This is a genomic window from Pelomonas sp. Root1444 (assembly GCF_001426885.1).
GTDB lineage: Bacteria > Pseudomonadota > Gammaproteobacteria > Burkholderiales > Burkholderiaceae_C > Pelomonas.
In genome coordinates this window covers 587,185-643,022 of the sequence record NZ_LMFP01000028.1, presented here as the reverse complement: position 1 = coordinate 643,022, position 55,838 = coordinate 587,185, and the positions used below count along the sequence as shown (strand labels likewise).

At 70.0% G+C, this 55,838-nt stretch carries 49 protein-coding genes (2 of these 49 only partly in view); 28 read left to right on the top strand and 21 right to left on the bottom strand.

The window, feature by feature from the left end:
* Both ASD35_RS20720 and acnA read right to left on the bottom strand, forming a co-directional pair.
* Positions 1-982 carry the 5' portion of an acyltransferase gene (locus tag ASD35_RS20720; protein ID WP_056876837.1) on the bottom strand. The gene continues 140 nt to the left of window position 1, outside the view, so 982 of the gene's 1,122 nt are visible here — the first part of the coding sequence; the start codon lies at positions 980-982; its stop codon lies off the left edge, out of view.
* A 66-nt stretch (positions 983-1,048) separates the two neighbouring features.
* Positions 1,049-3,760 (bottom strand): aconitate hydratase AcnA, encoded by a 2,712-nt coding sequence (gene acnA, locus ASD35_RS20715; protein WP_056876836.1) that lies wholly within the window; start codon positions 3,758-3,760, stop codon positions 1,049-1,051.
* 77 nt (positions 3,761-3,837) lie between these two features.
* Between acnA and ASD35_RS20710 the strand changes: the two genes are divergently transcribed.
* The 13 genes from ASD35_RS20710 to dut all read left to right on the top strand — a co-directional run bounded on the left by ASD35_RS20710 (position 3,838) and on the right by dut (position 16,267).
* Entirely contained in the window at positions 3,838-5,187 is a 1,350-nt protein-coding gene (locus tag ASD35_RS20710) for an MATE family efflux transporter (protein ID WP_056876835.1), read from the top strand.
* A 78-nt stretch (positions 5,188-5,265) separates the two neighbouring features.
* A complete protein-coding gene (locus tag ASD35_RS20705; RefSeq protein ID WP_056876834.1) occupies positions 5,266-6,240 on the top strand; it encodes a BMP family protein in 975 nt (324 codons plus the stop codon).
* Between the two features lie 7 nt (positions 6,241-6,247).
* Positions 6,248-7,783 (top strand): ABC transporter ATP-binding protein, encoded by a 1,536-nt coding sequence (locus ASD35_RS20700; protein WP_056876833.1) that lies wholly within the window; start codon positions 6,248-6,250, stop codon positions 7,781-7,783.
* Positions 7,784-7,868: 85 nt separating this feature from the next.
* Complete coding sequence (locus ASD35_RS20695; RefSeq protein WP_056876832.1) at positions 7,869-8,972, top strand: ABC transporter permease; 1,104 nt, start codon at positions 7,869-7,871, stop codon at positions 8,970-8,972.
* Positions 8,972-9,937 (top strand): ABC transporter permease, encoded by a 966-nt coding sequence (locus ASD35_RS20690; protein ID WP_056876831.1) that lies wholly within the window; start codon positions 8,972-8,974, stop codon positions 9,935-9,937. Before ASD35_RS20695 ends, ASD35_RS20690 begins: the two co-directional genes overlap by 1 nt.
* Before the next feature lies 1 nt (position 9,938).
* Entirely contained in the window at positions 9,939-10,355 is a 417-nt protein-coding gene (gene cdd / locus ASD35_RS20685; protein WP_200956077.1) for a cytidine deaminase, read from the top strand.
* An 8-nt stretch (positions 10,356-10,363) separates the two neighbouring features.
* Positions 10,364-11,200: a purine-nucleoside phosphorylase gene (locus tag ASD35_RS20680; RefSeq protein WP_056876830.1), complete on the top strand. Its 837-nt coding sequence runs from the start codon at positions 10,364-10,366 to the stop codon at positions 11,198-11,200.
* On the top strand, positions 11,197-11,973 hold the full coding sequence (gene deoC / locus ASD35_RS20675; protein WP_056876829.1) for a deoxyribose-phosphate aldolase: 777 nt from the start codon (positions 11,197-11,199) through the stop codon (positions 11,971-11,973). The genes ASD35_RS20680 and deoC overlap by 4 nt, the downstream gene beginning before the upstream one ends.
* A 2-nt stretch (positions 11,974-11,975) precedes the next feature.
* The gene (gene deoA / locus ASD35_RS20670) at positions 11,976-13,286 is read left to right on the top strand and encodes a thymidine phosphorylase (RefSeq protein WP_056876828.1); all 1,311 of its coding nucleotides are present in this window, start codon (positions 11,976-11,978) and stop codon (positions 13,284-13,286) included.
* The gene (gene trmB, locus ASD35_RS20665; protein ID WP_056876827.1) at positions 13,286-13,990 is read left to right on the top strand and encodes a tRNA (guanosine(46)-N7)-methyltransferase TrmB; all 705 of its coding nucleotides are present in this window, start codon (positions 13,286-13,288) and stop codon (positions 13,988-13,990) included. The genes deoA and trmB overlap by 1 nt, the downstream gene beginning before the upstream one ends.
* Before the next feature lie 51 nt (positions 13,991-14,041).
* Positions 14,042-14,569, top strand: a complete 528-nt coding sequence (locus ASD35_RS20660; RefSeq protein WP_056876826.1) for a hypothetical protein — start codon at positions 14,042-14,044, stop codon at positions 14,567-14,569.
* 13 nt (positions 14,570-14,582) lie between these two features.
* A complete protein-coding gene (coaBC, locus tag ASD35_RS20655; protein WP_369819234.1) occupies positions 14,583-15,818 on the top strand; it encodes a bifunctional phosphopantothenoylcysteine decarboxylase/phosphopantothenate--cysteine ligase CoaBC in 1,236 nt (411 codons plus the stop codon).
* Complete coding sequence (gene dut / locus ASD35_RS20650; protein ID WP_056876825.1) at positions 15,818-16,267, top strand: dUTP diphosphatase; 450 nt, start codon at positions 15,818-15,820, stop codon at positions 16,265-16,267. Before coaBC ends, dut begins: the two co-directional genes overlap by 1 nt.
* 36 nt (positions 16,268-16,303) lie before the next feature.
* On the opposite strand, the gene ASD35_RS20645 is transcribed toward dut, so the two are convergent.
* Entirely contained in the window at positions 16,304-16,822 is a 519-nt protein-coding gene (locus ASD35_RS20645) for a peptidylprolyl isomerase (RefSeq protein ID WP_056876824.1), read from the bottom strand.
* Positions 16,823-16,861: 39 nt separating this feature from the next.
* Here ASD35_RS20645 and ASD35_RS20640 point away from each other — a divergent pair, with 39 nt between their 5' ends.
* From ASD35_RS20640 to ASD35_RS26765, 3 genes are all read left to right on the top strand, one after another.
* Positions 16,862-17,977 (top strand): JmjC domain-containing protein, encoded by a 1,116-nt coding sequence (locus tag ASD35_RS20640; RefSeq protein WP_056876823.1) that lies wholly within the window; start codon positions 16,862-16,864, stop codon positions 17,975-17,977.
* A complete protein-coding gene (locus ASD35_RS20635) occupies positions 17,974-18,468 on the top strand; it encodes a hypothetical protein (protein ID WP_056876822.1) in 495 nt (164 codons plus the stop codon). The genes ASD35_RS20640 and ASD35_RS20635 overlap by 4 nt, the downstream gene beginning before the upstream one ends.
* A gap of 173 nt (positions 18,469-18,641) precedes the next feature.
* A complete protein-coding gene (locus ASD35_RS26765) occupies positions 18,642-18,839 on the top strand; it encodes a hypothetical protein (RefSeq protein ID WP_082580311.1) in 198 nt (65 codons plus the stop codon).
* Positions 18,840-18,961: 122 nt separating this feature from the next.
* Here ASD35_RS26765 and ASD35_RS20630 read toward each other — a convergent pair whose 3' ends face one another.
* The 7 genes from ASD35_RS20630 to ASD35_RS20605 all read right to left on the bottom strand — a co-directional run bounded on the left by ASD35_RS20630 (position 18,962) and on the right by ASD35_RS20605 (position 25,181).
* Positions 18,962-19,741: an MBL fold metallo-hydrolase gene (locus tag ASD35_RS20630; protein ID WP_056876821.1), complete on the bottom strand. Its 780-nt coding sequence runs from the start codon at positions 19,739-19,741 to the stop codon at positions 18,962-18,964.
* Between the two features lie 30 nt (positions 19,742-19,771).
* The gene (gene bamC, locus ASD35_RS20625) at positions 19,772-20,968 is read right to left on the bottom strand and encodes an outer membrane protein assembly factor BamC (RefSeq protein WP_235538406.1); all 1,197 of its coding nucleotides are present in this window, start codon (positions 20,966-20,968) and stop codon (positions 19,772-19,774) included.
* Between the two features lie 62 nt (positions 20,969-21,030).
* A complete protein-coding gene (gene dapA, locus ASD35_RS20620) occupies positions 21,031-21,912 on the bottom strand; it encodes a 4-hydroxy-tetrahydrodipicolinate synthase (RefSeq protein ID WP_056876819.1) in 882 nt (293 codons plus the stop codon).
* Between the two features lie 30 nt (positions 21,913-21,942).
* The gene (locus tag ASD35_RS20615; RefSeq protein ID WP_056876818.1) at positions 21,943-22,449 is read right to left on the bottom strand and encodes a bifunctional 2-polyprenyl-6-hydroxyphenol methylase/3-demethylubiquinol 3-O-methyltransferase UbiG; all 507 of its coding nucleotides are present in this window, start codon (positions 22,447-22,449) and stop codon (positions 21,943-21,945) included.
* On the bottom strand, positions 22,446-22,571 hold the full coding sequence (locus tag ASD35_RS28335) for a hypothetical protein (RefSeq protein WP_255354545.1): 126 nt from the start codon (positions 22,569-22,571) through the stop codon (positions 22,446-22,448). The genes ASD35_RS20615 and ASD35_RS28335 overlap by 4 nt, the downstream gene beginning before the upstream one ends.
* Positions 22,568-23,785 carry an MFS transporter gene (locus ASD35_RS20610; protein WP_056876817.1) on the bottom strand — a complete coding sequence of 406 codons (1,218 nt, stop codon included), beginning with the start codon at positions 23,783-23,785 and terminating at the stop codon, positions 22,568-22,570. Before ASD35_RS20610 ends, ASD35_RS28335 begins: the two co-directional genes overlap by 4 nt.
* 13 nt (positions 23,786-23,798) lie before the next feature.
* Positions 23,799-25,181 (bottom strand): amidohydrolase family protein, encoded by a 1,383-nt coding sequence (locus ASD35_RS20605; RefSeq protein ID WP_162254499.1) that lies wholly within the window; start codon positions 25,179-25,181, stop codon positions 23,799-23,801.
* Between the two features lie 77 nt (positions 25,182-25,258).
* Between ASD35_RS20605 and ASD35_RS20600 the strand changes: the two genes are divergently transcribed.
* The 6 genes from ASD35_RS20600 (at position 25,259) to ASD35_RS20575 (ending at position 33,205) form a co-directional block, all read left to right on the top strand.
* A complete protein-coding gene (locus ASD35_RS20600; RefSeq protein ID WP_056876815.1) occupies positions 25,259-27,253 on the top strand; it encodes a DNA topoisomerase IV subunit B in 1,995 nt (664 codons plus the stop codon).
* Positions 27,254-27,350: 97 nt separating this feature from the next.
* Complete coding sequence (locus ASD35_RS20595; RefSeq protein ID WP_056876814.1) at positions 27,351-28,895, top strand: S8 family serine peptidase; 1,545 nt, start codon at positions 27,351-27,353, stop codon at positions 28,893-28,895.
* A 133-nt stretch (positions 28,896-29,028) separates the two neighbouring features.
* Positions 29,029-29,553 carry a GNAT family N-acetyltransferase gene (locus ASD35_RS20590; RefSeq protein ID WP_056876813.1) on the top strand — a complete coding sequence of 175 codons (525 nt, stop codon included), beginning with the start codon at positions 29,029-29,031 and terminating at the stop codon, positions 29,551-29,553.
* The gene (locus ASD35_RS20585; RefSeq protein WP_157275680.1) at positions 29,550-30,203 is read left to right on the top strand and encodes a lytic transglycosylase domain-containing protein; all 654 of its coding nucleotides are present in this window, start codon (positions 29,550-29,552) and stop codon (positions 30,201-30,203) included. The genes ASD35_RS20590 and ASD35_RS20585 overlap by 4 nt, the downstream gene beginning before the upstream one ends.
* Positions 30,200-32,530 carry a DNA topoisomerase IV subunit A gene (gene parC, locus ASD35_RS20580; RefSeq protein WP_056876812.1) on the top strand — a complete coding sequence of 777 codons (2,331 nt, stop codon included), beginning with the start codon at positions 30,200-30,202 and terminating at the stop codon, positions 32,528-32,530. Before ASD35_RS20585 ends, parC begins: the two co-directional genes overlap by 4 nt.
* A 195-nt stretch (positions 32,531-32,725) precedes the next feature.
* A complete protein-coding gene (locus ASD35_RS20575; protein WP_082580310.1) occupies positions 32,726-33,205 on the top strand; it encodes an FxDxF family PEP-CTERM protein in 480 nt (159 codons plus the stop codon).
* 96 nt (positions 33,206-33,301) lie between these two features.
* Here ASD35_RS20575 and ASD35_RS20570 read toward each other — a convergent pair whose 3' ends face one another.
* Both ASD35_RS20570 and ASD35_RS20565 read right to left on the bottom strand, forming a co-directional pair.
* Positions 33,302-33,802, bottom strand: a complete 501-nt coding sequence (locus ASD35_RS20570; protein WP_056876810.1) for a hypothetical protein — start codon at positions 33,800-33,802, stop codon at positions 33,302-33,304.
* A gap of 17 nt (positions 33,803-33,819) precedes the next feature.
* Positions 33,820-34,860, bottom strand: a complete 1,041-nt coding sequence (locus ASD35_RS20565) for a quinone-dependent dihydroorotate dehydrogenase (RefSeq protein ID WP_056876809.1) — start codon at positions 34,858-34,860, stop codon at positions 33,820-33,822.
* 136 nt (positions 34,861-34,996) lie between these two features.
* Here ASD35_RS20565 and ASD35_RS20560 point away from each other — a divergent pair, with 136 nt between their 5' ends.
* Genes ASD35_RS20560 through ASD35_RS20550 form a run of 3 tightly spaced genes read left to right on the top strand, consistent with a single transcriptional unit; the run spans position 34,997 to position 37,408 of the window.
* The gene (locus ASD35_RS20560) at positions 34,997-36,118 is read left to right on the top strand and encodes a 3-deoxy-7-phosphoheptulonate synthase (protein WP_056877451.1); all 1,122 of its coding nucleotides are present in this window, start codon (positions 34,997-34,999) and stop codon (positions 36,116-36,118) included.
* A gap of 46 nt (positions 36,119-36,164) precedes the next feature.
* A complete protein-coding gene (gene rpiA / locus ASD35_RS20555; protein WP_056876808.1) occupies positions 36,165-36,824 on the top strand; it encodes a ribose-5-phosphate isomerase RpiA in 660 nt (219 codons plus the stop codon).
* The gene (locus ASD35_RS20550) at positions 36,821-37,408 is read left to right on the top strand and encodes a hypothetical protein (RefSeq protein ID WP_056876807.1); all 588 of its coding nucleotides are present in this window, start codon (positions 36,821-36,823) and stop codon (positions 37,406-37,408) included. Before rpiA ends, ASD35_RS20550 begins: the two co-directional genes overlap by 4 nt.
* Positions 37,409-37,475: 67 nt before the next feature.
* On the opposite strand, the gene ASD35_RS27740 is transcribed toward ASD35_RS20550, so the two are convergent.
* The 9 genes from ASD35_RS27740 to ASD35_RS20505 form a co-directional block, all read right to left on the bottom strand.
* On the bottom strand, positions 37,476-38,789 hold the full coding sequence (locus ASD35_RS27740; protein WP_056876806.1) for a methyl-accepting chemotaxis protein: 1,314 nt from the start codon (positions 38,787-38,789) through the stop codon (positions 37,476-37,478).
* A gap of 121 nt (positions 38,790-38,910) precedes the next feature.
* Positions 38,911-40,776 (bottom strand): FAD-dependent 5-carboxymethylaminomethyl-2-thiouridine(34) oxidoreductase MnmC, encoded by a 1,866-nt coding sequence (gene mnmC / locus ASD35_RS20540; RefSeq protein WP_056876805.1) that lies wholly within the window; start codon positions 40,774-40,776, stop codon positions 38,911-38,913.
* Positions 40,776-41,543: a DUF4010 domain-containing protein gene (locus ASD35_RS28195; RefSeq protein WP_056876804.1), complete on the bottom strand. Its 768-nt coding sequence runs from the start codon at positions 41,541-41,543 to the stop codon at positions 40,776-40,778. The genes mnmC and ASD35_RS28195 overlap by 1 nt, the downstream gene beginning before the upstream one ends.
* On the bottom strand, positions 41,540-42,064 hold the full coding sequence (locus ASD35_RS28190) for an MgtC/SapB family protein (RefSeq protein WP_056876803.1): 525 nt from the start codon (positions 42,062-42,064) through the stop codon (positions 41,540-41,542). The genes ASD35_RS28195 and ASD35_RS28190 overlap by 4 nt, the downstream gene beginning before the upstream one ends.
* Positions 42,064-43,434 carry an MBL fold metallo-hydrolase RNA specificity domain-containing protein gene (locus tag ASD35_RS20525; protein ID WP_056876802.1) on the bottom strand — a complete coding sequence of 457 codons (1,371 nt, stop codon included), beginning with the start codon at positions 43,432-43,434 and terminating at the stop codon, positions 42,064-42,066. The genes ASD35_RS28190 and ASD35_RS20525 overlap by 1 nt, the downstream gene beginning before the upstream one ends.
* 106 nt (positions 43,435-43,540) lie before the next feature.
* Positions 43,541-45,457 carry a DUF3482 domain-containing protein gene (locus ASD35_RS20520; protein ID WP_157275679.1) on the bottom strand — a complete coding sequence of 639 codons (1,917 nt, stop codon included), beginning with the start codon at positions 45,455-45,457 and terminating at the stop codon, positions 43,541-43,543.
* 4 nt (positions 45,458-45,461) lie between these two features.
* Positions 45,462-49,706 carry a DEAD/DEAH box helicase gene (locus ASD35_RS20515; RefSeq protein WP_056876800.1) on the bottom strand — a complete coding sequence of 1,415 codons (4,245 nt, stop codon included), beginning with the start codon at positions 49,704-49,706 and terminating at the stop codon, positions 45,462-45,464.
* A 74-nt stretch (positions 49,707-49,780) separates the two neighbouring features.
* Entirely contained in the window at positions 49,781-51,289 is a 1,509-nt protein-coding gene (locus tag ASD35_RS20510; protein ID WP_056876799.1) for a DEAD/DEAH box helicase, read from the bottom strand.
* A gap of 143 nt (positions 51,290-51,432) precedes the next feature.
* On the bottom strand, positions 51,433-53,013 hold the full coding sequence (locus ASD35_RS20505; protein ID WP_056876798.1) for an ABC transporter substrate-binding protein: 1,581 nt from the start codon (positions 53,011-53,013) through the stop codon (positions 51,433-51,435).
* Between the two features lie 92 nt (positions 53,014-53,105).
* Here ASD35_RS20505 and ettA point away from each other — a divergent pair, with 92 nt between their 5' ends.
* The 3 genes from ettA to ASD35_RS20490 all read left to right on the top strand — a co-directional run.
* The gene (ettA, locus tag ASD35_RS20500) at positions 53,106-54,770 is read left to right on the top strand and encodes an energy-dependent translational throttle protein EttA (RefSeq protein WP_056876797.1); all 1,665 of its coding nucleotides are present in this window, start codon (positions 53,106-53,108) and stop codon (positions 54,768-54,770) included.
* Between the two features lie 106 nt (positions 54,771-54,876).
* Positions 54,877-55,371: a Spy/CpxP family protein refolding chaperone gene (locus ASD35_RS20495; RefSeq protein WP_056876796.1), complete on the top strand. Its 495-nt coding sequence runs from the start codon at positions 54,877-54,879 to the stop codon at positions 55,369-55,371.
* Positions 55,372-55,462: 91 nt separating this feature from the next.
* Positions 55,463-55,838: the 5' portion of a response regulator gene (locus tag ASD35_RS20490; RefSeq protein ID WP_082580308.1), read on the top strand. The gene runs 344 nt beyond the window's last position; the window shows 376 of its 720 coding nt (coding positions 1-376); it begins with the start codon at positions 55,463-55,465; the stop codon falls past the right edge of the window.

Here is a 55,838-nt window from a genome sequence, read left to right as displayed (position 1 = left end):
ACGCCAGCCCCTGCACCGGCAACATCGGCGCCAGCCATTCGTGCACGGCGTGCATGGCGAGCTTGTGGCTGAGGTAGAGGCTGTACGAGACGGCCGCCACCCAGCCGGCGCCCGGCACCCGCCAGCGCCCCAGCCAGCCGCGGGGTGCCGTGGCCGACAGCACCAGCAACCCCAAGCCCAGCGAAAGCAGCGGCCAGCCCACCGCGTTGGCCAGCAGGCCGGTGCGATCGCGGAACAGCCACAAGGCCAGGCCGGCGGTGGCGAGGCCGCCCATCAGCAACCACGTCGAGCGGGCCTGCAGCCGCGCCCACAGCGCCGGCCGGTAGACGCGCAGCGCGGCCAGCACCACGCCCGCCAGCAGGCCGTCGAGCCGCATCCAGGTCGGGTAGTAGATGTCCTCGACGAACCAGTTGCGCGGCGGATTCAACGCGTCATCGCGCAGCCACACGCCGGTGCGCAGCGCGATGCCCAGCATCACCAGGCCACCGCACAGGCCGATGAAGCGCGCGGCGGAGGGCCGGCGGGTGAACCACCAGGCCACCAGGGGAAAGAGCAGGTAGAAGTGCTCTTCCACGCACAGCGACCAGGCATGCGAGAAGGCCTGGTTGTGGCTGTAGTCGATCAGCAGGTTCAGCGTGAAGGTGGCGAACTGCCACCCGGCCTCCAGCCCCGGCGCCTCGCGCAGCACCGGGAAGGCGGCGTAGACCGCCAGCACCACGGCGAAGGCGGGCAGGATGCGCCAGGCCCGGCGCTGGTAGAAGTCGCGCAGCGACAGCCGCTCGCCGCGCTGCAGCGTGCGCAGCAGCTGCGAGCCGATCAGGAAACCGCTGAGCACGAAGAAGATGTCCACGCCGGCCCAGCCGAAGCGCGACAGCCAGGCGAAGCCCGGCCCCAGGCCACCGACGAGAAAGGCGTGGAAGAGCATCACCCAGGCGATGGCGATGCTGCGCAGCAGATCCAGCCCGGGAAAGTGGTGTCGCATGCGGTGCGTGAAGGCAAGCCGGCCCGGATGAGCCGGGCCGGCGCGTTGAAGGGGAACGGCCGCGCTTCAGGCGGCGAGCAACTGCCGCAGCACAAACGGCAGGATGCCGCCGTGCCGGTAGTAGTCGACCTCGATGGCGGTGTCGATGCGCAGCGTCAGTGGCACCGACCGTGTCGTGCCGTCGGGCCGCGTGATCGTCATCGTCGCATCGCCTTGCGGCTTGATGTCGTCCGCCAGCGCGATGTCGACGGTCTCGTGGCCGGTCAGGCCCAGGGCCTCCCAGCTCATGCCGCCCTTGAACTGCAGCGGCAGCACGCCCATGCCGATCAGGTTGCTGCGGTGGATGCGCTCGAAGCTCTTGGCGATGACGGCCTTGATGCCGAGCAACTGCGTGCCCTTGGCGGCCCAGTCGCGGCTGGAGCCGGTGCCGTACTCCTCGCCCGCGAAGATGACGGTCGGCGTGCCTTCGCGGATGTAGTCCATAGCGGCGTCGTAGATGGTGGTCTTGACGCCGTCCTTCAGCGTGTAGCCGCCTTCCTCGCGCGAGCCGTCGGCGCGGGCCGGCAGCATCAGGTTCTTCACACGCACGTTGGCGAAGGTGCCGCGCACCATCACCTCGTGGTTGCCGCGGCGGGCGCCGTAGGAGTTGAAGTCCAGCTTGCCGACCCCGTTGGCCAGCAGGTACTGGCCGGCCGGCGTCGTCTCGCGGAAGGAGCCGGCGGGGCTGATGTGGTCGGTGGTGATGGAGTCGCCGAACAGCGCCATGACCTTGGCGCCCTTGACGCCAGACACCAGCGTCTTGGGTGCCATCGTGAAGCCGTCGAAGAAAGGCGGCTGCGCGATGTAGGTGCTCTTGGGCCAGGTGTAGACCTGGCCCTGGACGCCCCTGATCGCGTCCCACAGCTTGCCCGGCTGGGTGGCGACCTTGTCGTAGTTGGCCTTGAAGGCCTCGCCGTCCATCGCGTACTTCATCAGCGCATGGATCTCGTCGCTGCTGGGCCAGATGTCGCCGAGGTAGACCGGCCGGCCCTTGTGCCCCGAGCCGACGGGCTCGGTCATCAGGTCGCGCGTCACGGTGCCGGCGATCGCGTAGGCCACGACCAGCGGCGGGCTGGCCAGGAAGTTGGCCTTCAGATTGGGATGGATGCGGGCCTCGAAGTTGCGGTTGCCCGACAACACCGCCGCGCAGACGAGGTCGTTGTCCTGGATGACCTTGTTCAGCTCGGCCGTCAGGTCGCCCGCATTGCCGATGCAGGTCGTGCACCCGTAGGCGGCGACGTTGAAGCCCAGCTTCTCCAGATAGGGCAGCAGGCCGGCCTTCTGCAGGTATTCGGTGACGATGCGCGAGCCGGGGGCCAGCGAGGTCTTGATGTGTGGCTGTACCTTCAACCCCGCCTCCACGGCCTTCTTGGCCAGCAGGCCGGCGGCCAGCAGCACGCCGGGGTTGCTGGTGTTGGTGCAGGAGGTGATGGCGGCGATCAGCACGTCGCCGTTCCTGACCGGCAGGCCGGACTCGGTCGTGAAGGTCTGCGCGAGCTTGTCTGCCGGCTGGTTGAAGCCGTTGTCGGCCGTTGGCTTGCTGAACAGCTCGGCGAATTTGGCCGACAAGTCGTTGATGGCGATGCGGTCCTGCGGGCGCTTCGGCCCGGCGAGGCTGGGCACCACGGTGCCGAGGTCCAGCGTGACGACGGCCGTGTAGTCGATGTCGCCGGCCTTGGGCACGCCGAACATCTGCTGCGCGCGCCAGTAGGCCTCGAAGGCGTCGATCTCGGCCTTGCTGCGCCCGGTGCCGCGGAAGTAGTCGACCGTCTTGTCGTCGACCGGGAAGAAGCCCATCGTCGCGCCGTACTCGGGCGCCATGTTGCCGATGGTGGCGCGGTCGGGCAGGGCGAGGCTGGCGGTGCCCTCGCCGAAGAACTCGACGAACTTGCCGACCACCTTGTGCTTGCGCAGGATCTCGGTGACCGTGAGCACCAGGTCGGTGGCCGTCACGCCTTCGCGCAGCTGGCCCGTCAGCTCGAAGCCAACGACGTCGGGCGTCAGGAAGTACACCGGCTGGCCCAGCATGCCGGCCTCGGCCTCGATGCCGCCCACGCCCCAGGCGACGACGCCGATGCCGTTGATCATGGTCGTGTGGCTGTCGGTGCCGACCAGGCTGTCCGGGTAGTAGACGCCGTCCTTGCCCTTGTGCACGCCGCGCGCCAGGTACTCCAGGTTGACCTGGTGGACGATGCCGAAGCCCGGCGGCACGACACCGAAGGTGTCGAAGGCCTGCATGCCCCATTTCATGAACTCGTAGCGCTCGCGGTTGCGCGAGAACTCCAGCTTCATGTTCAGGTCCAGCGCCTTGTTGGTGCCGTAGTGGTCGATCATGACGCTGTGGTCGACGACCAGGTCCACCGGCACCAGGGGCTCGATGGTCTTGGGGTCCTTGCCCAGCGCGGCCGCCACGTTGCGCATCGCCGCCAGGTCGGCCAGCAGCGGCACGCCGGTGAAGTCCTGCAACACCACGCGCGCCACGACGAACGGGATCTCGTCGACCCGTGCCGCGTTGGGCTGCCAGTTCGCCAGCTCCCGCACATGCTCGGCCGTCACCTTCTTGCCGTCGCAGTTGCGCAGCACGCTCTCCAGCACGATGCGCAGGGAGATGGGCATGCGCGCGACGTTCGGGTAGGTCTCGGCCAGCTTGGGCAGGGAAAAGAACTGGCCGGACTTGCTGGCGGCGATCCTGAACTCGGCCCGGGTGTCGGCAAACGCATGAGCTGCGGGTTTCGGCATGGTTACTCCTTTACGATCCCGGGCCATTCTGGCGAGCTTGTTGTGACTTGTGTGAAATCCGGCCATAGGACCGGGCCATGACGGCCCCGTCCGCTCGCCCCCGCCTCTTTCCGCTGACCTGGCCGCTGCTGCTCGAGCTGCTGCTGGGCATCGGCATCGGCATCATCGGCACGGCGCTGGCGGCCCGGTTGTCGGACGACAGCGGCGCGGCGTTCGGCCTCGCCAACCAGGTCTTCGCGGCCATCTTCGTGCTGTTCCGCGTCATCGGCGCGGGCGTCAGCGTGGCCGTCACGCAGGCGCTGGGCGCCGGCCGGCGCGACCAGGCGGACGCGGTCGCCCGCGCGGTCGTCGGTGCCAGCACCTGGCTGGGCGCGGGCGGCGCCATGATGGCGCTGCTGGCGGCGGGACCGCTGCTTCAGCTGGTGAACGCGCCGCCGGAGGTCGCGCCGCTGGCCCGCGTGCTGCTGCAGACGCTGGCGCCGGCGCTGCTGATCGACGCGATGAACGCGTCCATGTCCAGCGTCATGCGCGCCCACCTGCGCAGCCGCGAGGCGCTGGCGGTGGTGGTCGTCATCCAGGTCGTCACGCTGGCCGTCGCGCTGCTGGCCATGCCCTACCTGGGCCTGCCCGGCTACGCGCTGGCCTGCCTGTTGGGCCGCGGCACCGGCCTGGCGCTGCACATCGTGCTGTGGCGCAGCCGGCTGAACCTGCGGCTGCGCGGCTCGGACTGGTGGCGGCTGAAGCGCGCACCGCTGGCCACGGTGCTGCACATCGGCATCCCCGGCGCGGCCGAGAACATCTCCTGGCGCCTGGCCTTCATGATCAGCCTGGCAGCCGTCGCCCAACTGGGTGCGCTGGCGCTGGCCACGCATGCCTACACGACGCAGCTGCTGCACTTGATCCTGATCTTCGGTCTGGCCATCGCTTTCGCGGTCGAGATCCTGGTCGGGCACATGGTCGGTGCCGGCGCGCTGCATGCGGCCCACAAACTGGTGCGCAGGTCGCTGGGGCTGGGCGTGGTCGTCGCGCTGGTGGTGTCCGGCGGCTTTGCGCTGGCCGGGCCCTGGCTGCTGAAGAAGTTCACGTCCGACCCGCGCATCATCGAACTCGGCTGCACGCTGCTGTGGTGGACGGTGGTGGTGGAGCCGGGCCGCGTCTTCAACATGGTCGTCATCAACGCGCTGCGGGCCACGGGCGACGCGCGCTATCCCGTCATCGCCGGCTCGGCGTCCATGGCCATCGTGCTGGCCGGCGGCAGCTGGTTCCTGGGCGTCTACCTGGGCTGGGGCCTGGTTGGCGTGTGGATTGCTTATGCCGCTGATGAATGGATCCGGGGCCTTTTGATGTGGCGCCGTTGGGCGACACTCGGCTGGCTTCCCCACGCCCGGGCGGCGCACCGTCGGTTGCGGCACGCCAGGGCAGGGTGAATCCGTATTTTTCTGGTCAGTAGAACTTGAGGGATGTTTTCTACAATGCGCCCCTTTCGCCCAGCCCCACGCCACCCCATGAAGTTCACTTCGTCTCGCCTCTCCCTGGCCCTGATGCTCGCCTGCGGTGCAGCCCAGGCGCAGCAGCCCGCGGTGATCTTCGACATGGGCGGCAAGTTCGACAAATCCTTCAACCAGGCCGGCTACCAGGGCGCCGAGCAGTGGAAGAAGGAGACGGGCAAGACCTATCTCGAGTTCGAGATCAGCAACGACACCCAGCGCGTGCAGGCCATCCGCCGCATGGCCGAGCGTGGCGCCAGCCCCATCATCAGCATCGGCTTCGCGCAAGCCTCGGCGCTGCAGCAGGTGGCCAAGGACTTCCCCAAGACCCAGTTCGCCATCATCGACGCCAAGGTGGACCTGCCCAACGTGCAGTCGCTGCTGTTCAAGGAGCATGAAGGCAGCTACGTCGTCGGCGCTTTTGCCGCGCTGGTCTCTAAGACCGGCAAGGTCGGCTTCGTCGGCGGCATGGACATCCCGCTGATCCGCAAGTTCCAGTGCGGCTACGAGCAGGGCGCCAAGGCGACCAACCCGAAGATCGAGGTGTTCTCCAACATGACGGGCACCACGTCCACCGCCTGGAACGACCCGACCCGCGGCGGCGAGCTGGCCAAGGCGCAGTTCGCCAAGGGCTCGGACGTGGTCTTCGCCGCCGCCGGCGGCACCGGTGTGGGCGTCTACCAGGCCGCCAAGGACGCCGGCAAGCTCGCCATCGGCGTGGACAGCAACCAGAACCACCTGCAGCCCGGCACCATGCTGACCTCCATGGTCAAGCGTGTGGACGTGGCCGTCTACAACGTGCTGAAGGGCTGGAAGCCCGGCGTCAGCGTGCTGGGCCTGAAGGAAGGCGGCGTGGACTACGCCGTCGACGACCACAACGCCAAGCTGCTGAACCCGGCGCTGAAGGCCAAGGTCGACGCCGTCAAGGCCGACATCATTGCCGGCAAGGTCAAGGTGGCCGACTACATGGCCGACAACGCCTGCAAGTTCTGACCCGGTCGTGAGCACGCCCGCCGTTCGCCTGCAGGCGATCTCCAAGCGCTTCGGCGCCGTGCAAGCCAACCGCGAGGTGTCTTTCGACATTGCTGCGGGCAGCGTCCATGGTCTCGTCGGCGAGAACGGCGCCGGCAAAAGCACGCTGATGGCCATCCTGTACGGCTACTACCACGCCGACGCGGGGACGATCGAGATCGACGGCCAGCCGGCGCACATCGCCAACTCGCAGCAGGCGATTGCCCTGGGCATCGGCATGGTGCACCAGCACTTCATGCTGGTCGACACGCTGACCTGCCTGGAGAACATCATGCTGGGCGCGGAAGGTGGCTTTTTTCTGAGCGCCTCCAAGGCCAAGGTCAGGGCGAAGCTGGTCGCGCTGATGCAGGAAACCGGGCTGCACGTGCAGCTCGATGCCTTGGTCAGCGACCTGCCCGTCGGCGAGCTGCAGCGGCTGGAGATCCTGAAGGCCCTGTACCGCGGCGCCAGGATCCTCATACTCGACGAACCGACGGCCGTGCTCACCCCGCAGGAGACCGACCAGCTCTTCGTCACGCTGCGCAAGCTCAAGGAGCGCGGCACGACGCTGATCCTCATCACGCACAAGCTCCGCGAAGTCATGAGCCTGTGCAGCGCCGTCACGGTGATGCGCGCGGGGCAGGTCGTCGAGACGCGGCCCATCGCCGGGTGGAGCGAGGAGGCGCTGGCCGAATCCATGGTCGGTCGCAAGGTCACGCTGGGCCGGCCCGAGGGGCTGGAAGTGCATGCCGGCGAAGTGCGCCTGCACGCGGCCAACCTGAGCCTCAAGCACGCCAACGGCGTGCCGGCGCTGAAGGACGTGAGCCTGACGCTGAAGGCCGGCGAGATCGTCGGCGTGGCCGGCGTGTCGGGCAACGGGCAGAGCGAGCTGCTGGAAGTGCTGTCGGGCCTGCGCGCGCCCGAGGGCGGCCGCATGCAGCTGGGCGGCAAGGCCTTCACGCCCGATGCCTGGCTGGATACCGCGCAAGCCCGGCCGCTGCGCCTGGCCCATGTCCCTGAAGACCGTCACGCGGTGGGCCTGGTCATGAGCTTCCCTGCCTGGGAGTCCGCCGTGCTGGGCTACCAGAACCTGCCCAAGTACCGCAAGGGCGCGGCCATGAACCATGCCGCGATGCGCGACGCGACGAAGCAGATGCAGGAGCGTTTCGACGTGCGTCCGCGCGACGAGAACCTGGGTTCGAGCAAGTTCTCCGGCGGCAACCAGCAGAAGCTCATCCTCGCCCGCGAGATCGGCGAGCAGCCGACCGTGCTGCTGGTGGGCCAGCCCACGCGCGGCGTCGACATTGGCGCCATCGAATTCATCCATGGCCAGCTGCGCGCGCTGCGCGACGCCGGCTGCGCGGTGCTGCTGGTCAGCAGCGAGCTGGACGAGATCCTGGCGCTGGCCGACCGCGTGGTCGTCATGAACTGCGGCCGCATCACGGGCGAGCTGGCCATCGAAGACTGCGACGAGAAGCGCCTGGGCCTGTTGATGGCCGCCCAAGAAGAAAGGGCGGCTGCATGAAGCGAGCCGAGCGCTGGGCCGCTCCCGAGCCGGCTCGCATCCCCTCGGGGGATCGACTGCGGTACACCGCGGGCGAGGGGCAGACATGACTCAACCCCTGACTCTCCCCCGTTGGATCGACGTCGGCCTGCTGCCGCTGTGGAACCTGGCGGTCGCACTGGTCGTGGCCGGCCTGGTCGTCATGGTCATCGGCCACAGCCCCTGGCAGGCGCTGACGGTGCTGTTGAACGGCGCCCTGGGCAGCGTGCGCGGCCTGGGCTATTCGCTGTACTACGCAACGACCTTCATCTTCACCGGCCTCGCGGTCGCGGTGGCCATCCATGCCGGCCTGTTCAACATCGGCGGCGAGGGCCAGGCGACGCTGGGCGGCGTGGGCGTGGCGTTGATGGCGCTGTGGCTGGGCGCCAAGCTGCCGGCGGCCGTCATGCTGCCGTTGTTGGTCATTGCCGCCGCGCTGTTCGGCATGCTGTGGGCGGCGCTGCCGGCCTACCTGCAGGCCTGGCGCGGCAGCCACATCGTCATCACGACGATCATGTTCAATTTCCTCGGCGCGGCGCTGAACGCCTACCTGCTGGTGAACTGGCTGCGCCCCGCGGGCAGCATGTCGGTGGAGTCCGCCGAGTTTTCCGAGAGCGCCCGCATGCCGGCGCTGCACCAGATCGCTGCGGCGCTGGGCTATGAGCTGCCGTCGTCGCCGCTGAACCTCAGCCTGGTCCTGGCGCTGGTCGCCTGCGTGGCGGTGGGCTGGTTCCTGTGGAAGAGTGCGGCCGGCTACGCGGTGCGCGCGGTCGGCAGCGCGCCGCGCGCCGCGCACTACGCCGGCATCCGCCCGCGGTCGCAGGTCATGCTGGCGATGGCCATCTCCGGCGCGCTGGCCGGCATGGTGGGCATCAACGAGATCTCCGGCGTGCAGGGCAAGCTGACGCTGGACTTCGTCGCGGGCGCCGGCTTCACCGGCATCGCCGTGTCGCTGATGGGCCGCAACCACCCGGTCGGCATCGTGCTCGCGTCGCTGTTGTTCGGCGTGCTGTACCAGGGCGGTGTCGAGGTGTCGTTCGAACTGCAAGGCTTCAGCCGCGAGATGGTCGTCACGGCCCAGGGCCTGATCGTGCTGTTCTCCGGCGCGATGGCCACGGTCAGCGCGCCGCTGTTCGCGCGCCTCTACGCTGCCATCAAGGGAGGCCGCTGATGGATGAAGTCCTGATCGCCTCGGTGCTCGCGTCCACGCTGCGTGTCAGCGCCCCGCTGCTGCTGTGCGCGATGGCGGGCGTGCTGTCCGAGCGCGCCGGCGTTGTCGACCTGGGCCTGGAAGGCAAGATGCTGTTCGCCGCCTTCGCCGCCGCGGCGACGGCGTCGGTCACGCACTCCACCGCCTACGGCCTGATGGCCGCCGTCGCCGTCGCCTGTGCGGCGTCCATGGTGCATGGCTTTGCCTGCGTGACGAATCGCGGCGACCAGGTCGTCTCGGGCGTCGCGCTCAACATGATCGCCGCCGGCCTCACCGTCGTGCTGGGCATCGCCTGGTTCCAGCAGGGTGGGCAGACGCCGCCCATCGAGCCCGACGTGCGCCTGACGGCGCTGGCCAAGGGCTTCGCCGAGCCGCAGCCGGGCCACTGGTTCGCGTCGGTGTTCGGCCATGGCTTCCTGAGCCACAACGTGCTGGTCTACGTCGCCTTCCTGATGGTCGCGGCGGTGTGGTTCTTCCTGGAGCGCACCCGCCCGGGCCTGCGCCTGCGCGCCGTCGGCGAGAACCCGGCGATGGTCGAAGCCGCCGGCATGTCCGTGCAAGCCCTGCGTTACCGGGCGCTGCTGATGAACGGCGTGCTGTGCGGCCTGGCGGGCTCCTACCTGACGCTGGCGCAGAACGCCTCGTTCTCCCCCAACATGACGGCCGGCCGCGGCTTCATCGCGCTGGCCGCGATGATCTTCGGCAAGTGGAAGCCGCTGCCCACCATGGGCGCCTGCCTGTTGTTCGGCTTCCTGGACGCGGTGGCCATCCGCATGCAGGGCGTGGCGTTGCCTGGCATCGGCGAGGTGCCCGTGCAGCTGATCCAGGCGTTGCCCTACATCTTGACGGTCGTGCTGCTCGCTGGCTTCATTGGCTCTGCGATCGCGCCCAAGGCGCTGGGCAAGCCCTACGTGAAGGAGCGCTGAAGTGGAACTCTCCCAAGACCTGCTGGACCGCCTGCTCGCCGAGTCGCTGCGTGCGCGCGAGTTCTCGCATTCGCCGTACTCCAAGTACAAGGTCGGCGTCGCCATCCTCGACGAGCAGGGCCGCATCCACATCGGCGCCAACATGGAGAACGCGTCCTACCCGCAGGGCTGGTGCGCCGAACCCTCGGCGCTGACGGCCATGATCATGGCCGGCGGCAAGCAAGCCAAGGTGGCGCTGGTGACCGGCCCCGGCCCGGACATCATCACCCCCTGCGGCGGCTGCCGACAGAAGCTGCGCGAGTTCTCCGTGCCCGAAGAGCTCGTCATCATCGCCGGCGATCCTGGCGGCATCCGCCAGCGCTGGACCCTGGCCGAACTGCTCCCCCACAGCTTCGGACCGGCTCACTTGAACATCTGAGGTCTTCCATGATCGATCACAAAACCCTCGACGTCGCGATCGCCGCGAGCGTCGAGAAGCTGCAATCCCTGTTCGGCAACGCCCCCGAAGTCGCCGTCGTCCTCGGCTCCGGCTGGGCCGGCGCGGTCAGCCATGTGCAGGACGCGAAGAACCTGCCCTACACCGAGCTGCCGGCCTTCCCGCAGCCCAAGGTCGAAGGCCACGTCAACGAGATCGTGGTCGGCAGGATCGGCGAACAGCGCGTCATCTTCCTGCGCGGCCGCGCGCACACGTACGAGACTGGCGACTGCACCGGCATGGCCGGCGCGCTGCGTTCGCTCAAGCGCTGGGGCGTGAAGTTGCTGGTGCAGACCAACGCCTCCGGCTCGCTGCGCGGCCACATGCCGCCCGGCAGCCTGATGCTGATCGCCGACCACATCAACGCGCCGCAGCGCAGCCCGCTGGTGGGCGAGCAGGGCAGCCACCGCTTCGTCGACATGGTCAACGCCTACGACGCCGACCTGCGCCACCACGCGTTGGCGCTGGCCAAGCGCGAGAACCTGATGCTGGGCGAGGGCACCTACTGCTGGGCGCTGGGCCCGCAGTTCGAGACCGCCGCCGAGATCCGCATGTTCGCCGCCTGGGGCGCAGACGCCGTCGGCATGAGCACCGTGCCCGAGACCATCCTGGCCCGCCACGCCGGTCTCAAGGTGATGGGCATTGCGCTGATGACCAACATGGCCGCGGGCCTGTCCGCCGAGGCGCTGACGCATGACCTGACGCTGAAGCAGGCACAGATGTCCGGCGAGCGCGCGTCCGCCTTCCTGGCCGCGCTGGTGAGCAGCTTCGCCGGCGTCGAGCTATGACCGCCGATCCCAACGTCGACATGCGGGCCGCGGCGCGCACCGCGCTGGCCTGCCTGGACCTGACCAGCCTGAACGACGCCGACACCGCCGCCGACATCGACGCGCTGTGCCGCCGCGCGCAGACGCCGCACGGCCCCGTGGCCGCCGTCTGCGTCTGGCCGCGCTTTGTCGCCCAGGCCCGCGCGGCACTGCCGCCAGCGATCAAGGTCGCCGCCGTCGCCAACTTCCCGGGTGGTGCGCTGGACCTGCAACATGCGCTGGCCGACGTGGCCGAGATCGCGCAGGCGGGTGGCGACGAGGTCGACGTGGTGCTGCCCTGGCGCGCGCTGCTGGCCGGCCAGGTCACCGAGGTCGCCGAGTTCCTGTCCGAGGTCCGCTTCGCCAGCCGGCCGCTGACGTTGAAGGTCATCATCGAATCCGGCGAGCTGGCCACGGCCGAGCGCATCGCCGAGGCGACGCGCCTGGCCCTCGCGGCGGGCGCCGACTTCGTCAAGACCAGCACTGGCAAGACCAAGATCGGTGCGACACCGGCGGCTGCGGCCACGATGCTGAAGGAGATCGCCGCCAGCGGCCTGTCCGCCGCCGGCTTCAAGGCCTCGGGTGGCGTGCGCTCCGTCGCGGACGCCGCCGGCTACATCGCCCAGACCGAGGCGGTACTGGGCGCCGCCGCCCTGAACCCGCAGCGCCTGCGCTTTGGCGCCAGCGGCCTGCTCACCGACATCGAATCCGTTCTCTCCGGCGCCGAGTCCGTCGCAACGACCTCGGCGTATTGACCATGCTTGCCCAAGAAATCATCCGCGCCAAGCGCGACGGCCAGGCGCTGAATGAAGCGCAGATCCACCACTTCGTCCGCGGCCTGGTCGACAACTCCTGGAGCGAAGGCCAGGTCGCCGCACTCGGCATGGCCGTGTTCCTGCGCGGCATGGGCCGCGACGAGGCGGTGCTGCTGACGCGCGCGATGATGAATTCCGGCCGCGTCATGCGCTGGCCCGACATGCCCGGCCCGGTGCTGGACAAGCACAGCAGCGGCGGCGTGGGCGACAAGGTCAGCCTGATGCTGGCGCCCATGGTCGCCGCGTGCGGCGGCTACGTGCCGATGATTGCCGGCCGTGGCCTGGGCCACACCGGTGGCACGGTCGACAAGCTGGAAGCCATCCCCGGCTACACGACGACGCCCGACCCCGCGAAGTTCGACCAGATCGTCCGCACGCTGGGCTGCGCCATCATCGGTCAGACGGCCGACCTGGCCCCCGCCGACAAGCGCTTCTACGCGACGCGCGACGTGACGGCCACGGTGGAGAGCGTGCCGCTGATCACCGCCAGCATCCTGTCCAAGAAGCTCGCCGCCGGCCTCGAAGGCCTGGCCATGGACATCAAGTGCGGCAATGGCGCCTTTGCGTCCACGCCAGAGTTCGCCCGGGAACTGGCCGAGAGCATCGTCGCGGTCGCCGGCGGCGCGGGCCTGAAGACCCGCGCGTTGATCACCGACATGAACCAGATCCTCGGCACCGATGTCGGCAACTCGCTGGAGGTCATCGAGACCATCCGCTACCTGAAGGGCGAGCACCGCGAGCCGCGCCTGCACGAGGTGACGTTGGCGCTTTGCGCCGAGATGCTGGTGTTGGGCAATCTTGCTGCCGACACGGCCGCCGCACGCCTGAAGCTGCAGGCCGCGCTGGACTCCGGCGCTGCCGCCGAGAAGTTCGCCAGGATGGTCGTCGCGCTCGGCGGCCCGGCCGACCTGATGGAGCGCCCCAACGCTTACCTGACCGCTGCGCCGGTCGTGAAGCCGGTGGCCGCGCCGCGCGCCGGCGTCGTCACGACCATGTCCACCCGCGACCTGGGCGTAGCCATCGTCGAGCTGGGCGGCGGCCGCCGCAAGGCTGGCGATGCCATCGACATGCGCGTCGGCTTCTCCGAAGTGAAGCCCGTGGGCACGCGCGTCGCCGTGGGCGAGCCGCTGGCACTGATCCACGCGGCCGATGACGCCGCTGCCGACCGCGCCATCGCGTCGTATCTCGCCGCCTGCACGCTGGGCGATGCCGACGTGGCTGCAACGCCCATGGTCATGGCCGAGGTGGGTTGATGAGCCAGGAGCAAGACCAGCCGCCGGTGGATCCGCCACGTAGGGCGATCAAGAGCTTCGTCACGCGTGCCGGCCGCATGGGCACCGGCCAGATCAAGGCGCTGGCCGAACTGGGCCCGAGGTTTGTCCTGCCGTACAAGCCCGAGCGCATCGATGCCGAAGCGGTGTTCTGCCGCAAGGCGCCGCTGGTGCTGGAGATCGGCTTCGGCATGGGCGGCGCCACCGCCGAGATCGCGGCCACGTTGCCCGACCACGACTTCATCGGCTGCGAGGTGCATGAGCCCGGCGTCGGCGCGCTGCTCAAGCTCATCGACGAGAAGCAGCTCACCAACATCCGCATCGTCCAGCACGACGCGGTCGAAGTGCTGCGCGACATGATCGGCCCCGACCTGCTCGCCGGCGTGCACATCTTCTTCCCCGACCCCTGGCACAAGAAGCGCCACAACAAGCGCCGCCTGATCCAGCCTGAGTTCGTCGCCAAGCTGGTGCAGCACCTGGCGCCCGATGGCTACCTGCACTGTGCGACGGATTGGCAGCCCTATGCCGAGCAGATGCTGGAAGTGCTGTCAGCCGAGCCCCAGCTTCACAACACCGCGGCCGGCTATGCTGACAAGCCCGCCTATCGGCCGCTGACCAAGTTCGAGGCCCGCGGCCTGCGGTTGGGACACGGCGTCTGGGACCTGGTGTTCCGGCGCAGGGCCTGACTCCGTCGGTCCCGCAATCCGCGCATTTCCACTCCACTGCCAATTCGTCTCATGTCTGCACTGCTACGTTCGTTTGCCGTCGTTTCGCTGATCGCCATCGGCTCGGCTGCCCAAGCCGCCAGCTACCAGATCCCCGAGAACATCGGCTACAAGGATGTCACCATCATCCCGAGCAACATCGTCGAGGAGTGCAAGGAACTGGGGCGTCAGCTGTCCGGCTCGCTCGCGGCGGAGCTGACCAAGTCCGGCGCCGAAGTGCAGCGAGTGGCCACGCTGGACGCAGCCGCCGGCCCGGTCATCGACATCAAGATCAGCAACATGGTGAGCGCGGGCAACGCCTTCATCGGCCATCGCAAGTCGGCCAGCGTCTGGGTGGAGCTTCGCCAGGGTAGCGAGGTGCTGGGCGCCAAGGGTTTCACGCGCGACACAATGGGCGGCGCGTTCGCTGGCTTCAAGGGCTCCTGCACGGTGCTGGAGCGTGCGGTGCTGGTGCTCGGCAAGGACGTGGCCCAGTGGACCCAGTCCATCCCGCTGCGCACCGGCGCCACAGCCCCCGCCCCGGCAGCCAGCGCGCCCTGACACCCGCAACGCGATGAACGCCATGCCCGACCCGTCCTCAAGCCCGGTGCGAGGCAAGCATGTGCTGCTGGCCATGAGCGGCGGCATCGCAGGCTACAAGATCGCCGAGCTGACGCGGCTGCTCGTGAAGGGCGGCGCGACGGTGCAGGTCATGATGACCGAGGCGGCCGAGCAGTTCATCACCGCGGTGACCATGCAGGCGTTGTCCGGCCGGCCGGTCTACACCAGCCAGTGGGATGCGCGGCCCGACAACAACATGGCCCACATCAACCTCAGCCGCGAGGCCGACGTGATGCTGGTCGCGCCGGCCAGCGCCGACGCCATCGCCGCGCTCGCGCAGGGCAGGGCGGACGACCTCATCAGCCTGACCGCGCTGGCGCGCCGCATCCATGAATGCCCGCTGCTGGTCGTGCCCGCCATGAACCGCGAGATGTGGGCACACCCGGCCACGCAGCGCAACGTCGCGCAGATCACTGCGGACGGCGCCACCATCGTCGGCCCGGCCAACGGCGACCAGGCCTGCGGCGAGATCGGCGACGGCCGCATGCTGGAGGCGCAGCAGATCTTCGACGACGTCGAGGCTTTCCTGGCGCCCAAGACCTTGCGCGGCAAGAAGCTCCTCATCACCGCCGGGCCGACCTTCGAGCCCATCGATCCGGTGCGCGGCATCACCAACCACAGCAGCGGCAAGATGGGCTTCGCCATCGCGCGCGCTGCCGCCGAGGCGGGCGCCGAGGTCACGCTGGTCGCGGGCCCGGTGCACCTGCCGACGCCGCGCGGCGTGCAGCGCATCGACGTGCAGTCGGCCCAGCAGATGCATGACGCCGTGCTGCCGCTGGCGGCCCACCAGCACGCGTTCATCGCCACGGCGGCCGTCGCCGACTGGCGCCCGGCGCAGGCTCACGAACACAAGCTGAAGAAGGCCGAAGGCGGCGCGACGGCGCCCACCATCGCGATGGCCGAGAACCCCGACATCCTCGCGGCGGTCGCCGGGCTGCCGCGGCCGCCCTACTGCGTCGGCTTCGCCGCGGAAAGCGAAAAGCTCGCCGAACATGCCGACGCCAAGCGCCGCCGCAAAGGCATCCCGCTGATCGTGGCCAACCTGGGCCCGGCCACCTTCGGCCGCGACGACAACGCGCTGCTGCTCATCGACGAGCAGGGCCGGCGCGAGCTGCCTGAAGCGGGCGGCCGGGCCGACAAGCTCACCCTTGCGCGCGAGCTGATCAAAGAACTCTCCCAACGACTCTGATGACCCCGATTGACCTGCAAGTGCTCGACGCCCGCATGGCCGAGCAGATTCCCGCCTACGCGACCCCCGGCAGCGCCGGCCTGGACCTGCGCGCCTGCCTGGACGAAGCGATCACGCTGGCCGCCGGCCAGACGACGCTGATCCCGACGGGCCTGGCCGTTCACATCGCCGACCCGGGCCTGGCGGCCATCATCCTGCCGCGCTCGGGCCTGGGCCATAAGCACGGCATCGTGCTGGGCAACCTCGTGGGCCTCATCGACAGCGACTACCAGGGCCAGCTGATGGTCAGTTGCTGGAACCGCGGCCAGGCCGAGTTCACCATCCAGCCCTTCGAGCGCATCGCGCAGCTGGTCATCGTGCCGGTGGTGCAGGCCCAATTCCGCCGCGTCGACAGCTTCGATGCCTCGGAGCGCGGCGCGGGCGGCTTCGGCTCCACCGGCAAGGGCTGATGAAGCAACGGGCGCCATGGGTGCCCGTTTCTAAGCTCAGTGGATCGGTTCGTCCGGCGGCGCGCCGGTCTGCACCATGAAGATGGGTTCGCCGACAGAGCCGGCCTGAACCTCTTGCTCGGTGGCCGGGCGAACGTCCAGCAGCGTCAGGTGCATGCGCAGGCCGATGCCGGCCAGCGGATGGTTGCCGTCCAGCACGACGTGTTCCGGGTAGACCTCGGTGACCGTGTAGACCGCGTCGGGCATGCCCTCGGTGACGGCCCCTTCGGGCAGGCCTTCGAACTGCATGCCGGGCTCGACATCCGACGGGAACAGCCCGCGCGCCTCGAAGCAGACGAGGTTGGAGTCGTAGTCGCCAAAGGCCTCCTCGGGCTGCAGCGCGAGGTCGGTCTCGAAGCCGACCTCCTGGCCCTCCAGCGCGGCCTCGACCTTGGCGAACAAGTCCTCCCCGCCATGCAGGAATTCCATCGGCTCGGCCAGCTCGTCGATGAGCTGGCCCTGGGCATCTTCGAGTCTCCAACGCAGGGAGACGACACAGGGGCGGGTCACTTGCATGAAGTGATTTTCGCACGCAGCCCTCGGCACAATGGCCGCATGCAGATCGACCTCCCGACCCCCGTCCTCGCCGGCCTCAGCCCCGCGCAGTTCATGCGCAAGCACTGGCAGAAGAAGCCGCTCCTGGTGCGCCAGGCCTTTGCCGGCATCCAGCCACCGGCCTCGTTCAAGCAACTGGCCGCGCTGGCGGCGCGTGACGATGTCGAAAGCCGGCTGGTCACCGCGTTCGGCGACGACTGGAAGCTAAAGCACGGCCCCATCACCCGCCTGCCGGCGATGATCAAGCCCGGCTGGACCCTGCTGGTGCAGGGACTGGACCAGCATCTCGCCGAGGCGCGCGCGCTGCTAGACCAGTTCCGCTTCGCACCCGATGCACGGCTGGACGACCTGATGCTCTCGGTCGCCAGCGATGGCGGCGGTGTCGGGCCGCATTTCGACTCCTACGACGTCTTCCTGATCCAGCTTGCCGGGCAGCGCCGTTGGCGCATCGGGGCCCAGCGCGACGCGGTGCTGCGCGACGACGTGCCGCTGAAGATCATTGCCAACTTCAAGCCCGAGCAGGAGTTCGTTCTGGAGGCGGGCGACATGCTCTACCTGCCACCCCGCTGGGCACACGATGGCGTCGCGGTCGGGCCGGGCTGCATGACGGGCTCGGTCGGCTTTCGTGCATCCACAGCCGACGGCCTGGCCGCCGATCTGCTGCCGCGGCTGTTCGACGAGATCGACGCGACAGGCAAGCTCTACGCCGACCCGCGCCAGGAGGCGGTCACCGAACCGGCCCGCGTGCCGACGGCGTTGCTCGACTTTGCAAGGCGCGCGGTCGAGGCCGCGGTGCAGCGCCCGCAGGCGCTGGAGCGGGCGCTGGGCGAGGCGCTGACGGAGCCCAAGGCGAACGTCTGGTTCGAGCCCGGCGAGCCGCTGCCGCCAGGGCAGGGCGCAGCGCTGGATCGCCGCAGCCGCATGCTTTATGACACCGCCCACATCTTCCTGAACGGGGAGAGCTTTCGCGCCGGCGGCCGGGACGCCGCGCTGATGCGCAGCCTGGCCGATAAGCGCCGCCTCAGTGCCGGCGAGGTCGAACGCCTGTCGGCACAGGCGCGCGAACTGCTGGATCAATGGACCGAGGACGGCTGGGTGCAGCCGCAAGCCGCATGAATGCGCAGACCTTTGCTGGACGGGCGGACTTCCAGCGCCTGCTCGTCGAGGCGCTTGAGTGGAGCAGCGCGCGGGGCTGCCGCGAATTGCACGCGTGGGACGCGAGCTTCGTCGACTGGCCGCTGTCGGACGCGACGGTGCTGGCGGCCCTGAAGGCCTGGGCCGGGCAGGGCCGCCAGCTGCGTCTGCTGGCGCTGCAATACGACGACCTCGCGCGCCGCCACCCCCTTTTCGTGCGCTGGCGCCGCGACTATGCGCACTGTGTGACCGCGCGTGCCGTCGAGTCCGAGGTGCGGCTGGAGGCGGCGCCCGAAAGCTTGTTGCTTGTCAGCGGCGGCGACATGCCGCTGACGCTGCGCCTTTTCGACCGCAACCTGTGGCGTGGTGAAGTGAGCGTCGACGCGGCGCAGCGGCAGCATGGGTTGGAATGGTTTGATGCCCTCGCGCAACGGTCCTGCGAATCATTCGCACCCACGACATTGGGCTTGTGAGGTTTGTGATGTTTTCACTGCTGGTAGCCCTATAATCGTCGGCTAGGCGGGGGAAGCGCTCGAGGTTTTCCGCGTCTTGTTCTGTCGGGGTCGCCCGTTGGTGCAATCAAAGGTACCGGCGCTCGACCCCAAAGTTATGGTGTGCACCGTCGTTTAAACGTTTGAGGACAAGTATGAATAAGTCGATCCTGTTGGCTTCCCTGCTGGCTGCTGTTGCTCTGACCGCTTGCAGCAAGAAGGAAGAACCCAAGGTTGAGGCCCCGGCTGCTGTCGTGACCCCGGCCCCGGCACCCGAGGCTGCCTCGGCTGCTGCCAGCGCTGTTGACGCCGCCGCTTCGGCCGTCGACGCTGCCTCGGCTGCTTCGAAGTAATCACTTCGTCCCCGCGGAAAAAGCCGTCGCTGCTCAGGCAGCGGCGGCTTTTTTCTTTTCCGCAACGGAGTCGGACGCCGGCGGCTTCAAATACAAAACTTTGCGTTGGCTGGGTTCCGGCTTCAGCCGACGTTCAGCCAGTCGAAACCCAAGGCTGGGTCGGCGACCCGAATATCGTCCGGTAGGCGCCCCAGTGCACCGGCCAGTGCCGCGCGGGCCAGTTCCGGCGCGTTATTGCGCTCGCTCAAATGCGCGGCGACGACAGTGCCCAGCGCCGCATGTCGGCAGCGCCCCAGCAGGTCGGCCGCCGCCTCGTTGGACAAATGGCCGTGCGTGCCCAGGATGCGCCGCTGCAATGAAGGTGGGTAGGGCCCGGCGCGCAGCATCGCCTCGTCGTGGTTGCTCTCCAGCAACAGGGCCGCGCAACGTTGCAGCGCCTGCGCCACGGCGACCGGGGCGCTGCCCAGGTCCGTGACGACGCCCAACCGCACGGCGCCATCGGTCAGGCACAACTGCAGCGGCTCGTGGGCGTCATGCGGCACGGCGAAAGGCTGCAACTCCATGTCGCCCAGTGCGATCGCCTCGCCACTGCGGGCCAGATGCAGCAAGCCGGCGTCGAAATCTTCTCGGCCGACGGCGCGCCAGGTGCCGCGGCTGGTGATCAGCGGGATGCGGTGACGGCGTGCAAACGCGAGCGAGCAGCCGACATGGTCGCCGTGCTCATGGGTGATGAAGATGGCGTCGACGTCGACCGGCGTGCAGCCGACCCGCGCCAGGCGCCGCGTCAGCTCGCGTTCACTGAAGCCCGCATCGATGAGGACGCGGGTGGTCGTGATGCCCTGGCTGGCCTCGACCAGCGTCGAATTGCCGCCGCTGCCGCTGCCGAGGCTGCTGAAGCGCATCACGGCAGTCGCCCTGTGCCTGGGAAGACCTTATTTCAGGTCGTCCATCAGCAGCGACAGGATGCGCTTGGCGTTGTCGTCGGTGACGGCCTGGCCCCGCTCGTCCAGGACGCGCACTGTGCTCTTCTCACCCTCGGCCTTGACCGACACGCGATAGCGCGCTGGTGCCGTCGCCTTGGCGCCGAACAGGCGCTGGAAGAAGTTGGGCTCGTCCTTGCCGGCTTGCTCCGGGTCGGCATAGCGCAGGTAGAACAGGCCGGCGGCGCGGTCACGGTCTTCGATGGTGAAGCCATGGCGGTCCAGCGACAGACCCACCCGGCGCCAGGCGCGATCGAAGCCGTCGTTGACGCTGAGGCTGTCGGGCACTTCGGACAGCGCGCGGCGCGGGCGCAAGGCTTCTCCGCCGACGGCCAGCGGCGAAGGCTTGGCGGCCGGTGCGGCGGCGGGCGCTTGGGCGACGACGGCCTTGGCCGCGTCTGCCTGGCCGCCAAGCTTGAGCATCAGGCGCGACAGCATCTCGGCTTCCAGCGACGGGTCGCTCGGGCGGTTCTGCCAGGAGGTCGAGTCACGGCTTTGCGAGGTGTAGACCTCCTGCATGCCGCGGTGGCTGATGAAGATGTCGGTGCCGTTGGCGCTGCGCTCGATGCGGGTGCGGTACATGTCGCGCTCGCCGGTCGAGTACAGGCCGTCGAAGACCTTGCCGATGGTCTGGCGGATGATGTCCTGCGGCAGCTTGGCGCGGTTCTCGGCCCAGTTGGTTTCCATCACGCCGACGTCCGGCTGGTCCTTGATGACCTCGAGCCCGCGCTCCTGCCAGAAGCTGCGCAGTTGCGGCCAGAGCTGCTCGGGCGTGGCCGAGGTGTGCAGCCAGCGCTCGGTGCCGCTGCGCTCGAGGCGGACATCACCCGCCGCGTTCGGGGCGACGCTGTTGGCAGTCATCGACTGGCCGCCCGCCGTGGCCGTGGGCTTGGTGGCGGACAGCGCCGAGGCGGTGATGGAGCCGCCTTGCACCTGGGCGCGGTTGTCCTTGGCGAGCTGCGTCAGGTCGGGCGGAACGTCCAGCCCCTGGGTCTGGCGCGAGGCGGCCTTGTAGTCGACCTTGTCGTTCGAGAAGATGCCGTCGAAGGTGCCGCAGCCGGCGAGCGACAGGACGAAGGCCGTGCAGGCCAGGCGGGTCGCCGTGGGGCGAAGCGATCGAATCGGGCGAATCGGCAGAAGGGACGTCACGCTGGAAATCTCCGAGGGAACAGGTTGCCCGGCTAGGGCAGCGGCGCATTAGACCAGAGGACTCAGAGCAATCCGGCTTCGACCATCGCCTGGCCGACGTTGGCCTGTCCAGCGGCCGTCAGCGGCGTGATCGGCAGGCGCACCGCGGCGCCGCAGCGGCCCAGGCGGGACAGCGCCCACTTGGCCGGGCCGGGGCTGGGCTCGCTGAACAGCTGCTTGTGCAGGCCGAGCAGCTTGAGGTGGATCTTGCGGGCCTCGACGGCATTGCCTTCGATGGCCAGGCGGCACAGCTCGGCCATCTCGCGCGGCGCGACGTTGGCCGTCACGCTGACGTTGCCGTGGCCGCCCAGCAGCATCAGCGCGACCGCCGTGCCGTCGTCGCCGGAGTAGATGTGGAAGCCGGCCGCCGCGTGCTTGATGAGGAAGGCGGCGCGTTCGATGTTGCCGGTTGCTTCCTTGATGCCGAAGACGCCGGGCAGGCTGGCGCAGCGCAGCGCGGTCTCGGGCGCCATATCGGCCACCGTCCGGCCGGGCACGTTGTAGAGCATCATGGGGATGTCCACGGCCTCGGCGATCGCCTTGAAGTGCTGGTAAATGCCTTCTTGCGAGGGCTTGTTGTAGTAGGGCACGACGGACAGCGTGCAGTCTGCGCCCACCGATTTGGCATAGCGGCTCAGCTCGATGGCCTCGGCGGTGGAATTGGCGCCGGTGCCGGCCAGGATGGGGATGCGGCCCTTGGCATGCTCGACCGCGACACGGATGATTTCGCGGTTCTCCTCCATGCTGACCGTGGGCGACTCGCCGGTGGTGCCGACGACGCCGACGCAGGCCGTGCCTTCCTCGACATGCCAGTCGATCAGGCGGCGCAGGGCCGGGTAGTCGATGCTGCCGTCCTCGTTCATGGGCGTGACGAGGGCGACGATGCTGCCGAGGATGGGCTTCATGGTGAAAGAGGCTGAGTGAATCGAGCGATTTTAGGCCGCCGTCGGCGGACGGATGGCCGCAACGCGCTGGACGAAGCGCGGGTTGACTCCGCCTTCGAACAGGTCTTCGTAAGCCACGATGCGCCATTCACCGAAGACGCGCAGCAACTCGCCCCGCCGCAGCAGGAAGTCCGGCCGCGACGGGCGGCCGATGGTCTGCTGGCCATCGGCGAAGGTTTCCCAGATCAGCCAGCCGCCGGGCTTGACCGCGCAGCGGATCGCGTCGAACAGCGGGCGCCAGAGGTAGTTGCAGACGACGACCAGGTCGAACTGGCGACCGTCGAGGGGCCAGGGCCCGTTCTCGATGTCGGCGTCGACGATCTCGGCCAGCGCGCGCAGCGGTGCGGTGGCGTCGGTGTCGCGGTCGACGCCGGTGACGCGCCAGCCCGCCTCGGCCAGCCAGCGCAGGTTGCGGCCGGAGCCGCAGGCAACGTCCAGCGCCCTCGCGGGCGGGCTGGGCGCGAAGCGCTGCAGCCAGGCTGAAGGCGTGCCGGTCATCCGAAACAGGCCCAGATCTGCTCGCTGAGCTGGATCATGACCGCCGGGTGGCGGTAGGCCAGCACCGTGGCTGCGAGCGCGGCGACGGCCAGCGCCGGCCAGATCCAGCGGCGCGGCTTCATGCCGGCTGCGCTCCTCTCGGGATAGGTGCCTCGCGCACCGGCAGGTTGGCCAGCATGGCCATGATGCCCAGCGCGATGGCCAGCCACCAGACGACGTCGTAGCTGCCGGTCGCGTCGTAGAGCTTGCCGCCCAGCCAGACGCCCAGGAAGCTGCCCACCTGATGGCTCAGGAAGACGAAGCCGCCCAGCATGGACAGGTGCTGGGCGCCGAAGATCTGCGCGACGACGGCGTTCGTCGGCGGCACGGTGGACAGCCACAGGAAGCCGATGACGGCGGCGAAGACGTAGACGCTGAGCGGCGTCAGCGGCACCCAGATGAAGAGGGCGATGGCCACCGCACGCAGGCCGTAGATGGCCGACAGCAGGTAGCGCTTGGGGAAGCGCTGGCCCAGCATGCCGGCGGCGTAGGTGCCGAAGATGTTGAACAGGCCGATCAGCATCAACGCGCCGGTGGAAACCTCGATGCCCAGGCCGTGATCCTTCAGGTAGCTGGGCAGGTGCACGCCGATGAAGACGACCTGGAAGCCGCAGACGAAGTAGCCCAGCATCAGCAGCTGGAAGCTGCGGTAGCCGAAGGCCTCGCGCAGCGCCTGGGCGATGCTCTGGTGCGCGCCGCTGAAGGGCGCCACGTGCCGCTCGCGCACGCCCATCGCCAGCGGCACGATCAGCAGCGCGGCGCCGGCCAGCAGGTACAGCGCGCCCTGCCAGCCGAGGTGGCTGATCAGCCAGGTCTCGATGGGGATCATGACGAACTGGCCGAACGAGCCCGCGGCCGCTGCGACGCCGAAGGCCCACGAGCGCTTCTCGGGCGACACGGTGCGGCCCAGCACGCCGTAGATGACGGCGTAGGTCGAGCCCGACTGGGCGATGCCGATCAGCACGCCGGCGCCGAGCGTGAAGCTCAGCGGGTGGCTGGTGACGGCCATCAGCAGCAGGCCCAGCGCATAAGCGACGCCGCCGCCGATCAACACCTTCCAGGCACCGAAGCGATCGGCCAGCATGCCGGCAACCGGGCCGGCGATGCCCCAGGAGAGGTTCTGCACCGCCATCGCGAAGGAGAAGGTCTCGCGCGTCCAGCCTCGCTCCGTGATGATGGGCTGCAGCCAGAAGCCGAAGCCGTGGCGTATGCCCATCGACAGCGTGACGATCATGGCGCCGCACAGCAGGACCTGCTGGACGGACAGGCCGGCGGAGGCGGGGCGGGCGGTGTTCATCGGGCGACTGTAATCAGCGCCGCTTGGCCTTGCTGGGCGCCTTGCTTTGGGCCTTGGCCTTGCCGGTCTTCTTCTTCGCGGCGGCCTTCTTGGGCGGGTCGGCCGTCGAGGTGCTGGCCTGCGAGCTGGACGCGGCGACCTCGGCCAGGCGGGTCAGCAGCCGGCCCTGCTTGACGCGCAGCTGCGGCATGTCGACCTGGGCAAGGTCGGCGATGGGGTCGCCGCCCAGCACCAGGAAGCTGGCCTCGCAGCCAGGCTCGAAGCAGCCGAGCCTGCGGTTCGGGAACAGGGCGCGCGGCGTGTCCTGCGTGGCCAGGCGCAGCAGCGTCGTGCGGTCCAGCCCGAGTTCGTCCAGCGAGCGCAGCTCGGCGCGGGCGGTGCCGATGAAGACGTCGGAGCCGATGAGCAATTGCACGCCGGCCGCCTGCAGCCGCGCGAGGTTGGCCTTCTGCACCTCACGCAGGGCGGCCAGCGGCCCGGCGTCCAGCTTGAACAGGGCGGTGGCGGCGGTCGTCGTGATGACGGCGGTGCGCTGGCGGGCGGCCCGGGCGGCGGCGGCCTCGCTCAGGGCGAAGCGTTCCGGGGACTCGTCCAGCGTGTTGGCGTAGCCGGGTAGGTGAGCAATGACGTCGGCGCCGGCGGCCAGCGCCGCTTCGAAGTCGGCCGCCGACTCGGCATGGGCGACGACGCGCTTGCCGTCGGCATGGGCCAGCCGCGTCAGCGCGGCGGCGGTCTCAGGGTTGAGGCCCAGCCGGCCGAAGTGCTGGGGCTGGCCGCGCAGCTCCGGGCGTTCGCTGTGCGCCAGCACGATGCGCAGCCAGGTGCCGCCGCGCGCCTTGATGGCGCGCCACTGCTGGGCGGCCTGTTCGGGGCTGTCGATGAGGACGATCTGCTGCTGCGCCGCGGCCGCCGCGGGCGTGGGCTCGGGCAGCACGGCGGCCAGCGGGTAGCCGTCGCTGGAGGTGATGCAGGCGGTGACGAAGCTGACGTCCGGCGCGGCCGGCGTGGCGGCCAGCGGCTTGACCTCGGCGACGCCGGCCGGGTCGCCGCACAGCATGGCGGCGTAGAACACGCCTTCGTCGAGGTAGGCCTGCGCAAACTGCCCCCAGCCCCAGGCCGTCTGCAGGTTGTGGTTGTGGGCCTCGGCCAGCGGGTTGATCAGCACCTGCTGGCCGCGCAGGTCCATTTTGCGGTTGACCTTGGCCGGCTTCTTGGCGACGAAGACGCCGTTCTCGACGTACAGGTTGCCGCGCTGGATGGCCCGGCCGTCGAACCAGCGGGCGTTCTTCAGCTCCCAGGACAGCGGGTCGCTGGCCTGGTAGGGCTGAGGTGGGGGCGGGGTCTGGGCCTGCGCGAGTCCGCAGGCGAGCAGCAGGAAGGCGGTCAGGAATCTCAAGCGGGCAATCTCGAAGGAGCTCGGCATCCAGGGGGCCGCGAATCCTAGCCGGAGCGCCTCCATAGAATCGCGCCCCTATGTCGAGCCGTCCGTCTTCCAATCCGTCCCAGTCGCCTGCCGCTTATGGCGAAGCCTCCATCCGTGTCCTGAAGGGGCTGGAGCCCGTCAAGCAGCGGCCGGGCATGTACACCCGCACCGAGAACCCGCTGCACATCATCCAGGAGGTCATCGACAACGCCGCCGACGAGGCGCTCGGCGGTTTCGGCAAGCGCATCGACGTGACCCTGCATGTCGACGGCTCGGTGTCCATCGCCGACGACGGCCGCGGCATCCCGTTCGGCCTGCACCCGGATGAAGGCGTGCCGGTCGTCGAGATCGTCTTCACGCGGCTGCATGCCGGTGGCAAGTTCGACAAGGGCTCGGGCGGCGCCTACAGCTTCTCGGGCGGCCTGCACGGCGTGGGCGTGTCCGTCACCAATGCGCTGGCCAAGCGGTTGGAAGTGGCCGTCTGGCGCGACAAGCAGGTGGCCGGCATCGCCTTCGAGCACGGCGACGTGAAGCAGCAGGTCGTCACCCGTCCGGCCGCCAGCGGCGACCGCAAGCAGGGCACCACGGTGCGCGTCTGGCCCGAGGCCAAGTACTTCGAAAGCGCCGAGCTGCCGCGTCACGAACTGGTTCATCTGTTGCGTTCCAAGGCCGTGCTGATGCCGGGCGTGACAGTGACGCTGAAGGTCGAGAAGACCAACGAGACGACGACCTGGCTGTACAAGGCCGGCCTGCGTGACTACCTGGCGCAGTCGCTGAACAGCGACCCGCTGATCCCGCTGTTCGAGGGCGAGGGCTTCGCCACCGCCGGCGAGAGCGAGAACTTCGCCGAAGGCGAGGGTGCCGCCTGGTGCGTGGCCTTCACGGAGGACGGCGCGCCGCTGCGCGAGAGCTATGTGAACCTGATCCCGACGGTGGCGGGCGGCACGCACGAATCCGGCCTGAAGGACGGCCTGTTCGGCGCGGTCAAGGGCTTCATCGAGATGCATTCGCTGCTGCCCAAGGGCGTGAAGCTCATGCCCGACGACGTGTTCTCGCGCGCCAGCTTCGTGCTGTCCGCCAAGGTTTTGGACCCGCAGTTCCAGGGCCAGACCAAGGAGCGGCTGAACTCGCGCGACGCGCTGCGGCTGGTGTCGGCCTATGTGAAGCCGGCCTTCGAGCTGTGGCTGAACCACCATGTGGAGCACGGCAAGAAGCTGGCCGAGCTGGTCATCAAGCAGGCACAAACCCGGCAACGCGCCAGCCAGAAGGTTGAAAAACGAAAAGGCTCCGGCGTGGCCGTGCTGCCGGGCAAGCTGACCGACTGCGAGAGCCGCGACCTGCTGCACAACGAGGTCTTCCTCGTCGAGGGCGACTCCGCCGGCGGCAGCGCCAAGATGGGCCGCGACAAGGAGACGCAGGCCATCCTGCCGCTGCGCGGCAAGGTGCTGAACGCCTGGGAGGTCGAGCGCGACCTGCTGTTCAAGAACAACGAGATCCACGACATCTCGGTGGCGCTGGGCGTGGACCCGCACGGCCCCAACGACAGCCCGGACCTCTCCGGCCTGCGCTACGGCAAGGTCTGCATCCTGTCGGACGCCGACGTGGACGGCTCGCACATCCAGGTACTGTTGCTCACGCTGTTCTTCCGCCATTTCCCCAAGCTGGTGGAGACCGGCCACGTGTTCGTCGCCCGCCCGCCGCTGTACCGTGTCGACGCGCCGGCGCGCGGCAAGAAGCCCGCCGCCAAGCTCTACGCGCTGGACGACGGCGAGCTGACGGCGACGCTGGACAAGCTGCGCAAGGAAGGCGCCCGCGAGGGCTCCTGGAGCATCAGCCGCTTCAAGGGCCTGGGCGAGATGAATGCCGAGCAGCTGTGGGACACCACGCTGAACCCCGAGACGCGCCGCCTGTCGCGCGTCGAATACGGCCAGCTCGACTTCGCCGCCACGGTGGAGGCCTTCAACAAGCTGATGGGCAAGGGCGAGGCCGCGTCGCGCCGCGAGCTGATGGAGCTGCACGGCGACTCCGTCGAGGTCGACGTCTGACGCGCCTGATCCCGCCCCAGGCTAGGGGGCGGGGCTTCCCTCTGTTGACGCGGCCCGGCGGGGCGAAGAATGGCTTCACCTCAAAACAGGAGCTGCCATGCGTCAGTCCTCAATCCCCCGCTGCCTTGCCGCCCTTTGCCTGAGCGCCGCCGTGTCGTCGGCCTTCGCCGGGAAGGATGAAGTCCAGCTCATCGTCGGCCACAAGGCCAACAGCGGCGGCGCGGTGCGCGCCGAAGTCAGCCGCGGCGGCGGCCGTGTCGTCGAGGACTTGTCGGAGATCGACGCCCTCGTCGTCACGATGCCACGCGGTGCGGCCAAGGCCCTGGCCGCCCATGCCAAGGTGGACTTCGTCGACGCGCCGGTCCAGCGCCATGTGCTCGGCACCCGCGGCGTGCGGGCCGCCGGCTCCCAGGCCCAGGTGCAGCCCTACGGCATTGCGATGGTGCAGGCCGACCAGCTCTCCGACGCCCAATCGGGCAACCGGCGCCTGTGCATCGTCGATTCGGGCGTCGACGGCAGGCATGAAGACCTGGCCGGCGTGCCGATGACGGGCGAGAACTTCACCAAGTCGGGCGCGTGGAACACCGACGAGAACTCGCACGGCACCCATGTCGCCGGCACGATCGCCGCGCTGAACAACGCGGTCGGCGTGCTCGGCGTCGCGCCCTCCGGCCGCCTCGGCCTGCATATCGCCAAGGTGTTCGACGCCAGCGGCAGCGCCAGCGACGCCGTCATCGCCCGGGCGATGTTGAACTGCGGGCGCAACGGCGCCAACGTCATCAGCATGTCGCTGGGCGGATCGGTGGGCAGCCGCGTCGAGGCGCGCGCGGTGGCGCGGCTGGCCAAGCAGGGCATCCTGCTCGTCGCTGCGGCGGGCAACGACGGCGACAACACGGTGTCCTATCCGGCCGGCTTCCCGGAGGTCGTGTCCGTCGCCGCGGTCGACTCGAACAAGCTGGTCGCCGATTTCTCGCAGTTCAACGCCGACGTCGAGATCGCCGCACCCGGCGTGGGCGTGCTGTCCACCGTGCCGGCCTTCAGCCAGACCGGCGCGTCGCTGAACGTGGGCGGCAGCGCCGTCACCGTGCAAGCCATGGACGGCTCGCCGCGCGTCGGCGCCAGCGGCGCGTTGGCCGACTTCGGCCTGGGCGACGCGGCCACGCCCGGCAGCATGAGCGGCAAGGTCTGCCTGATCCAGCGCGGCAGCATCAGCTTCGCCGAGAAGGTGGTGAACTGCCAGAACAGTGGCGGCGTCGGCGCGGTCGTCTACAACAACACCACCGGCGAGCTGGCCGGCACGCTGGGCGAGACGGTGACGGCCATACCGTCCGTCGGCGCCACGCAGGCCGATGGCGCGGCCATGCTGGGCCAACTGGGCCAGAGCGCCAGCGTCGCGGTCTTCGGCCTGCCGGACCTCTACGCGGCCTACAACGGCACCTCGATGGCGACGCCCCATGTGTCGGCGGTGGCGGCGCTGGTCTGGAGCCTGCACCCGGGCTGCACGGCGCCGCAGCTGCGCGCGTCGTTGAACAAGAGCGCCGCCGACCTTGGCGCCGTGGGTCGCGACGACCACTACGGCAACGGCCTCGTGCAGGCCAAGGCGGCGCACGACCGCATCGCCAGCCTCGGCTGCGGCAACTGAGGGCGGGGCGCCCGGCGGGGCGCGGTTCAAAGCGTTGCACAATCCCGCGCCTGATGAACGCCCCGGACCTGCGCCCTTCACCTGCGACCCCCGATGCCCGAGGCGCGGCAGGCTGCACGGCGGCGCGCTGCGCATGAGCCTGCGCCTGCGTCCGACCATGCTGTCCGACCTCGACTGGGTCGTGTCGGTCGAGCGCGACGGCGCCAACCTGCCGTTCATCACGCCCTGGGAGCGGCCGCAGCATGAAGGCGCCATCCGCTTTCCGGACTCGCGGCACTTCATCCTCGAGGAAGGCGATGCGCTGGAGCGCATCGGCTTCGTCATCCTGCAGGGCTGCCGCAACCCCAACGGCTCGGTCGAGCTGAAGCGGCTGGTGCTGCAGCCCAAGGGCCGCGGGCTGGGGCGCTCGGCGGTGCGGCAGCTGAAGGCGATGGCCTTCACGCAGCTCAAGGCACACCGCTTCTGGCTGGACGTGAAGGCCTTGAACAGGCGTGCCTTCGAGCTGTATCGCAGCGAAGGCTTCGTCGAAGAAGGCTGCCTGCGTGAAAGCGTGCGCCTGGCCATCGACGGCGCCGACGGCTACGACTCGCTGATCGTCATGTCGCTGCTGGACCGCGAATACCAGGCCCGCGTGGCGCTGGGGCTGGAGGTCGCATGAGGGCGTTGCTGCTCCTGCTGCTCGTGTTCGCGCTGCCCGCGCGGGCCGAGCTGTGGGGCTTTGTCGATGCCGGCGGCGTCGCGCACTTCGCGCCGCGCCAGCTCGATGCGCGCTACACACCCGTGCTGGGCGGGGTCGGCATGCAGCGCGTGCCGGGCAAGGCCGACGCCGGGCTGGCGCTGCTGAACTGGCTGGACATCGCACCCGAAGTGAAGGCCGTGCAGCCCTGGCTGCGCGAGGCCGCCGCCCAGCATGGCGTGGACGCCGATCTGTTGAAGGCCATCATCGCCGTCGAGTCCGGCTACCAGCGCAATGCCGTCTCGCCTCGTGGCGCTACCGGCCTGATGCAGATCACCCCTGAGACGGCCAGCCGCTACGCGACGCCGGCCGACGCCGCGCGGCTCATCGAGCCGCGCATCAACATCCACACCGGTGCACGCATGCTGGCCGACCTGCTGCGCCGCTTCGGCCGCATCGATGCGGCGCTGGCCGCCTGGAATGCCGGTGAGGGCGCGGTGCGCCGCGCCGGCAACCGCGTGCCCGACATCGAAGAAACCCAGGCCCATGTGCAACTCGTCCTCGAGCTGTACTGGGCCTTGCTGCAGCAGGGCCAGCCGGCCCGCGCGCAGCGACTGACCCTGCACCCATGAGTTCCCAGACCACCATCGATTTTTCCGGCCCCACCGACGGCGGCGACGACAGCAACGCGCTGACGCTGGCCGCCTATGCCCAGCAGGCTTATCTCGAATACGCGCTCAGCGTCGTCAAGGGCCGCGCGCTGCCCTCCTATGCCGACGGGCAGAAACCCGTGCAGCGCCGCATCCTGTACTCCATGCACCGGCTGGGCCTGGGCTGGAGCGGCAACTCGGGCGCCAAGCCGGTCAAGGGCGCCAAGGTCGTCGGGGACGTGCTGGGCAGCTTTCACCCGCACGGCGACCAGTCGGTCTACGACGCGCTGGTGCGCATGGCGCAGGACTTCTCGCTGCGCTACCCGCTGATCGACGGACACGGCAATTTCGGCAGCCGCGACGGCGACGGCGCCGCGGCGATGCGCTACACCGAAGCGCGCCTGGCCCCGATCGCCCGTCTCGTGCTCGACGAGATCGACGAAGGCACGGTGGACTTCCGTCCCAACTACGACGGCACGACGCAGGAGCCGGTCGAGCTGCCCGCGCGCCTGCCCTTTGTGCTGCTGAACGGCGCGAGCGGCATCGCCGTGGGCCTGGCGACCGAGATTCCCAGCCACAACCTGCGCGAGGTCGCGGCCGCGGCCGTCGCATTGTTGAAGGACGACAAGCTGGCCGACGATGCGCTGTTCGAGCTGCTGCCCGGCCCGGATTTCCCGGGAGGCGGCCAGCTCATCAGCGCGCCGGAAGAAATCCGCGCGGCCTACGTCTCGGGCCGCGGCAGCCTCAAGCTGCGGGCGCGCTGGAAGATCGAGGACCTGGCCCGCGGCCAGTGGCAGCTGGTCATCACCGAGCTGCCGCACGGCACCAGCGCACAGAAAGTGCTGGAAGAGATCGAGGAGTTGTCCAACCCCAAGGTCAAGGCCGGCAAGAAGACGCTGACGGCCGAGCAGTTGCAACTCAAGGCCAGCCTGCTGGCCGTGCTGGACGGCGTGCGCGACGAGTCCAGCAAGGACGCGGCCGTGCGCATCGTCTTCGAGCCCAAGAGCCGCACCGTCGAACAACAGGACCTGATCAATGCGCTGCTGGCCCACACCAGCCTGGAGAGCAGCGCGCCGGTCAACCTGACCATGATCGGCGACGACGGCCGGCCGACGCAGAAGAGCCTGCGCGAGGTGCTGGTCGAATGGGTGGGCTTCCGCCAGACGACGGTGCGCCGCCGTACCGAGCACCGCCTGGCCCACGTCAACGACCGCATCCACGTGCTGGAGGGCCGGCAGCTGGTGCTGCTGAACATCGACGAGGTGATCCGGATCATCCGGGAGTCGGACGAGCCCAAGGCGGCGCTGATCGCACGCTTCAACCTCAGCGACCGGCAGGCTGAGGACATCCTCGAAATCCGGCTGCGCCAGTTGGCGCGCCTGGAGGCCATCAAGATCGAACAGGAGCTTTCCAAGCTGCGCGACGAGCGCGCCAAGCTGGAAGACATCCTGGGCTCGGCGGCGGCGTTGCGCCGCACGGTCATCAAGGAGATCGAGGCCGACGCCAAGCAGTACGGCGATGACCGCCGGACGTTGATCCAGGCCGACAAGCGCGTCGTCGCGGAGGTCAAGATCATCGACGAGCCGGTCACCGTCGTCGTCAGCCAGAAGGGCTGGGTGCGGGCGCTCAAGGGGCACGAGGTCGACGTCGGCGCGCAGACGTTCAAGGCCGGCGACGGCCTGTGGGGCGCCTTCCGTTGCCGCAGCGTCGACCCGCTCATCGTCGTCGGCAGCAACGGCCGGGTGTACTCGGTGCCCGTGTCGACGCTGCCCGGCGGCCGCGGCGACGGCCAGCCCATCACGACCATGATCGAACTGGAAAGCGGCACGCAGATCGCCCACTACGTCGCCGCCGCGCCTGCGCAGCGCCTGGTGTTTGCGGGCAGCACCGGCTACGGCTTCATCGCCCAGGTCGGTGACCTTGTGGGGCGCCAGAAGGCCGGCAAGACCTTCCTCGCGCTGGACGACGGCGAGACTCCGCTGCTGGCGGCGGTGCCCGGCGACGCGGTCGCACTGCAACTCGGCGCCCTGAGCGCGCAAGGCCGGCTGCTGAGCTTCCCGCTCGATGAACTCAAGCATCAGCCCAAGGGCGGCAAGGGCCTGATGCTGATGGATCTCGAAGCCAAGGACAGCTTGCTGTCCATCGCCTGCTTCACGACGCAGCTGCGGGTCCACGGCAGCGGCCGTGGCGCCAAGCCACGCGAAGAAATGCTGAAGAACCAGTCGCTTGCTGCCTACGCCGGCAAGCGGGCGCGCAAGGGCAAGGCTGTCGAGGGCTTGCAGAAGGTGCTGCGGCTCGCGATCGACTGAATCACGAAGTTGGTGACAAGCAGCGCCTTGCTGGTGCAGTTCTGACAAGGCCGGGGCATGTCCTTACAAGAAGGTACAAGTAAATGAGGAGACACCCCTAGGGCGAAGGGTGTTCGAGACTTCCTACCGTTTGGTTGCACTGCACAATAGTTTCCGGCGGTTGTGCTTGACCGTCACAAGTCAGGAGCTACACACATGAAACTGAAAATCGTTGCCGCCACCGTCGCGGCATTTACCGCACTAAGCAGCCAAGCTGCTTCGTGGGACTGGGGCACGCATGACTCCTTCGAGTCTGCTTCGACTGCCGTCGCTGCTGGCGCGGTCTTCGACACATACTCGTTCTCGCTGGGCACTGCTTCCAGCGTGGAAAGCGGCGTGCTGGGCTTTGGCGGCATCATCGGTGGCGCCTACAGCCTGTATTCGTACGGCGCTGACAACACGTTCGGTACGGCTGACGACGTCGGCATCGGTGCCTGGACCTTTGGCGGCACCAACACGGTGACCCTGGGCGCTGGCAGCTACTACTACACCGTCCTGGGCGGCGCCACCAAGGCGACCAACTACCTCATCGGCTCGCAAGTCACCGCTGTGCCGGAACCCGAGACCTATGCCCTCCTGGGCGCCGGCCTCGGCATCATCGGTTTCGTCGCTTCGCGCCGCCGCCGCGACTTCTGATCGACGTTGACACGCGGGATCTCACGATCCCGTGCGAAGTGAATCTCTCCATCTCGCCCTGGTGCCACAAGCCCCAGGGCGTTTTCTTAGCCCGGGTCAGTCGCCCATGCCGGGGAACAGGCGGCTGGGGAATACCATGCTGTGGCCGGCGCGGACGACGCGGCCGTCCTTGAAGTAGACGTTGAAGCGCAGGCCGTAGCCCGTCTGGTCGGGCTCCACGGTCCAGTCCCAGACATCCTCGCCGCTTTGGCGGAAGAAGACGCGGCTGCGCTCCGTGCCCAGGATGCGGCTGACCTGCTCGGGCGTCATGCCAGGCTCGATGCGGGCGCGGCTGGCAGCGGACAGGCCGTCTTCGATGGCGACCAGGCGGTCGTCCGCCGTGAGGCGCACCATGTAGCAGTGCCGCCCCATAAGCTGGGTGGAATATTCCAGCGTGCGGCCGCCGTCGGCTTCCGGCCAGACCCGCTTGGGCTGGCCGTACAGGGCAATGACGTGCTCGCTGCGGCTGACGCCGGGTTGCAGGCGGGCGTCGCGGTCCGGGGTGGCGCAGCCGGCCAGCAGCGCGGCGCTGAGGGCGAGGGTGGTGAGAAGGCGCATGGCCACTCGGGGCAAATTCAGCGCCTGGCCAGCGCCCTGGCGCAATCGCCGACCAGGGCCGGGCCCTTGTAGATGAGCCCGGTGTAGACCTGCACGAGGTTCGCGCCCGCTTCGATCTTGGCGCGTGCATCCGCACCGCTCATCACGCCGCCCACGCCGATGATGGGATAGTCGGCCGGCAGCGCCGCGCGCAGCAGGCGGATGACGCGGTTGCTGGCCTCGAAGACCGGCGCGCCGGACAGGCCGCCGGCCTCACCGGCATGGGCCAGGCCCTGCACCTTGTCGCGCGCGATGGTCGTGTTGGTGGCGATGACGCCATCGATGCCGTTGGCCTGCAGCGTCCGCGCGATGACGCCGACCTGGTCTTCCTCCAGGTCCGGTGCGATCTTGACGAACATCGGCACGCGCCGGCCGGCCTGTGCTTCGAGGTGCTGCTTGCGCCGTTGCAGCGTGCCGAGCAGCGCGTCCAGCGCGGCGTCGCTCTGCAGCGCCCGCAGGTTCTTGGTGTTGGGGCTGGAAATGTTGACGGTGATGTAGTCGGCATGAGGGAACACGCCCTCCAGGCCGAGCAGGTAGTCGTCGCCGGCGTTCTCGATGGGCGTGGCGGCGTTCTTGCCGATGTTCAGGCCCAGGATGCCGCCGGCCTTGCGGAAGCTTTGGGCACGCTTCACGTTGGCGATGAAGCTCTGCAGCCCCTCGTTGTTGAAGCCCAGCCGGTTGATCAGCGCGTTGGCCTCGGGCAGGCGGAACATGCGCGGCTTGTCGTTGCCGGGCTGGCCCTTGGGTGTCACGGTGCCCACTTCGATGAAGCCGAAGCCCATCGCGCCCAGGCCGTCGATGCAGTGGCCGTTCTTGTCCAGGCCGGCAGCCAGGCCGACGCGGTTGGGAAAGCGCAGGCCAGCGACGGTCACCGGGTCGCTCACGCGCTCGCCACACCACAGCGCCTGCAGCGGCGTGTTCTGCAGCTTGGCGATGCTGTTCAGCGTCAGCTCGTGGGCGTGCTCGGCGTCCAGGCCGAAGAGGAAGGGGCGGGCAAGGGCGTAGGGGATCAGCGGCATAGCCCGCGATTCTCTCAGCCGGTGCCGCCCTCACGTCGCAGGCGGCATGTCGCGGCCGGTTTCGCACTCGCCGCGCTCGCGGCGCGCGCGGCCGCCGGCAAGCGGTGAAAATGGCGGGCTTCCTGGAGCCTGCATGATGAAACCTTTGGACGACCCCCACCACGACCGCGAAGCCGGCTCCCGCGATGAGACGCGCGACACCACACGCACCGATGACACCCGCATCGGCGCCGTCCGCGCGCTGATCAGCCCGGCGCTGCTGCTCGAAGAGCTGCCCATTCCCGACGCGACCTTGGAGCTCGTCGAGCGCGCCCGCCAGGAGATCAGCGCCATCCTGCACGGCAGGGACGACCGGCTGCTGGTCATCGTCGGGCCGTGCTCCATCCACGACCACGACCAGGCGATGGACTACGCCCGGCTGCTGAAGGCTGCGCGTGATGAGCTCAGCCGCGACCTGCTGGTCGTCATGCGCGTGTACTTCGAGAAGCCGCGCACGACGGTGGGCTGGAAGGGCTACATCAACGACCCGCGGCTGGACGGCAGCTTCCACATGAACGAGGGCCTGCGCCTGGCGCGCCAGCTGCTGCTGGACGTCAACGCCCTGGGCCTGCCGGCCGGCACCGAGTTCCTGGACCTGCTGTCGCCGCAGTACATCTCCGACCTGATCGCCTGGGGCGCCATCGGCGCGCGCACGACCGAGAGCCAGAGCCACCGCCAGCTGGCCTCGGGCCTCTCCTGCCCGGTCGGCTTCAAGAACGGCACCGACGGCGGCATCAAGGTCGCCAGCGACGCGGTGCTGGCCGCCAGCTCGCCGCATGCCTTCATGGGCATGACCAAGATGGGCACGGCCGCCATCTTCGAGACGCGCGGCAACGAGGACTGCCACGTCATCCTGCGCGGCGGCAAGGCGCCCAATTACGACGCCGCCTCGGTCAACGCGGCCTGCGGCGCGCTGAAGGCCTCGGGCCTGCGGGAGCAGGTCATGGTGGACTTCTCGCACGCCAATTCCAGCAAGAAGTACGAGCGCCAGGTCGAGGTTGGCCGCGACGTGGCCGGCCAGATCGCGGGCGGCGACGCACGCATCACCGGCGTCATGATCGAGAGCCACCTGCAGCCGGGCCGGCAAGACCTGGCCGAGGGCCAGACCCGCGCCGACCTCAAGCCCGGTGTGTCCATCACCGATGCCTGCCTGGGCTGGGCCCAGACCGAGCCGCTGCTGCGTGAACTGGCCGCCGCCGTGCAGAAGCGTCGCGGCTGAAGGCGCTTGCCACTGCCTCACCCGGCCATCCCCGAAAATCCCGGCCATGAACCAAGACCAGCTCAAACAACTCGTCGGCCGCGCAGCACTTGACTACGTCAGCCCCGGCCAGGTCCTCGGCGTCGGCACCGGCTCCACGGTGGACTGCTTCATCGACGCGCTGGCCGCCAGCGGCATCGCTGTGGCGGGCGCCGTGTCCAGCTCGGAGCGCTCGACGCAGCGCCTCGCCAGGCACGGCATCCCCGTGCTGGACGCCAGCGAGGTGACCGGCCTGACCGTCTACATCGACGGCGCGGACGAGATCGACGCCAACGGCTTCATGATCAAGGGCGGCGGCGCCGCGCTGACGCGTGAGAAGATCGTCGCCGACCTGGCCGAGCGCTTCGTCTGCATCGCCGACGAATCCAAGCTCGTGCCGGCATTGGGCAAGTTCCCGCTGCCGGTCGAGATCATCCCGATGGCCGCGGCGCAGCTGACGCGCCGCTTCGCCGCACTCGGTGGCTCCGCCACGCTGCGCGCCGGCGTCGTCACCGACAACGGCGGCCACATCCTCGACGTGACCGGCCTCGTCATCACCGACCCGCTGGCCTTCGAGACCGAGGTCAACCAATGGCCCGGCGTCGTCACGGTCGGCGTGTTCGCCCGCCACAAGGCGCAGGTCTGCCTGCTCGGTGGCGCTGGCGGTGTGAAGACACTGACGTTTTGACGCCAGCTCGCCGGCCGCCGCCCCGGCTTGGCTTCGATGCCGCGGCGCACGAGCGCCATCACTGGTGGCGTGCGTCGCTGCTGAAGCTTGCGGTGTGCGGCGGCGTGAGCGCGCTGCTGTGGTGGATCGGCGGCTGGGCCGGGCTGCTCGTCAGCCTGATGCTGTGGGCACGCGTGCTGGCGTCGGAGCTGATGGCGCTGGGCGAAACCGCCTGGCTGGCGCTGCGCTGGCTCGCGTTCCGTCCCGTGCAGGGCCGCTTCTACCAATTCAAGGGGCATCGCATCCGTGTGCTGGAGGACGGTGTCGAACGGCAGCGCTGGCTCGCCCTCGAAGACCTGGCCACGGCGCTCGGCGCGCCCGTTCCGGCCAGCCTGCTGCGCCGCCGCCGGGCCGACGCGTTGCGCGCGGAGCGCGATGGCGTCTATGGCCTGGACGACACCGTGCTGGCGTGGTTGCGCGAGCAGCGCAATGAGCGCGCCGGCCGACTGGCGCTGTGGGTGGAACGCGACGTGTGGTATCCGGCCCGCGGCCGCAAGGCCAGCTACACCGAAGGAGCGCCGACCGGCGCGCCTGCGGACGACTGAGCGAGCGGGCCGAGGCCGCAAAAAGAAAGCCGGGCAATGCCCGGCTTGCAGCTGCGCCTTGTGGCGGTCAGAAGGTTTCCCAATCCCCATCGGCCTCGGCGGCCGGGGCGGGTGCGGGGCGCGGCGTGGGTGCTGGCGCGGGTGTTGGCTTGGCCTGGGCGGCCGGGCGGGGTGCGGGCGGCGTGCTGGCGGGCTTGGCCAGGGACTTGGGAGCGGCCGGCGGCTTGGGCGTCGCCATCGGCTTGAACGTCACGGCAGGGGCCGGGGCCGGGCGGTGCGTTGCACCACCGAGCTTGAACACGCTGATGGCCTCCGCCATGCGCGCCGACTGCTCGCGCAGGCTCTCGGCAGCGGCGGCCGATTCCTCCACCAGTGCGGCGTTCTGCTGCGTCATCTGGTCGAGCTGGACGACCGAGCCGTTGACGACGCCGATGCCTTCGCTCTGCTCGCGGGCGGCGGCGCTGATCTCGCCAATGATGTCGGTCACGCGCTGCACGCTGGCGACGATCTCCGTCATCGTCGCGCCCGCGGCCTGCACCTGCTGGGTGCCGGAGTCCACGCGCTCGACGCTGGCGCTGATCAGGCTCTTGATCTCCTTGGCCGCCTCGGCGCTGCGCTGGGCCAGCAGCCGCACTTCGCCGGCCACCACCGCGAAGCCGCGGCCCTGTTCACCGGCACGCGCGGCTTCCACCGCAGCGTTCAGCGCCAGGATGTTGGTCTGGAAGGCGATGCCGTCGATGGTGCCGATGATCTCGTTGATCTTGCGCGAGCTGTGGCTGATCTGGTCCATCGTCGCGACGACCTGGGACACCGCCTCGCCGCCGCGCTGCGCCACCGCGGCGGCCGAGCTGGCGAGCTGGTTGGCCGTCATCGCTGCGTCGGCCGTCTGCTTGACGGTGCCGGTCAGCTCCGACATCGACGAGGCGGCGTTCTGCAGGTTGCTGGCGGTCTGCTCGGTGCGCTGGCTCAGGTCCAGGTTGCCGGTGGCGATCTCGGCGCTGGCGGTGCCGATGCTGTCGGCGGCGCCGCGCACCTCGCCGATGAGCTTCTGCAGCGAGCGCTGCGTGCCGTCGAGCGCGGTCAGCAAACGGCCGACCTCGTCGCTGCCGCCGTTGGGAATGGGGTGGGTCAGGTCGAAGCGGGCCAGCGCCTCGGCGGCCTCGGTGGCGGCGTGCAGGCTGCCGCCCGAGCCGCCGCCGGCCAGCAGCGCGTACAAGCCCACCAGCCAGGTCAGCACGAGGCTGCCGATCAGCCAGGTCTTGGCGGAGCCGGCGTTGTCGCCGAGGCCGGAAAGCGCCATGCCGGCCCCTAACGTCACCACGCCGAGCACGATGCCCAGTGCCACTTTCAGCCGTTGCGGGCCGCTGCCAGAACCGAACATGTTGTCGTCTCCATCGCAAAAAACGCCGGTCGATCCGGCAACACCGCGCAGTGTGCCGGTGCCGCTCGCACCACGACCGCATGATGAGCGGGGCAAACCGGCAATAGTTGGGCGAACCTCTTCAGGCCCCGCTCCGGCGTTGCCGGCGCAATGCAAAGCGTAGCGGATCGACGGCATCCAGCAGTTCCGCCTCCAGGGGCCGGGGGCTGCCCACGGCGAGCGCTGCCGCGAGCCGGCCCGCCAGCGCCGCCCAGCCGATGCCGCGCGACGCGAAGGCCGTGCAGACGACCAGGCCCGGCCGGCGCGGCTGCAGGCGCAGCTGCTCGGCACGCGGGCCGGGCGCGGCCAGCCCGCCGATCAGCGGCAGGCGGTCGGCGGCGATGAGGCGCCAGCCGACGCGGCCGGCCAGCGGTGCCTGCGGCGCGGCAGCGAGGCCGGCCAGGCGCGCATAACGCATCAGGTTGCCGGACTGGTCGGCCTCGCGCAGCGCACGGTCCAGGTCGCCGTCCTGCGCGGTCGCGCCGCACCACACGCCGCCGCGGCCGTCAGCGATCGCATAGCCGTCGCCGGCGATCGGGAGGCCGGGGCACCAGGGCGCGTCGGCCAGGTGGCTGAGCTGGCCGCGTTGCACGACGAGGTCGCCGGCCAGCTCGCCCAGCAGCGGCAGCTGGCCGTGGCCGCCGGCCAGCACGACGAGGGCGGCTTCGTCGATGACGCCGCCGGCAGCATCGAGCAACTGCCAGCCGCCGGGCGCCTCGCGCAGCGCGGCCACGGGCGTGGCCATCCGCAGCGTGGCGCCGCTCGCGGCCAGCATGGCGCGCGTGTAGGCCGCCGGGTCCAGGGCGCCGCCACCGGGATAGAACCAGGCCGGATGCCTGAGGTCCGTGTCGGCCATCCGTGAGGCCTCGTCGGCCGACAAGGCCTGCACGTAGCCGGGCACGCCTTGCATCGTGGAAAGCGGCAACCGCGTCTCCAGCCTCAGCAGGCCGCGTTGGTGCGGCAGGCCCAGCTCGGCCAGCAGACCTTGGGTGGCCAGCGCGGCGGCGCGGTTGAAGCGGGCATGCGGGCCATCGTCGGGGTTGACCGTGCCGTGGAAGAGGCCGGCCGGGTTGCCCGAGCTGGCCTGCGCCGGGCCGGGCAGGGCGTCGACGACCGTGCAGGCCAGGCCCTGGCGCGACAGCGCCAGCGCGCAGGCCGCGCCCGCCAGGCCCGCGCCCAGGATGACGGCGCGCTTCGCGGCCGGCGCCAGCGGCTCGCGGGCCGCCGGTCGCTGCGGCTGGTGGCGCGGCGCGAAGCGGGCGACCGTCATCTCCGGCTTGTCGGCAAAACCTGGCGCCAGCTCGACCTCGAAGCCCAGCGACGCCAGCGCCCGGCGCATCGGGCGGTTGATGCTCCAGGTGGCCGCCGTCGTGCCGGGCACCGCGTGGCGGGCGAGGCTCTTCAGCAGCCACTCGTCCCACAGCTCGGGGTTGCGCTGCGGCGCGAAGCCATCGAGATAGATCGCATCGGCCTGCAGCACCAGCTCACGCAGCAATTCGCGCGCGTCACCCAGGCCCAGCAGCAGCTCCACGTGGCCGCCCTCGAAGCTCAGCGTGTGCAGCCCGGGCGTCAACGGTGGCCAGCGCTCGATCAATTGAGCAGCCAGCTCGGGCAAGGCGCTCGCCGCGTGCGCACGGGCCAGGTCGTCGCCGCGCAGGGGGTGCTTCTCGACGCTGACGAAGACGAGCCGCTCGCAGCGTGCCGGGTCTTGCCGCCAGGCGTCCCAGGTGGCGAGGAAGTTGTTGCCCAGGCCGAAGCCCGTCTCCAGCACGACGAAGCGCTCGCGACCCTGCCAGCGGCCCGGCAGCCTGTTGCCGGCCACGAAGACATGGCGGGCCTGCGACAGCGCGCCGGCGCGGGCGTGATAGATGTCGCCGAAGTCGGGCGCGAACGGCGGCGCATCGTCCTGGAACACGACGCGGGCCGGGGTGATCGGAGCGCGCGTCATCAGCGGGCCCCAGCCAGCACGGTCGCCAGGCCCACGCCCACCGCCAGCGGAAGCGCCAGCGCAGGCACCACATAGCGCGCAAAGCCCCAACCCCCGGCGGATACGGCCGTGATGCCGCGCGTGGCGCTGTTGCAGGCAAAGGCCAGCAGCAGACCTTGCAGCACCTGGGCCGCGCTGATGCTGCCCGCCGCCTGCAGGCCAGCCAGCGAGGCGATGGGGGCATGCACGTCGGCCAGGGCGGTCAGGGCCACGGCGCCATAGAGGCCCGAGGTGCCGAAATGCTCGCGCGCCCAGCTGACCGCCACGGCGACAGCGCTGAGCATCAGCGACAGCAGCAGCGCCTCGCGCAACCGCAGCGGGCCGCGCCGGCCGTCCGGGCTGGCGGCGGCCTGCGCCGCGTGTTCGAGCCGGTGCGAACGCCGCGCCAGCAACCAGCCCAGGCCGCCGCACAGCACCATGCCCAGCAGCGACACCGGCAGCACCGTCATGGCGGCCTGGGGCGCCATCGCGAAAAGCATCACCTGCGCCTGCAGCCAGGTGGCGCAGGTGGACATCACGGCGCCGGCCGCGCAAGCCAGCGTCAGCCCCGGCTGGGTGCGCGACCGTGCGCCCATGGCGGCGATGGTGGCGGTGCTGGACACCAGCCCCGACAACAGGCCCGACAGCGCCAGCCCCGCCTGCGGCCCGGCCAGCCGCAGCGCGACATGGCCCACCGCCTGCAGCACCAGCAGCAGCAACATCAGGCCCAGCAGCGAATGCGCCTTCATGCCCGCAGCCAGGGCAGCGGCTCTTGCGGCATCAACGGCAGCACCACCAGCGCCAGTGCGCCGAGCAGCAGGCCGTCGTGCAACTCCTCCTCGCGCAGCACCTGCGTGGCAAAGCGGTGCAGACGCGTGCGCGCGGCGAGCAGCGCCGTCATCACGATGGCGGCGGGCGAGCCGAGCAGCGGGGCCGTCACGCACAGCGCACCGATCAGGTAGGTCACCAGCAGCGCGACCTCGGTCGTCAGCCCGCGGCCCGGGCCGCGGCTGCGCAGGTAGGCCATCGCCGCCAGCGCCGTGATGGCCAGCGCGCCGACCGGGACGAGGCCGGGCACGTCCAGCGCCTGCGCCAGCGCACCGCTCATCGCGGCCAGCGTGAAGGTGCGCAGGCCGGCGGGCTCGCGGTGCGTGCCGCGGCGTTTGTGGCGCTCCCGCTCCAGCCCGATCAGCAAGCCACTGCCGAGCGCTGCGGCCAGCCCGAAGAGCAGCCCGCTGGAGACGCCGAATGCCTGGCCGGGGTCCGCCATCACCAGGCGACGGTCTCGCCATGCTGCGGCACGCGCACCGGCCAGCCGAGCTCGTCCTGGATGCGGCCGCGCAGTGTGTCCGCGGCGGCCGGCTCGCCGTGCACGACATAGACCTGTTCGGGCGCGCGCGGCAGGGCGCGCAGCCACTGCAGCAGACCGTCCGCATCGGCATGGCCGGACAGGCCGTCGAGATGGCTGATCTCGGCATTCACCGGCACCCAGCGGCCGCGGATCTTGATCTCGCGCTCGCCCGCCACCATGCGCGCGCCGCGCGTGCCGCCGGCCTGGAAGCCCGGGAAGGCGATGTGGTGGCGGGCCTGCGGCGCCAGCGTCTCGATGTAGTTCAACACCCGCCCACCAGTGGCCATGCCGCTGGCGGAGATGACCACGGCGGGCCGGGCCCGCGGCGCGGCCAGGCTTGCCGCGAGCTTGAGGCTCTGGGCCTGCTTGGTCACGTAGCGCACGTGGTCGGTCAGGCCGCGTGCCTCGTTGGCGGAGATGCGCAGCAGCCGCGCATGCTTGAGCGTTAGTTCGGTGGCCTGCTCGGCCATCGGGCTGTCCAGCCAGATCTGCACGTCCAGCGGCAGCTCGCCGGCATGGCGCAGGCGTTGCAGCAGCAACAGGAGGGCCTGCGCGCGGCCGACGGCGAAGCTGGGCAGCAGCACCGAGCCGCCGCGCTTGAAGGTGTTGCGCAGGATCTGCCCGAGGCGGGCCTGGGCGTCCTCCGCGGGGTGCAGGCGGTTGCCGTAGGTCGACTCGATGACCACCACGTCGGCCGCCGGCGGCACCTGCGGCGCGGGCATCAGCAGGTCGCCCGCGCGCCCGACGTCGCCCGAGAACAGCAGCGAGCGGCCGCCCTGGCTGACGTGGATGGAGCTGGCGCCCAGCAGGTGGCCGGCCGGTGTGAAGCGGATGTCGGTGGCGCCTAGCTTCAGGCGGCCATCGCGAGGCAGGGTGACGAACTGCTTCAGCGTCGCCTCGGCCTCGCGCACGCTGTACAGCGGCAGTGCCTTGTCGTGGCGGCTGGAGCCGTCGCGGTTGGCGCGGCGGGCGTCTTCCTCCTGCAGGTGGGCGCTGTCGCGCAGCAGCACGTCGCACAGGTCGCGCGTGGCGCTGGTGGCGTAGATGGGGCCGTGAAAGCCCTGGCGGCGCAGCGCGGGCAGGTAGCCGCAATGGTCCAGGTGGGCGTGCGACAGCAGCACCGCGTCCAGCTGCGTGGCCGGCGCGCCCAGCGGGCCCCAGTTGCGCTCGCGCAGCGCCTTGTAGCCCTGGAACAGGCCGGCATCCAGAAGCAGGCGTTGCTCGCCCAGCGTCAGCAGGTGGCGCGAGCCGGTGACGGTGTCGGCGGCGCCGAGGAAGGTCAGTTTCATGGGGCGCCCCAGGTTGGCATGGAGGCCGATTCGAGCACTTCGACCGGCCCGCGCGCTTGCGCCAGCGCAAGCCGCATGGCGCGGGCGCCGTGGCGATGCCTGGGCGTCATGTGCTGGCCGCCACGTCGGCGTCCCGCAGCAATGCGTCGCAGGCCTGCGCCAGCCGCTGCCTCAGCCGCAGCTGCACGTCGGCCGCGTCGCCCCGCAAGGCAGCGACCCAGTCAGATGCGCCGAGCGCGGCCTGCACCTGTGCGGACGGCAGCCGCAGCCCGAGCTGCGCCAGCCACACGCCCAGAACCTCGCCGGCCAGCAGCGGCGCGGCGTCCGCCAGCTCGATGTGCAGCGAGGTCGTGCGCCGGCCCTGGCGCCGGTTCAGCCAGTCGGTGAGCCCGCTGCCCGCGACGCCGCCCGCCACGGCGCCGATCAGTGCGCCGGCGCCCAGCGTCAGCCCGCCGGCGGCGAGGTCGGCGCCCAGGCCCGTGGCGGCACCGGCGATGGCGCCACCCAGCACTGAATTGCGCACCACCGGACGGGGGCGCACGACCTGGTGCGGCCAGCGGTCACCGCTGGACGGCGCGCTGCCGGTGGCGGCGTCGTGCCCGTAGAGCTGTTGCAGCTTCCCGGTCAGCACCTGCAGCTGCTGCGCCACCGCCTTTTGCAATTGAGCCTGGGGCTCGGTGTCGGCCGGCAGATGCACCGGCTGCAGGCACAGGGTGGCCAGGGCCTGCGCCATGACCTGCTGGGCCTGGCCTTCGCGCTCGCGCAGCGGCGCCTCCCAGGCCTCGAGCAGGCGCTGCCAGGCCGGCTGCCTGGCGGGCGGCCACAGCGGGCCCAGCGCGCGCAACTGGCGGCGCTGCGCCGGCCAGCCGGGCGTGGCGGCGGGCAGGCTGTCGGCCGCCACGCAGACGTCGAACACGGGCGTGGGGGCAGGGCTTGCGCCCAGCAGGGCCAGCGCGCGGGCGGGCCAGGGGGCGGGTGCGGTCTGCGGGGCGGTGTCGGCCAGCGTCACCAGCAGGCGGTCACCTTCGGGGCTGGACAGCCGTTCACCGGTCTCGCCCAGCAGGCTGCCGGCCAGGCGGCGCTGCGGGTCCACCACCAGCAGGCGCAGGTCGCTGGGGCCGCTGCCCACCGGCAGGGGCAGGGCGCGCGCCAGCCGCCCGCTGCGCAGGCCCGCGCGCAGCACCAGCAGCAGGCGCGGCAGTGCGACCAGCGCCACCGTGGCCGCCAGCAGGTGCAGCCAGTCGGCCGCGAGCGCCTTCGCACCTTGCAGCGCGCCGTGGCGCAGCGGGGCGACGTCGGGCACCGCCAGGCCGGTGAGCCAGGCGGCGGGTGCCAGCAGCACATCGGCCAGGCGTTGCACCCGGGCCGCGTCGAGGTAGGTGCTTTCCCAGCCGATCAGGATCTCCAGGCCGAGCGCGCGCAGGTACAGCCCGGCGATGAGGCCCAGGTTCAGCCCCAGCAGGCCGAGGTGCCACAGGAGCGTGGCGCGCGCCGCCTGCAGCGGGGCACTGAGCCGCAGCCAATGCGCCAGCGCCTGGCCGGCGCGGCCCCGGGTGCCGGGCGTCAGCCGGCGCGTCCACAGCCGCAGCGCGAGGCTCTCCCTGGCTGGATGGCGAGGCCTTCTGAAAGCCAGCGCCAGCAGCACGGCGTAGGCCACCACCTGCAGGGCCAGCACGCCCCACAGCGGCAACGCCAGCAGGTTCAGCTGCTGGCCGCCCAGCCGGTCCATGCCCAGGCCCAGCGCCAGGCCCACCGCCAGCGCGGCCCAGGCCCAGCTGCCCGACCACAGGCGCCGCGCCAGCAGCTCCGACAGGCGGTCGTCGCGCTCGCCCAGGCGCTGCGCGGCGTGGCGCGCGCGTGCCAGGCGGAAGTCCCCCGCGCCCTCGGCCCGCGCCTGCTGCGTGGCCCAGCGGGCGTCGTCCGCCGACCACAGCGCGCCCACGTCATGGCTTTCAGCCCAGTCGAGCAGGGCTACGCGCCGGGCTACGTCCTCGGCCACTGCCAGTTCAGGTTCGGATCCCAACGACTCAGTCCTCCAGCAACGCCGCCAACGCCGCCGCGTCCAGGGGGCTGGCCTGTTCGTGGCCGTCCAGCATGCCCTCCGCCAGGCCGCGCTTGTCGCGGTGCAGTTCGATGATGCGCTCCTCCACCGAGCCGGCCGTGACCAGCCGGTAGACGGTCACCGGCCGCTGTTGGCCCATGCGGTGGGCGCGACCGCTGGCCTGGTCTTCCGCGGCGGGGTTCCACCACGGGTCGACGATCAGCACGTAGTCGGCCGCGGTGAGGTTCAGGCCGAAGCCGCCGGCCTTCAGGCTGATCAGGAAGACGTCACCCCCGTCCGCTCCCCCGCGCTGGAAGGCGGCCACGCGCCTGGTGCGCTCGGCCTGCGGCGTGCTGCCGTCCAGGCGCTGGAAGGCCAGGCCCATCTGCGTGATGCGCTCGGCCAGCAGGTCCAGGTAGTCGGTGAACTGGCTGAACACCAGCGCCTTGTGACCGCCGTCCACCAGCTCACGCACGATGTGCTCGAACTCGGCCATCTTGCTGCCCACCAGGCCCAGCTCGGGCGACACCAGGCGCGGGTCGCAGGCGGCGCGGCGCAGCCGCATCAGCTCGGCCAGCACCTGCATGGGCGCGGCGCGCTCGTTGCCCGCCGCGGCGGCAGCCACGGCGGCCTGGGCGTCGCGGCGCAGGGCTTCGAGGAAGTGGCGCTCCTGCTCGGTGGGCTCCACGCGGTGGACGATCTCGGTGCGCGGGGGCAGGTCTTGCAGCACCTGGGCCTTGGTACGCCGAAGCAGGAAGGGCGCCACCAGACGGCGCAGCCGCGCGCGGGCGGCTGCGTCCTGCTGGCGCTCGATGGGGCCGACAAAGCGCTCGTTGAACTGCTGCGGCGTGCCCAGCAGCCCGGGGTTGATCAGGTTCATGACCGACCACAGGTCGGCCAGCCGGTTCTCGACCGGCGTGCCCGAGAGGGCCAGGCGGAAGTCGGCGTCGAACTCGGCCACCGACTTGGCGCGCTTGGTGGCGGCGTTCTTCAGCGCCTGGGCTTCGTCCAGCACCAGCGTGGCCCAGCGGCGCGTGGCGAAGCGCTCGGCGTCGATCTGCGCCAGCGCGTAGCTGGCCACGATGACGTCGCCCGGGCCGGCCGCCGCCAGCAGCGCGGCGCGGTCCGCGGCTTCGCTGTAGACATGGCATATCAGCGTGGGCGCGAACGTGGCGCATTCGGTCTGCCAGTTGCCGCACACCGAGGTGGGCGTCAGCACCAGCGCCGGGCCGTCGTCGGCGCGGTCGATCAGCACGGCAAGCGTCTGCACGGTCTTGCCCAGGCCCATGTCGTCGGCCAGGCAGGCGCCGAAGCCGGCCGCGGCCAGGCGGCGCATCCAGGCATGGCCCTCGGCCTGGTAGCTGCGCAGCTCGGCCTTCAGCGTGGCGGGCGGCCGGGGCTGCAGCGCGGCCGCGTCGGCGAGCCGGGCCAGGCGCTCGCGCCAGGGCTTGTCGCCGCTGAGCTGCGTGCCGGCCAGGCCGTGCTCCAGCCAGGCGGCGCCGGCCTGGGGCAGCTGCAGTTCACCCTTCTTGACCTGCGCCAGCGCACCCAGGTCGCGCAGCTGCTGGCGCAGTTGCTCGGACAGGGCCAGGTATTGCCCCTCGGCCATGCGCACGAAGCGGCTGCGGCTGTCGCGTGCCAGGGCCAGCAGCTCCTGCAGGCCCAGCACGCGGCCTTCGTCCACCTTGGCTTCGCCGGTCAGCCCCAGCCAGTCGCGGCCGCTGCTGACCTGGATCTGCACCGCCGCGCCTTCCAGCGGCAGCACGCGCAGCGGCTTGCCCTTGGGCCAGTCGAGCGCGGCGATGGCCGGCAGCGCGGGCAGGCGTTCGACGGCGGCCAGCGCCTGCTCGGGGTCGGCCACCTGCCAGGGCTGGTCGGCCGGCAGCTCGGGGTCGAGGAAGGGCAGGGCGTCCAGCACGGCCTGGCGGTGCGCGGCCTCCTGCGCCAGGTCGCGCTCGGTCGTCAGGCTCACGCCTTCGTGCAGGCACATCAGCCGCGCGCGGCCGGCACCCGGCGTGACGGCCGGGCCGAAATGGCCGAAGGGCTGGGCCACCAATTGCAGTTGCAGGCCCTCGCGGTCGGGCGTCAGGCGGGCGTGCAGGCGGCTGTCGCCCGCCACACGTTCACCGGCTTCGGCGTCGCTGTGCAGCTGGAAATGGCCCGTCAGCACCTGCAGTGCACCGGCCAGCTCCTGCGTCGCCGACGCGGGTACGCGCCAGCCCTGCGCGACCAGCTCGGCCACCCGGCGCTGCGTCGGCGTGATGCGGATCAGCCGCGCGCGGCCCGGGCCTTCGCGCAGCACGCGCTGGCCGTTGCGGCGCTCGCGCTCGGCCTCGGCCTGGGCGCCGAAGAGGGCGCCGGCATGGGCCGGTTCGGCGGCGACCAGCGGTGGATGCAGGTGGAACTCGAAGGCTGCGTCGGCCTCGGCGCCCACGCGTCGCACCTCCAGCTCGGGCAGGCCGTCGCTCAGCTCCACCCACTGGCCCGGTGCGTCGGCGAACATCAGGTGCGGGTGGCCCACCAGCGCGACCAGCGCCTGGCTCACGTCCAGCCGCAGGTCGTGCACGCCGGCCCAGGCGTCGCGCTCGATGTGGCGCAGCACCAGGTTGTCGCGGCTGCGCTGCGCGCCCTGCTTCTTCAGCTTGGCCAAGGTCACGGCCTTGAACTTGACGAGGCCGCGCGCGCTGGTGCTCATCTCCAGCGGCTCCAGCGTGTGGACACGGCCGGCGGCGTCGAGCTTCAGCTGCCAGGCCAGCTCGGGCTTGGTGGCAGCGCCGGCCGGCTTGCCGTCGTCGCTGAGGGCGGCTATTGCGGCGAGCGCGTCCTGCCAGGCCTGGCGCGGCTGGCCGAGGTAGTTGGCGACGCGGGTCGGCCCGGCGCCGCCCAGCTCCAGCCGCTGCAAGGCTGCGCGCAGATGGTCGGCCAGCAGTGCTTGATCCGGGCCGAGGTTGGCGAGCAGTTCTTGAGCGAGCGGGGCCGTCCAGCCCGGCGCGGGCTTGCCCAGCCAGGCGGCGAGCAGCAGGCGGTCCGCCGGTGCGGCGTCGCCCGGCGCACGGTGCTGGAAGGCGGCTTCGAGCCAGCTGTCCTCGCCCAGCTTGACGCCGATGCCGTGCGCCCACAGCCCCCAGGCCTCGTAGGCCGTGGGGCTGCGGCTGCCGGACTCGGCGATGGCGTACTTGCGCGCCTGCGCCCAGGCCTTGGGGTCGTCCTGGGCCAGCAGGCTCAGCAGGTAGAGCCGCGCGGTGTGCAGCGACAGTGCGTTGCGGCGGCTGCGGCTGGCGGTGTGGATGGCCTTGATGGCGGCCTCGAAGCCCGCGCTGGCCTCAGCCCAGCGACCGGCGACGAGCGCGCGCGTGGCGGCCAGCAGCGTGACGCCGGGACCCGCCAGGCCGTGCAGATGCTGCTCGGCGCTGTCCAGCTGCAAGGCCAGCATGTCGGCCTCGGCGAGGCGGGCGCGCATCGGGATGCCCAGCGGGCGGGTGCCGGTCTGCAGCCAGGTGCGCAGTTCGGTGCGAATGGCGTGGCCGGCGGGCAGGATGTCCAGCAATTGGCCCAGCAGGCTGTCGCGCAGTTCGGCGTCGATCTGGCCCAGCAGCCCGGGGCACCAGGGGTCGACCAGCGCCTGCACGGCCAGCATCGGGGAACTCAGCTCCTGCAAGCGGGTGCCGAGCAACTCGTGGAACTCCGTCGCCGGCATGCCCGAATAGATCATCAGACGCAGCACCGTGCGCATGTCCTCGGGGCCGCGGAAGTTGACCCAGCCGATCGGGTCCTGCCAGTCGCCGCGGCCGGCACCCAGCAGCCACAGGCGCTGGCGCCAGTAGCGCGCGGCGCCGGGGGCGGCGAGCAGGGTCTGCAGGCGCTCGACATGATCGGCGAGCGCGACGCGCGTGCCCTTGCCCATCAGCGCCTCGGCACGACCCTGCGCCACCAGCGCCTGCAGGCCGTCGCGCACGCTGTAGTGGTCGAACGGCTCGCCGTCGGCGCGCTCGCGGCCCGTCATGGACAGCCATTGCAGTGCGGCGTTGATGCTGGCGGTGCCGCCCAGCAGCAGCATCGTGTCGAGCAGCGTCTGCAGGTCGGCCTCTGGCAACGCGGCGGCAGCGCCGGTCAGCTGAGGCCGCTGGAACTTCTTGATCTCTTCGATCTTGCGCAGCATTTCCTGCGCGGTGACGACGCTGCCATCGGGCAGGTCGAACTTGAGCGAGCTGTCGAACTTGGAACGTGCCATGGCGCGGAATTAGATCAGCCAGGAAAAACGGCCTGCCCCGCGAGGGACAGGCCGTGCAGGCGATGCGTGGGCGATCAGCGCTTGGGCTGGGTCAGCCGCGGGCCGTTGTTGTGGCGCGGCGCGCTGCCATCGCCGCGGCTGGGCTGGCTGGAGGCCGAGCGCGGCGCGTGCTGCGCGTGCGGCTTGGCGGCCGTCTTGGCACCGCCAACGCCGGTGTGGGCACCACCGGGCTTGCCCGCATGACCACTGGGGCGAGCACCGTCGCGCGAACCGCCGCGGCTTTCGCCACCGCGGCCACCGCCGCCGCCGTGACCACCCCGGCCGCCGCGGCCGTTGGCACCGGCCGGCGGGTTGGGGTTGCGGCCCCGGCTGCCGTTCGGGTTCAGCACGGTGCGGCCCAGCACGATGGGCTCGGCGCGCTCGTTGGGATCAGGGGCGAAGCCGGGCACGATCTCCTTGGGGATCTCGCGCTTGATGAGCTTCTCGATGTCGCGCAGGAAGCCGTTCTCGTCCACGCAGACCAGGCTGACCGCCTCGCCCTGGGCGCCGGCACGGCCCGTGCGGCCGATGCGGTGGACGTAGTCCTCCGGCACGTTGGGCAGCTCGAAGTTGACGACGTGGGGCAGCTGGTCGATGTCGATGCCGCGGGCGGCGATGTCGGTCGCCACCAGGCAGGTCAGGTCGCCGCTCTTGAAGTCGGCCAGCGCCTTGGTGCGGGCACCCTGGCTCTTGTTGCCGTGGATGGCCATGGCGCTGATGCCCTGGTCGTTCAGGTAGTCCGTCAGGCGGTTGGCGCCATGCTTCATGCGCGTGAAGATCAGCACCTGGTGCCAGGGCTCGCCACCGTGGCCACCCTTGATCAGGTGGGCCAGCAGTTCCTTCTTGCGCTCGCGACCGACCGGATGCACCTTCTGCGCGATGGCGTCGTTGGTCTGGTTGCGGCGGGCCACCTCGATCAGCGCCGGGGCGTTGAGCAGGCGGTCGGCGAGGTTCTTGATCTCGTCGCTGAAGGTCGCGCTGAACAGCAGCGACTGCTTCTTGGCGGGCAGCAGGGCCAACACCTTCTTGATGTCGTGCACGAAGCCCATGTCCAGCATGCGGTCGGCTTCGTCGAGCACCAGGATCTGCACCTGGCTCAGGTCCAGCGTGCCTTGCTGGGCGTGGTCCAGCAGGCGGCCGGGCGTGGCGACGAGGATGTCGACGCCGTCGCGCAGCTTGTTGATCTGCGGCTGCATGCCGACGCCGCCGAACATGACCATGCTCTTGAGCGGCAGGTACTTGCCGTAGGTCTGTACGCTTTCCTCGACCTGGGCGGCGAGTTCGCGGGTGGGCGTCAGGACCAGGGCGCGGATGGCGATCTTGCCGCGCTTGTTGAGCAGCTTCTCGCCGGTGGCGAGGCGGTGCAGCAGTGGCAGCGTGAAGCCGGCGGTCTTGCCGGTGCCGGTCTGCGCGCCGGCCATGAGGTCACCACCGTTCAAGACGGCGGGAATGGCCTGGGCCTGGATGGGGGTGGGGGTGGTGTAGCCAGCGTCGGCAATGGCCTTGAGCAGCGGCGCTGCCAGGCCGAGGGAATCGAAACTCATTCGGTAAGGGGAGTGAGCACGCCTGGTCGCATCGCCTGCCGCGCCGCGGAGAGCGGCGCCAGTCTTCGGGCAGGGCGGGCAGCGTGCAGGGGCTGAAAAGAGAACGCCGCGCAAGACTGAGAAGCGCGGCGGATGTCGGCATTCTACTTGGCAGAAACCTTCACCCAGTCCACGCTGAGCCAATTGGCCGGGGAATGCGGCACGCTGATGCCGGCTTTCATGGCCCAGGGGATGACTTGCCGGTGCAGCGGGATGAGGTTGACCTGCTCGCGGTAGGCCTGCAGCGCAGCCTTCACGAGGGCCTGGCGCTTGGCCGGATCGGTCTCGATGCTGGACGCGGCGGCCAGCGCGTCGCCCTTGTCGTTGACGATGCCGCTGTAGTTGCCCACACCCACGCCCTGCTCGCCGCGGTTGCGCAGCACGGGCGTCAACATGACCTCGGCGTCCACGGTGCCGCCGCCCCAGCCGGCGAGATACAGGCTGGTGTCGAACTTCTCGACCTTGGGGAAGAAGAGGGTGCGGGTCATCGCGTTGACGCGCACCTTGACCTTGAGCTGGGCCCACATGCTGGCGACGGCGATGCAGAGCTTCTCGTCGTTGATGTAGCGGTTGTTGGGGCAGTCCATCGTCACCTCGAAGCCGTCGGGGTAGCCGGCCTCCACCATGAGCTTCCTCGCAGCGGCAAGGTCGAAGGGCAGGCGGGTTTCCAGCGCGGGGTCGTTGTAGCTGCCGATCGCCGACGGGGTCAGCGCACCGGTGGGCACGGCGTAGCCCGCCATCAGCTTGGTCTTGATGGCCTCGATGTCGATGGCCTGGTAGAGCGCGCGGCGCACGCGCACTTCCTTGAACGGGTTCTTGCCACCCGGTGCCCGTCCGTACAACAGCGAGTCGCGCGTCTGGTCCATGCCGATGAAGACCAGCCGGTTCTCCGTGCCGTCGACGACCTTGAGCCCGGCCGAGCGGCGCAGGCGTTCGATGTCGCGCGAGGGCGGGTCCAGCACCAGGTCGACCTCACCGGTGATCAGCGCGGCCGTGCGCGTCGCGTCGTTGCCGATGGGCACGAAGGTGAACTCCTGCACGTTGCCCTGGTCGGCTGCCGTCCTGCCCCACCAGGCGGGGTTGCGCTTGTAGGTGGTCTTCACGCCGGGCTCACGGCTGACCAGCATGAACGGCCCGGTGCCGTTGGTGTGCAGGTTGGCGTAGTTGTCTTCCTTCTCCTTGAAGTTCAACGGCCGGGTGACCTTGTGCGCCTCGCACCAGCGCTTGTTCATGACCATCAGGTTGATCAGGTGCTCGGCAAAGATGGGGTTGGGCTTGGTGAGCGTGAACTCCACCGTCAGCGGGTCGACGGCCTTGGGCATGCCCACCGCGTTGGCATAGACGCGGAACGGCGAGTTCGCATCGCGCAGCCGCTGCATCGAGAACACCACGTCCTCGGCACTGAACGGGCTGCCGTCGTGGAACTTGACGCCGGCACGCAGCTTCACGCGCCACAGCAGCGGGTTCACCTGCGTCCATTCGGTGGCGAGCGACGGCCCCAGGCTCTGGTCCCGCATGCGCCGCACCAGGTACTCGTAGACCTGGTTGTTCAGCGAGTTGGTCATCAACTCGTTCTGTGAATGCGGGTCCAGCGTCTGCAGGTCGCCCTGGGCGGTCCAGCGCAGGGTCTGGGCCTGGGTCAAACTGGTGGCGAGTACAAGCAGGGCGGCGAAAAGACGGTGCATCTGACGTCCTGAAATGCGGGCTCGGCGACAATAGCAGGCAATGCAGGCCTCTCCCGGGGCCTGCCGCCATTTCAGCCTCACAGGATTCGCCCATGGCCCAGTACGTCTTCAGCATGAACCGCGTCAACAAGACGGTTCCCCCCAAGCGCCACATCCTCAAGGACATCTCGCTGAGCTTCTTCCCCGGCGCCAAGATCGGCGTGCTGGGCGTGAACGGCTCGGGCAAGTCGACCCTGCTGAAGATCATGGCCGGCGTCGACAAGGAGTACGAAGGCGAGGCCGTGCCGATGCCCGGCATCAAGATCGGCTACCTGGAGCAGGAGCCGCGCCTGAACCCCGACCAGACCGTGCGCGAAGCGGTGGAAGAGGGCATCGGCGGCGTGCTGGCCGCCAAGAAGCGCCTGGATGAGGTCTATGCCGCCTATGCCGAGCCTGACGCCGATTTCGACGCGCTGGCCGCCGAGCAGGGCGAGCTGGAAGCCATCATCGCCGCCGCCGGCTCCGAGAACACCGACCTGCAGCTGGAACTGGCTGCCGACGCGCTGAACCTGCCGCCCTGGGACGCTGTCATCGGCGTGCTGTCCGGCGGCGAGAAGCGCCGTGTCGCGCTGTGCCGCCTGCTGCTGTCCAAGCCCGACATGCTGCTGCTGGACGAACCCACCAACCACTTGGACGCCGAGTCGGTCGAGTGGTTGGAGCAGTTCCTGCAGCGCTTCCCCGGCACCGTGGTGGCCATCACCCACGATCGCTACTTCCTGGACAACGCCGCCGAGTGGATTCTCGAACTCGACCGCGGCCACGGCATCCCGTGGAAGGGCAACTACTCCGACTGGCTGGACCAGAAGGAAAAGCGCCTGGAGACCGAGCAGAAGTCCGAAGACGCGCGCATGAAGGCGATGAAGGAGGAACTGAAGTGGGTTCGCTCCAACGCCAAGGGCCGCCAGGCCAAGAGCAAGGCGCGCCTGGCCCGCTTCGAGGAACTGAGCGACGTCGAGTACCAGCAGCGCAACGTGACCAACGAGATCTTCATCCCCGTGGCCGAGCGCCTGGGCAATGAGGTCATCGAGTTCGAGAACGTCAGCAAGAGCTTCGGCGACCGCGTGCTGATCGACAACCTGTCGTTCAAGGTGCCGGCAGGCGCCATCGTCGGCATCATCGGCCCCAACGGCGCCGGCAAGTCGACGCTGTTCCGCATGCTGCAGGGCGTGGAGCAGCCGGACAGCGGCACGGTCAAGATCGGCAAGACGGCCAAGATGGCCTTCGTCGACCAGAGCCGCGAGAGCATGGAAGCCGACAAGACCGTGTGGCAGGACGTCTCCGGCGGCCTGGACAACATCACGGTCGGCAAGTTCGTCATGCCCAGCCGCGCCTACCTGGGCCGCTTCAACTTCAAGGGCAACGACCAGCAGAAGCTCGTCGGCTCGCTGTCCGGCGGTGAGCGCGGCCGCCTGCACCTGGCCAAGACGCTGGCCCAGGGCGGCAACGTGCTGATGCTGGACGAACCGTCCAACGACCTGGACGTGGAAACCCTGCGCGCGCTGGAAGAGGCGCTGCTGGAGTTCGCCGGCTCGGCCATGGTCATCAGCCATGACCGCTGGTTCCTGGACCGCATCTGCACGCACATCCTGGCCTGCGAGGGCAACTCGCAGTGGTTCTTCTACGACGGCAACTTCCACGAGTACGAAGCCGACAAGAAAAAGCGCCTGGGCGAGGAAGGTGCGCGGCCGAAGCGCATGCGCTTCAAGCCGATCAAGTGATTGCTGGGGGCGGACAACGGGACACAGTTCTTTACCCCGGCCCCAAAGACCGCTCACAGGCGGCCTGGAAGATGACCTCACTTCCTCTTCTTCCAGGAGACCCGTGATGAAAGCCTTCCAGATCCAGAACCTGTTGCGCGCCGGCACCGTGGCCGCTGCGCTGGCCATCGGCGGTGCCGCCGCCCATGCGCAACCGGCTGGCCATGGCGAGCACCATCGCGGCGGCTCGGCCATGATGGCGCCCGGCGGCATGTTCGGCGGCCACATTGAACACATGCTGGACGTCGTCAATGCGACCGACGCACAACGCAGCCAGATCGAGGCCATCTTCAAGGCCGCGCGCCAGGACCTCGCCGGCCAGCGCGAAGCCGGCATGAAGCTGCACCAGCAGATGGCCACGCTGTTCACGGCCACCAACATCGACGCCGCGGCCATCGAGTCCGTGCGGGCCCAGATGAGCGCCCAGCATGAGGCCGCCTCCAAGCGCCTCAGCCAGGCCAGCATCGAGGCGGCCCGCGTGCTGACGCCCGAGCAGCGCGCCAAGATCGCCGAGGTCATGAAGAAGCGCCAGGCCCGCCGCGCAGCCCACAAGCCCGGTTGATTGGCCCACAGCGAGGAGTTCTGCGATGCTTGAGCCTCGAACCTCCGGCGCGGAACTGCGCCGGCCCTTGATTTCTTCGCTCGCCCCCTTGATGAGTAGTGCTCGACTGCTGTTGATCGATGACGATGCCCGCCTGACCGGCATGGTGGGCGACTACCTGCGCGCCGCGGGCTTCGAGGTCAGCACCGCCGGCAGCCTGGCGCAGGCGCGTGAGGCGCTGGCGCACGGCCGCTTCGAGCTGCTGGTGCTGGACCTGATGCTGCCCGACGGCGACGGCCTGGACTTCTGCCGCTGGCTGCGCGGCGACCCGCGCTGGCGCCACCAGCCGGTGCTGATGCTGTCGGCCCGCGGCGAGCCCATGGACCGCATCCTGGGCCTGGAACTGGGCGCCGACGACTACCTCGCCAAGCCCTTCGAGCCGCGCGAGCTGCAGGCCCGCATCAAGGCCCTGCTGCGCCGCCTGGAGC

What these genes read in the sequence shown, in the direction of transcription:
- ASD35_RS20645 (WP_056876824.1), bottom strand. Translation starts at nt 16,822, where the DNA reads ATGCAAGTGACCCGCCCCTGTGTCGTCTCCCTGCGTTGGAGACTCGAA.
- ASD35_RS20635 (WP_056876822.1), top strand. Translation starts at nt 17,974, where the DNA reads ATGAATGCGCAGACCTTTGCTGGACGGGCGGACTTCCAGCGCCTGCTC.
- ASD35_RS20575 (WP_082580310.1), top strand. Translation starts at nt 32,726, where the DNA reads ATGAAACTGAAAATCGTTGCCGCCACCGTCGCGGCATTTACCGCACTA.
- coaBC (WP_369819234.1), top strand. Translation starts at nt 14,583, where the DNA reads ATGAACGCCATGCCCGACCCGTCCTCAAGCCCGGTGCGAGGCAAGCAT.
- ASD35_RS20590 (WP_056876813.1), top strand. Translation starts at nt 29,029, where the DNA reads ATGAGCCTGCGCCTGCGTCCGACCATGCTGTCCGACCTCGACTGGGTC.
- ASD35_RS20505 (WP_056876798.1), bottom strand. Translation starts at nt 53,013, where the DNA reads ATGCACCGTCTTTTCGCCGCCCTGCTTGTACTCGCCACCAGTTTGACC.
- ASD35_RS20560 (WP_056877451.1), top strand. Translation starts at nt 34,997, where the DNA reads ATGAAACCTTTGGACGACCCCCACCACGACCGCGAAGCCGGCTCCCGC.
- dapA (WP_056876819.1), bottom strand. Translation starts at nt 21,912, where the DNA reads ATGAAGCCCATCCTCGGCAGCATCGTCGCCCTCGTCACGCCCATGAAC.
- deoA (WP_056876828.1), top strand. Translation starts at nt 11,976, where the DNA reads ATGCTTGCCCAAGAAATCATCCGCGCCAAGCGCGACGGCCAGGCGCTG.
- ASD35_RS20570 (WP_056876810.1), bottom strand. Translation starts at nt 33,802, where the DNA reads ATGCGCCTTCTCACCACCCTCGCCCTCAGCGCCGCGCTGCTGGCCGGC.
- ettA (WP_056876797.1), top strand. Translation starts at nt 53,106, where the DNA reads ATGGCCCAGTACGTCTTCAGCATGAACCGCGTCAACAAGACGGTTCCC.
- ASD35_RS20615 (WP_056876818.1), bottom strand. Translation starts at nt 22,449, where the DNA reads ATGACCGGCACGCCTTCAGCCTGGCTGCAGCGCTTCGCGCCCAGCCCG.
- ASD35_RS20515 (WP_056876800.1), bottom strand. Translation starts at nt 49,706, where the DNA reads ATGGCACGTTCCAAGTTCGACAGCTCGCTCAAGTTCGACCTGCCCGAT.
- ASD35_RS27740 (WP_056876806.1), bottom strand. Translation starts at nt 38,789, where the DNA reads ATGTTCGGTTCTGGCAGCGGCCCGCAACGGCTGAAAGTGGCACTGGGC.
- trmB (WP_056876827.1), top strand. Translation starts at nt 13,286, where the DNA reads ATGAGCCAGGAGCAAGACCAGCCGCCGGTGGATCCGCCACGTAGGGCG.
- dut (WP_056876825.1), top strand. Translation starts at nt 15,818, where the DNA reads ATGACCCCGATTGACCTGCAAGTGCTCGACGCCCGCATGGCCGAGCAG.
- ASD35_RS20495 (WP_056876796.1), top strand. Translation starts at nt 54,877, where the DNA reads ATGAAAGCCTTCCAGATCCAGAACCTGTTGCGCGCCGGCACCGTGGCC.
- ASD35_RS26765 (WP_082580311.1), top strand. Translation starts at nt 18,642, where the DNA reads ATGAATAAGTCGATCCTGTTGGCTTCCCTGCTGGCTGCTGTTGCTCTG.
- ASD35_RS20610 (WP_056876817.1), bottom strand. Translation starts at nt 23,785, where the DNA reads ATGAACACCGCCCGCCCCGCCTCCGCCGGCCTGTCCGTCCAGCAGGTC.
- ASD35_RS20640 (WP_056876823.1), top strand. Translation starts at nt 16,862, where the DNA reads ATGCAGATCGACCTCCCGACCCCCGTCCTCGCCGGCCTCAGCCCCGCG.
- ASD35_RS28195 (WP_056876804.1), bottom strand. Translation starts at nt 41,543, where the DNA reads ATGAAGGCGCATTCGCTGCTGGGCCTGATGTTGCTGCTGCTGGTGCTG.
- ASD35_RS20600 (WP_056876815.1), top strand. Translation starts at nt 25,259, where the DNA reads ATGTCGAGCCGTCCGTCTTCCAATCCGTCCCAGTCGCCTGCCGCTTAT.
- ASD35_RS20660 (WP_056876826.1), top strand. Translation starts at nt 14,042, where the DNA reads ATGTCTGCACTGCTACGTTCGTTTGCCGTCGTTTCGCTGATCGCCATC.
- ASD35_RS28190 (WP_056876803.1), bottom strand. Translation starts at nt 42,064, where the DNA reads ATGGCGGACCCCGGCCAGGCATTCGGCGTCTCCAGCGGGCTGCTCTTC.
- mnmC (WP_056876805.1), bottom strand. Translation starts at nt 40,776, where the DNA reads ATGACGCGCGCTCCGATCACCCCGGCCCGCGTCGTGTTCCAGGACGAT.
- ASD35_RS20510 (WP_056876799.1), bottom strand. Translation starts at nt 51,289, where the DNA reads ATGAGTTTCGATTCCCTCGGCCTGGCAGCGCCGCTGCTCAAGGCCATT.
- ASD35_RS28335 (WP_255354545.1), bottom strand. Translation starts at nt 22,571, where the DNA reads ATGAAGCCGCGCCGCTGGATCTGGCCGGCGCTGGCCGTCGCCGCGCTC.
- deoC (WP_056876829.1), top strand. Translation starts at nt 11,197, where the DNA reads ATGACCGCCGATCCCAACGTCGACATGCGGGCCGCGGCGCGCACCGCG.
- ASD35_RS20525 (WP_056876802.1), bottom strand. Translation starts at nt 43,434, where the DNA reads ATGAAACTGACCTTCCTCGGCGCCGCCGACACCGTCACCGGCTCGCGC.
- ASD35_RS20705 (WP_056876834.1), top strand. Translation starts at nt 5,266, where the DNA reads ATGAAGTTCACTTCGTCTCGCCTCTCCCTGGCCCTGATGCTCGCCTGC.
- acnA (WP_056876836.1), bottom strand. Translation starts at nt 3,760, where the DNA reads ATGCCGAAACCCGCAGCTCATGCGTTTGCCGACACCCGGGCCGAGTTC.
- ASD35_RS20595 (WP_056876814.1), top strand. Translation starts at nt 27,351, where the DNA reads ATGCGTCAGTCCTCAATCCCCCGCTGCCTTGCCGCCCTTTGCCTGAGC.
- ASD35_RS20690 (WP_056876831.1), top strand. Translation starts at nt 8,972, where the DNA reads ATGGATGAAGTCCTGATCGCCTCGGTGCTCGCGTCCACGCTGCGTGTC.
- ASD35_RS20710 (WP_056876835.1), top strand. Translation starts at nt 3,838, where the DNA reads ATGACGGCCCCGTCCGCTCGCCCCCGCCTCTTTCCGCTGACCTGGCCG.
- ASD35_RS20585 (WP_157275680.1), top strand. Translation starts at nt 29,550, where the DNA reads ATGAGGGCGTTGCTGCTCCTGCTGCTCGTGTTCGCGCTGCCCGCGCGG.
- ASD35_RS20565 (WP_056876809.1), bottom strand. Translation starts at nt 34,860, where the DNA reads ATGCCGCTGATCCCCTACGCCCTTGCCCGCCCCTTCCTCTTCGGCCTG.
- ASD35_RS20695 (WP_056876832.1), top strand. Translation starts at nt 7,869, where the DNA reads ATGACTCAACCCCTGACTCTCCCCCGTTGGATCGACGTCGGCCTGCTG.
- ASD35_RS20680 (WP_056876830.1), top strand. Translation starts at nt 10,364, where the DNA reads ATGATCGATCACAAAACCCTCGACGTCGCGATCGCCGCGAGCGTCGAG.
- rpiA (WP_056876808.1), top strand. Translation starts at nt 36,165, where the DNA reads ATGAACCAAGACCAGCTCAAACAACTCGTCGGCCGCGCAGCACTTGAC.
- parC (WP_056876812.1), top strand. Translation starts at nt 30,200, where the DNA reads ATGAGTTCCCAGACCACCATCGATTTTTCCGGCCCCACCGACGGCGGC.
- ASD35_RS20630 (WP_056876821.1), bottom strand. Translation starts at nt 19,741, where the DNA reads ATGCGCTTCAGCAGCCTCGGCAGCGGCAGCGGCGGCAATTCGACGCTG.